Annotated in this window: 52 protein-coding genes and 2 riboswitches (1 of these 54 running past the window's edge); of the genes, 31 read left to right on the forward strand and 21 right to left on the reverse strand. The window is 61.1% G+C overall.

Features of this window, described 5'->3' with window-relative positions:
- The 3 genes from VF285_RS03410 to VF285_RS03420 form a co-directional block, all read left to right on the forward strand.
- On the forward strand, positions 1-2,255 hold a 2,255-nt coding region (locus VF285_RS03410; protein WP_346951217.1), incomplete at its 5' end, for an efflux RND transporter permease subunit.
- 599 nt (positions 2,256-2,854) lie between these two features.
- Positions 2,855-4,330 carry a DEAD/DEAH box helicase gene (locus tag VF285_RS03415; RefSeq protein WP_346951218.1) on the forward strand — a complete coding sequence of 492 codons (1,476 nt, stop codon included), beginning with the start codon at positions 2,855-2,857 and terminating at the stop codon, positions 4,328-4,330.
- Positions 4,331-4,518: 188 nt separating this feature from the next.
- Complete coding sequence (locus VF285_RS03420) at positions 4,519-5,790, forward strand: O-acetylhomoserine aminocarboxypropyltransferase/cysteine synthase family protein (RefSeq protein WP_346951219.1); 1,272 nt, start codon at positions 4,519-4,521, stop codon at positions 5,788-5,790.
- Between the two features lie 3 nt (positions 5,791-5,793).
- On the opposite strand, the gene VF285_RS03425 is transcribed toward VF285_RS03420, so the two are convergent.
- Together VF285_RS03425 and VF285_RS03430 are read right to left on the reverse strand one after the other, a co-directional pair.
- Positions 5,794-7,197, reverse strand: coding sequence for a DHA2 family efflux MFS transporter permease subunit (locus VF285_RS03425; RefSeq protein WP_346951220.1), 1,404 nt, complete (start codon positions 7,195-7,197; stop codon positions 5,794-5,796).
- Positions 7,198-7,241: 44 nt separating this feature from the next.
- Complete coding sequence (locus tag VF285_RS03430; RefSeq protein ID WP_346951221.1) at positions 7,242-7,454, reverse strand: hypothetical protein; 213 nt, start codon at positions 7,452-7,454, stop codon at positions 7,242-7,244.
- Between the two features lie 156 nt (positions 7,455-7,610).
- Between VF285_RS03430 and rmuC the strand changes: the two genes are divergently transcribed.
- The gene (rmuC, locus tag VF285_RS03435; protein ID WP_346951222.1) at positions 7,611-9,068 is read left to right on the forward strand and encodes a DNA recombination protein RmuC; all 1,458 of its coding nucleotides are present in this window, start codon (positions 7,611-7,613) and stop codon (positions 9,066-9,068) included.
- A 14-nt stretch (positions 9,069-9,082) separates the two neighbouring features.
- On the opposite strand, the gene VF285_RS03440 is transcribed toward rmuC, so the two are convergent.
- Positions 9,083-10,261, reverse strand: a complete 1,179-nt coding sequence (locus VF285_RS03440) for an MFS transporter (RefSeq protein ID WP_346951223.1) — start codon at positions 10,259-10,261, stop codon at positions 9,083-9,085.
- Between the two features lie 13 nt (positions 10,262-10,274).
- On the opposite strand from VF285_RS03440, the gene VF285_RS03445 reads away from it, so the two are divergent.
- Positions 10,275-10,511, forward strand: a complete 237-nt coding sequence (locus VF285_RS03445; RefSeq protein ID WP_346951224.1) for a putative signal transducing protein — start codon at positions 10,275-10,277, stop codon at positions 10,509-10,511.
- Positions 10,512-10,532: 21 nt separating this feature from the next.
- Here VF285_RS03445 and VF285_RS03450 read toward each other — a convergent pair whose 3' ends face one another.
- Positions 10,533-12,047 (reverse strand): DHA2 family efflux MFS transporter permease subunit, encoded by a 1,515-nt coding sequence (locus tag VF285_RS03450; protein WP_346951225.1) that lies wholly within the window; start codon positions 12,045-12,047, stop codon positions 10,533-10,535.
- Between the two features lie 264 nt (positions 12,048-12,311).
- A complete protein-coding gene (locus tag VF285_RS03455; protein ID WP_346951226.1) occupies positions 12,312-13,211 on the reverse strand; it encodes an amino acid ABC transporter substrate-binding protein in 900 nt (299 codons plus the stop codon).
- Between the two features lie 232 nt (positions 13,212-13,443).
- On the opposite strand from VF285_RS03455, the gene VF285_RS03460 reads away from it, so the two are divergent.
- From VF285_RS03460 to VF285_RS03475, 4 genes are all read left to right on the forward strand, one after another.
- Positions 13,444-14,004, forward strand: coding sequence for an NAD(P)H-dependent oxidoreductase (locus tag VF285_RS03460; RefSeq protein ID WP_346951227.1), 561 nt, complete (start codon positions 13,444-13,446; stop codon positions 14,002-14,004).
- A 90-nt stretch (positions 14,005-14,094) separates the two neighbouring features.
- Positions 14,095-15,144 carry an iron ABC transporter permease gene (locus VF285_RS03465; RefSeq protein ID WP_346951228.1) on the forward strand — a complete coding sequence of 350 codons (1,050 nt, stop codon included), beginning with the start codon at positions 14,095-14,097 and terminating at the stop codon, positions 15,142-15,144.
- Positions 15,141-15,932 carry an ABC transporter ATP-binding protein gene (locus VF285_RS03470; protein WP_346951229.1) on the forward strand — a complete coding sequence of 264 codons (792 nt, stop codon included), beginning with the start codon at positions 15,141-15,143 and terminating at the stop codon, positions 15,930-15,932. Before VF285_RS03465 ends, VF285_RS03470 begins: the two co-directional genes overlap by 4 nt.
- Before the next feature lie 120 nt (positions 15,933-16,052).
- Entirely contained in the window at positions 16,053-16,493 is a 441-nt protein-coding gene (locus VF285_RS03475) for a hypothetical protein (RefSeq protein ID WP_346951230.1), read from the forward strand.
- A 1-nt stretch (position 16,494) separates the two neighbouring features.
- Here VF285_RS03475 and VF285_RS03480 read toward each other — a convergent pair whose 3' ends face one another.
- From VF285_RS03480 to acnA, 3 genes are all read right to left on the reverse strand, one after another.
- Positions 16,495-16,947: a hypothetical protein gene (locus VF285_RS03480; protein WP_346951231.1), complete on the reverse strand. Its 453-nt coding sequence runs from the start codon at positions 16,945-16,947 to the stop codon at positions 16,495-16,497.
- A 112-nt stretch (positions 16,948-17,059) separates the two neighbouring features.
- Complete coding sequence (locus VF285_RS03485) at positions 17,060-17,998, reverse strand: LysR family transcriptional regulator (RefSeq protein WP_346951232.1); 939 nt, start codon at positions 17,996-17,998, stop codon at positions 17,060-17,062.
- 81 nt (positions 17,999-18,079) lie between these two features.
- Positions 18,080-20,758, reverse strand: coding sequence for an aconitate hydratase AcnA (gene acnA / locus VF285_RS03490; RefSeq protein ID WP_346951233.1), 2,679 nt, complete (start codon positions 20,756-20,758; stop codon positions 18,080-18,082).
- A gap of 289 nt (positions 20,759-21,047) precedes the next feature.
- Here acnA and VF285_RS03495 point away from each other — a divergent pair, with 289 nt between their 5' ends.
- On the forward strand, positions 21,048-21,671 hold the full coding sequence (locus tag VF285_RS03495) for an FmdE family protein (protein WP_346951234.1): 624 nt from the start codon (positions 21,048-21,050) through the stop codon (positions 21,669-21,671).
- A gap of 85 nt (positions 21,672-21,756) precedes the next feature.
- Here the strand turns inward: VF285_RS03495 and VF285_RS03500 are convergent, their stop codons facing one another.
- Positions 21,757-23,247: a sensor domain-containing diguanylate cyclase gene (locus VF285_RS03500; protein ID WP_346951235.1), complete on the reverse strand. Its 1,491-nt coding sequence runs from the start codon at positions 23,245-23,247 to the stop codon at positions 21,757-21,759.
- A gap of 159 nt (positions 23,248-23,406) precedes the next feature.
- Between VF285_RS03500 and VF285_RS03505 the strand changes: the two genes are divergently transcribed.
- Complete coding sequence (locus VF285_RS03505; RefSeq protein WP_346951236.1) at positions 23,407-24,033, forward strand: phosphatase PAP2 family protein; 627 nt, start codon at positions 23,407-23,409, stop codon at positions 24,031-24,033.
- Positions 24,034-24,100: 67 nt separating this feature from the next.
- Here VF285_RS03505 and VF285_RS03510 read toward each other — a convergent pair whose 3' ends face one another.
- Positions 24,101-24,904 carry an IclR family transcriptional regulator gene (locus VF285_RS03510; protein WP_346951237.1) on the reverse strand — a complete coding sequence of 268 codons (804 nt, stop codon included), beginning with the start codon at positions 24,902-24,904 and terminating at the stop codon, positions 24,101-24,103.
- A 33-nt stretch (positions 24,905-24,937) separates the two neighbouring features.
- On the opposite strand from VF285_RS03510, the gene hmgA reads away from it, so the two are divergent.
- The 5 genes from hmgA (at position 24,938) to VF285_RS03535 (ending at position 29,967) form a co-directional block, all read left to right on the forward strand.
- Complete coding sequence (hmgA, locus tag VF285_RS03515) at positions 24,938-26,242, forward strand: homogentisate 1,2-dioxygenase (protein ID WP_346951238.1); 1,305 nt, start codon at positions 24,938-24,940, stop codon at positions 26,240-26,242.
- Positions 26,243-26,539: 297 nt separating this feature from the next.
- Positions 26,540-26,944 (forward strand): nuclear transport factor 2 family protein, encoded by a 405-nt coding sequence (locus VF285_RS03520; RefSeq protein WP_346951239.1) that lies wholly within the window; start codon positions 26,540-26,542, stop codon positions 26,942-26,944.
- 61 nt (positions 26,945-27,005) lie between these two features.
- Positions 27,006-27,815 carry an SDR family oxidoreductase gene (locus VF285_RS03525; RefSeq protein WP_346951240.1) on the forward strand — a complete coding sequence of 270 codons (810 nt, stop codon included), beginning with the start codon at positions 27,006-27,008 and terminating at the stop codon, positions 27,813-27,815.
- A gap of 90 nt (positions 27,816-27,905) precedes the next feature.
- Positions 27,906-29,330 (forward strand): FAD-dependent oxidoreductase, encoded by a 1,425-nt coding sequence (locus VF285_RS03530; RefSeq protein WP_346951241.1) that lies wholly within the window; start codon positions 27,906-27,908, stop codon positions 29,328-29,330.
- Positions 29,331-29,412: 82 nt separating this feature from the next.
- A complete protein-coding gene (locus VF285_RS03535) occupies positions 29,413-29,967 on the forward strand; it encodes a nuclear transport factor 2 family protein (protein ID WP_346951242.1) in 555 nt (184 codons plus the stop codon).
- Between the two features lie 55 nt (positions 29,968-30,022).
- On the opposite strand, the gene VF285_RS03540 is transcribed toward VF285_RS03535, so the two are convergent.
- On the reverse strand, positions 30,023-30,772 hold the full coding sequence (locus VF285_RS03540) for a GntR family transcriptional regulator (protein ID WP_346951243.1): 750 nt from the start codon (positions 30,770-30,772) through the stop codon (positions 30,023-30,025).
- 253 nt (positions 30,773-31,025) lie between these two features.
- Here VF285_RS03540 and VF285_RS03545 point away from each other — a divergent pair, with 253 nt between their 5' ends.
- From VF285_RS03545 to VF285_RS03595, 11 genes are all read left to right on the forward strand, one after another.
- The gene (locus tag VF285_RS03545; RefSeq protein WP_346951244.1) at positions 31,026-32,246 is read left to right on the forward strand and encodes an ABC transporter substrate-binding protein; all 1,221 of its coding nucleotides are present in this window, start codon (positions 31,026-31,028) and stop codon (positions 32,244-32,246) included.
- 66 nt (positions 32,247-32,312) lie between these two features.
- Entirely contained in the window at positions 32,313-33,215 is a 903-nt protein-coding gene (locus VF285_RS03550) for a branched-chain amino acid ABC transporter permease (protein WP_346951245.1), read from the forward strand.
- Positions 33,212-34,180, forward strand: a complete 969-nt coding sequence (locus VF285_RS03555; protein ID WP_346951246.1) for a branched-chain amino acid ABC transporter permease — start codon at positions 33,212-33,214, stop codon at positions 34,178-34,180. The genes VF285_RS03550 and VF285_RS03555 overlap by 4 nt, the downstream gene beginning before the upstream one ends.
- Positions 34,177-34,956, forward strand: a complete 780-nt coding sequence (locus VF285_RS03560) for an ABC transporter ATP-binding protein (RefSeq protein WP_346951247.1) — start codon at positions 34,177-34,179, stop codon at positions 34,954-34,956. The genes VF285_RS03555 and VF285_RS03560 overlap by 4 nt, the downstream gene beginning before the upstream one ends.
- The gene (locus VF285_RS03565) at positions 34,949-35,668 is read left to right on the forward strand and encodes an ABC transporter ATP-binding protein (protein ID WP_346951248.1); all 720 of its coding nucleotides are present in this window, start codon (positions 34,949-34,951) and stop codon (positions 35,666-35,668) included. The genes VF285_RS03560 and VF285_RS03565 overlap by 8 nt, the downstream gene beginning before the upstream one ends.
- Before the next feature lie 20 nt (positions 35,669-35,688).
- Complete coding sequence (locus VF285_RS03570) at positions 35,689-36,441, forward strand: SDR family NAD(P)-dependent oxidoreductase (RefSeq protein WP_346951249.1); 753 nt, start codon at positions 35,689-35,691, stop codon at positions 36,439-36,441.
- Positions 36,442-36,452: 11 nt separating this feature from the next.
- Positions 36,453-37,178 (forward strand): SDR family NAD(P)-dependent oxidoreductase, encoded by a 726-nt coding sequence (locus tag VF285_RS03575; RefSeq protein ID WP_346951250.1) that lies wholly within the window; start codon positions 36,453-36,455, stop codon positions 37,176-37,178.
- Positions 37,179-37,283: 105 nt separating this feature from the next.
- Entirely contained in the window at positions 37,284-38,303 is a 1,020-nt protein-coding gene (locus VF285_RS03580) for a fumarylacetoacetate hydrolase family protein (protein WP_346951251.1), read from the forward strand.
- 4 nt (positions 38,304-38,307) lie between these two features.
- Positions 38,308-38,952 carry a maleylacetoacetate isomerase gene (gene maiA, locus VF285_RS03585; protein ID WP_346951252.1) on the forward strand — a complete coding sequence of 215 codons (645 nt, stop codon included), beginning with the start codon at positions 38,308-38,310 and terminating at the stop codon, positions 38,950-38,952.
- A 152-nt stretch (positions 38,953-39,104) separates the two neighbouring features.
- Positions 39,105-39,203: riboswitch (TPP riboswitch) on the forward strand.
- Positions 39,204-39,248: 45 nt separating this feature from the next.
- Positions 39,249-40,031: a 3-oxoacyl-ACP reductase gene (locus tag VF285_RS03590; protein WP_346951253.1), complete on the forward strand. Its 783-nt coding sequence runs from the start codon at positions 39,249-39,251 to the stop codon at positions 40,029-40,031.
- Between the two features lie 174 nt (positions 40,032-40,205).
- Positions 40,206-40,682: a cytochrome c gene (locus tag VF285_RS03595; RefSeq protein ID WP_346951254.1), complete on the forward strand. Its 477-nt coding sequence runs from the start codon at positions 40,206-40,208 to the stop codon at positions 40,680-40,682.
- Between the two features lie 49 nt (positions 40,683-40,731).
- Here the strand turns inward: VF285_RS03595 and glmS are convergent, their stop codons facing one another.
- Positions 40,732-42,564, reverse strand: coding sequence for a glutamine--fructose-6-phosphate transaminase (isomerizing) (glmS, locus tag VF285_RS03600; protein WP_346951255.1), 1,833 nt, complete (start codon positions 42,562-42,564; stop codon positions 40,732-40,734).
- Between the two features lie 198 nt (positions 42,565-42,762).
- On the opposite strand from glmS, the gene VF285_RS03605 reads away from it, so the two are divergent.
- Complete coding sequence (locus tag VF285_RS03605; RefSeq protein WP_346951256.1) at positions 42,763-43,239, forward strand: Lrp/AsnC family transcriptional regulator; 477 nt, start codon at positions 42,763-42,765, stop codon at positions 43,237-43,239.
- On the opposite strand, the gene VF285_RS03610 is transcribed toward VF285_RS03605, so the two are convergent.
- A complete protein-coding gene (locus VF285_RS03610) occupies positions 43,226-44,254 on the reverse strand; it encodes a two-component system response regulator (RefSeq protein WP_346951257.1) in 1,029 nt (342 codons plus the stop codon). The two genes, VF285_RS03605 and VF285_RS03610, sit on opposite strands and share 14 nt — an antisense overlap.
- On the reverse strand, positions 44,251-47,253 hold the full coding sequence (locus VF285_RS03615) for an MHYT domain-containing protein (protein ID WP_346951258.1): 3,003 nt from the start codon (positions 47,251-47,253) through the stop codon (positions 44,251-44,253). Before VF285_RS03615 ends, VF285_RS03610 begins: the two co-directional genes overlap by 4 nt.
- A gap of 160 nt (positions 47,254-47,413) precedes the next feature.
- Between VF285_RS03615 and VF285_RS03620 the strand changes: the two genes are divergently transcribed.
- On the forward strand, positions 47,414-48,595 hold the full coding sequence (locus VF285_RS03620) for a class I SAM-dependent methyltransferase (RefSeq protein WP_346951259.1): 1,182 nt from the start codon (positions 47,414-47,416) through the stop codon (positions 48,593-48,595).
- On the opposite strand, the gene murI is transcribed toward VF285_RS03620, so the two are convergent.
- From murI to VF285_RS03635, 3 genes are read right to left on the reverse strand one after another with little or no spacing between them, the layout of a single operon-like run.
- A complete protein-coding gene (gene murI / locus VF285_RS03625; protein ID WP_346951260.1) occupies positions 48,554-49,432 on the reverse strand; it encodes a glutamate racemase in 879 nt (292 codons plus the stop codon). The two genes, VF285_RS03620 and murI, sit on opposite strands and share 42 nt — an antisense overlap.
- Positions 49,432-50,535, reverse strand: a complete 1,104-nt coding sequence (locus tag VF285_RS03630) for a CCA tRNA nucleotidyltransferase (RefSeq protein ID WP_346951261.1) — start codon at positions 50,533-50,535, stop codon at positions 49,432-49,434. Before VF285_RS03630 ends, murI begins: the two co-directional genes overlap by 1 nt.
- On the reverse strand, positions 50,532-52,658 hold the full coding sequence (locus tag VF285_RS03635) for a lytic transglycosylase domain-containing protein (protein ID WP_346951262.1): 2,127 nt from the start codon (positions 52,656-52,658) through the stop codon (positions 50,532-50,534). The genes VF285_RS03630 and VF285_RS03635 overlap by 4 nt, the downstream gene beginning before the upstream one ends.
- 24 nt (positions 52,659-52,682) lie before the next feature.
- Between VF285_RS03635 and VF285_RS03640 the strand changes: the two genes are divergently transcribed.
- Entirely contained in the window at positions 52,683-53,312 is a 630-nt protein-coding gene (locus VF285_RS03640) for a 5-formyltetrahydrofolate cyclo-ligase (protein ID WP_346951263.1), read from the forward strand.
- Positions 53,313-53,316: 4 nt separating this feature from the next.
- Here the strand turns inward: VF285_RS03640 and metF are convergent, their stop codons facing one another.
- The 4 genes from metF to metK form a co-directional block, all read right to left on the reverse strand.
- On the reverse strand, positions 53,317-54,153 hold the full coding sequence (gene metF, locus VF285_RS03645) for a methylenetetrahydrofolate reductase [NAD(P)H] (protein WP_346951264.1): 837 nt from the start codon (positions 54,151-54,153) through the stop codon (positions 53,317-53,319).
- A complete protein-coding gene (locus tag VF285_RS03650) occupies positions 54,150-54,488 on the reverse strand; it encodes a phage holin family protein (protein ID WP_346951265.1) in 339 nt (112 codons plus the stop codon). Before VF285_RS03650 ends, metF begins: the two co-directional genes overlap by 4 nt.
- Before the next feature lie 105 nt (positions 54,489-54,593).
- Positions 54,594-56,000, reverse strand: coding sequence for an adenosylhomocysteinase (gene ahcY, locus VF285_RS03655; RefSeq protein ID WP_346951266.1), 1,407 nt, complete (start codon positions 55,998-56,000; stop codon positions 54,594-54,596).
- A 64-nt stretch (positions 56,001-56,064) separates the two neighbouring features.
- Positions 56,065-56,165, reverse strand: a riboswitch (S-adenosyl-L-homocysteine riboswitch).
- A 94-nt stretch (positions 56,166-56,259) separates the two neighbouring features.
- Positions 56,260-57,423 carry a methionine adenosyltransferase gene (gene metK, locus VF285_RS03660; RefSeq protein ID WP_346951267.1) on the reverse strand — a complete coding sequence of 388 codons (1,164 nt, stop codon included), beginning with the start codon at positions 57,421-57,423 and terminating at the stop codon, positions 56,260-56,262.
- 221 nt (positions 57,424-57,644) lie between these two features.
- On the opposite strand from metK, the gene VF285_RS03665 reads away from it, so the two are divergent.
- On the forward strand, positions 57,645-57,671 hold the beginning of the coding sequence (locus tag VF285_RS03665) for a lysophospholipid acyltransferase family protein (RefSeq protein WP_346951268.1). 828 nt of this gene lie beyond the right edge of the window; only the first 27 of its 855 coding nucleotides appear in the window; the start codon lies at positions 57,645-57,647; its stop codon lies off the right edge, out of view.

Genomic DNA, 57,671 nt, shown 5'->3' on the forward strand with positions numbered 1-57,671 from the left:
GCGCCAATGGGCTTGCCGTCGCCGAGGCAGTGCGTGCCGAGATGACGAAGCTGCAGGTCGGCTTCCCTGAGGGCGTGACCTGGTCCGTTCCGTACGATACCACGACCTTCATTACTATCTCGATCCAGGATGTGCTGATTACCCTGGTCGAAGCTCTGGTGCTGGTGTTCCTGGTAATGCTGGTGTTCCTCCAGAACTTTCGTGCAACGATTATTCCCGCCATCGTGATACCGGTGGCGTTGCTCGGGGCGTTCATCGGCATGGACGCGCTTGGATTCACCGTGAATCAGCTCAGTCTGTTCGGCATGGTGATGGCGATCGGAATCGTCGTGGACGATGCCATTGTCGTGATCGAGAACATCGAGCGCATCATGACCGAGCAAGGCCTCTCGCCCAAAGAGGCTGCGCGCAAGGGCATGAAAGAAATCTCGGGTGCGGTGGTCGCCATCACCGCCGTCCTGCTGGCGGTATTCGTGCCCTCGGCGCTGCAGTCAGGGTCCACCGGCATCATCTACCGGCAATTTGCACTGACGATTGCAGTGTCCATGTTCTTCTCGGCGTTTCTGGCGCTGACGTTTACCCCTGCGCTCTGTGGCCGCTATCTGAAGCCTGAACACGAACGCAAGAAGAACATTGTTTTTCGCAAGTTCAACGACCTCTTCAACTGGACGCACCACACCTACGTCGGCCACGTGGCACACGCGGTGCACCACGCGCCCCGCTGGATGATGGTGTTTGCAGTGGTGGTTGTGATGGCCGGGTTCTTCTACATGAAGCTGCCGGGCAGTTTCCTGCCGCAGGAAGACCAGGGCTACCTGCTCGCCATGGTGCAGCTGCCGCCAGGGGCGACCAAGCAGCGTAGCGAGGCAGTCATGAGCGAAGTCTGGGACACCTTGCGCAAAGACCCTGAAATCGAGCACGTCATGCAGATCATCGGCTTCAGCCCGGTGGGCTCAGGTGAAAACAACGGCATGGCGTTCATCCAGTTGACCGACTGGAGCAAGCGCGCGCTTTCGGCGGAACAGATCATCCCCAAGCTCAACGCACAATTGCACAAGAGCATCCGCGACGCATCCATCGTGGTCGTCAACTTGCCTACGGTGCATGGCCTGGGGCAGTTTGGCGGCTTCGACATGTACCTGGAAGACACGGCCGGCCTGGGGCGTACGGCCCTGGATCAGGCGTTGCAGACCGTGCAGGCCAAATCCAGGGACAGCAAGATCCTGGTCAATGTCCGCGCCAACCAGCTGCCGCCGGCTCCCGAGCTCGATTTCAAGATCGATCGTCTGCAGGCGGCTTCGATGGGCCTGTCGGCCACTGACGTGGCCAACGCTGCGAGCCTGATGCTCGCGCCTACGCAGGTCGGCCAGATGTTCGCGGAGGGGCGTGTCAAATTTGTCATGGTTCAAGCGGCCGCGCCCTTCCGGATGGACCGCTCTGCCTTCAACGACATCTATACCCCCAGCAGTACACAGAAGAACCCGGACGGCACACCGGCCATGGTGCCGATTTCCAGTGTCATCCAGAGCCACTGGGATCTGGTGTCTCCCTCCCTGACCCGGTTCAACGGCAATCCGGCCATTGAAGTCGTGGGCGACGCCGCACCAGGTTACGCTTCCGGCCAGGCGATGGACGCCATGCAAAGCGTGGTAGCGCAGGACCTGCCTCGAGGCTTTGGCTACGACTGGGCGGGCGAGTCGTTCCAGGAAGTCGCATCCAGCAGCGGCGCACCCATGTTGATGGCACTGTCCATTCTGGTGGTGTTCCTCGCGCTGGCGGCCCTGTACGAAAGCTGGTCGGTGCCGATTGCCGTGCTGCTCATCGTGCCACTGGCGCTGCTGGGCACGGTGCTCTTCACCATGGGCCGTGACTTGGCCAATGACGTGTTCTTCAAGATCGGCCTGGTGACCGTGATCGGGCTGGCCGCCAAGAACGCGATTCTGATCATCGAGTACGCCGTCGCCGCGCAGGCCGAAGGCAAGACCTTGCGCGAAGCCGTCTTGACGGCGGCCCGCCTGCGCTTCCGGCCGATCCTGATGACGTCCTTCGCATTCATTCTGGGCGTGTTCCCGCTCTTCATCTCGACCGGTGCCGGTGCCAACGCCCGCCACGCCATCGGCACGGGTGTCATCGGGGGCATGTTGTTCGCAACGATCTTCGGGCTGCTGCTGATCCCGGTTTTCTACGTCATCGTGCGCCGCCTGGCGGGCGACAAGCTCGACGGGAACACGACAGAAAAGGAAAGCCCCCATTGAGATACACTGGCCTCGTCAGCCGGCGTGCCGGGTACAGGCTTGCGCAGCAGCCCGGCTACACCTTGAATCAAAACTAACGTGAACACTCGCGCGGGGGCACCATGAGCAAAGGAATGGACAGCAAGAAGTCCGAGAAGAAAGAACCCACTCGGACGCCCAAAGAAAAGAAAGAACTCAAACGCCAGAAGAAAGAGGCGGCCAAGCACACCTGAGGCCGGCAGAGCACCGGGGCCTGCCTGAGCAGGCCTTGGTGGGCCTCTTGAACTGCGCGCAGCCACCCGCCAAGAATTTGGTTACATAGTTTTTCATGGCCAAGGGTTTTCCCTGGTATATACTTGCGCAGCTGCAAAACCTTCGCGGTGGCATTCGAGTGCTTTGAATCGCACTCTGCAGTTTCCGGCTCGTACGCTCCGTCTTTGCCGGATTTCATGTCACCCATCATCGCTTCCTGACCTTCTGACGTTTATGTCATGCGCACACCGATACACGGGGTGCGCTGAGCAAGTTGATCCGGTCGGCACGATGCTCCATCAACCTGCTCGGGGCCGTCTCCAGTCCTCGCGCACGAATGTCGCGTTCAACGCGGCAAGAGGATTCATATGTCTTTCGAAACCCTAGGCCTGGGCTCCGCCCTGCTCTCCGCCCTGCGTGAAGCAGGCTTCGACACCCCGACTTCGGTGCAGGCGGCGGCCATTCCACAAGCGCTGGCTGGGCGCGACCTGATGGTCTCTTCGCAGACGGGAAGCGGCAAAACGGCCGCATTCATGCTGCCGGCCCTCGAACGCCTGTCGCACCAGCCTTCCCAAGGTGGGCGTGGCGTGCAGGTACTGGTCCTGACCCCCACGCGCGAGCTTGCACTGCAGATCGCCGACGCAGCGGCCGCCTATGGACGCCATCTCGACGGCCTGCGCATCGCGACCGTGGTGGGCGGCATGCCCTACGGTGCCCAGATCAAGGCACTGAGCCGCCGGGTGGACGTCCTGGTGGCCACTCCCGGCCGCCTGATCGATCACATGCAAGCCAAGCGCGTCAATCTTTCTACCGTACACACCCTGATCCTGGACGAAGCCGACCGCATGCTGGACATGGGCTTCATCGAAGACATCGAAGCCATCGTGGCGCACGTAGGCTCGGAACACCAGACACTGCTGTTCTCGGCCACGCTGGACGGCACAGTGGCCAAGCTGGCCGCCGGCATGATGAACAATCCGCAGCGCATTGAAATCCAGCGCTCGCAACATGGACACACGAACATCACTCAGCACCTGCTGTACGCCGACGACAAGGCCCACAAGCTGCGACTGCTGGATCACCTGCTGCGCGACGCAAGCCTGAACCAGGCCATTGTGTTCAGCTCTACCAAGCGCGGTGCAGACGAACTGGCCAGTCACCTGGCCGAAGACGGATTTGCCGCTGCAGCTCTGCATGGCGACATGAACCAGCGCCAACGCACACGGACCCTGGGCCTGCTGCAAAAAGGACGGGTACGCGTACTGGTCGCCACTGACGTTGCAGCGCGCGGCATCGACGTGCAAACGATCAGCCACGTCTTCAACTACGACTTGCCCATGCAAGCAGAAGACTACGTGCACCGCATCGGGCGGACCGGCCGGGCCGGGCGCGACGGCGAGGCCATCACACTGGCAGTGTCCTCCGAGCGCCACAAGGTGCGCCGCATCGAGCACTTCATCGGACAATCCATCCCGACCGAGACCATCCCTGGCATGGAGCCCACACGCGCTGCACGCCCGACCTACAAGGACCGCCCCAAAAAGAGTGCGCGCCCGAGCACCCGAAACGGCAGCAAGCCGGAAGGCAAGCCATGGTCCAAGAAGGGTGACTATGCGGCGAACAAATCGGCGGGAGCGGGCAAGCCTTGGCATAAAGACGCCTCCACGAGCGATCGTGCGGGTCGTCCTGCCGGCAGCAACGGCCGCTCAGAACGCAAGGCCCAAGGGACCTCCGAGCGCCCGTCCTTTTCGGCACACCCTGCCAAGGTAGGGGCAAAGTCCACCTTCAAGCGTGAAGCGCGGCGCAACACGGCAAAGTCGACGCAGCGTCCGCACTTCGCCTGATTTTCTTCAAGCACGCCGCCCCGAAAGGCGGCGTGCGCTCCCTCCGGGCAATCGGTTATCAGATATATATCCCCAGGTCATAAAAGCTATGACAAAATGCCTGGAAACTCTCTGAACGGAACGCCTGGCACTCATGCACAGGCAAGCGGACTCGGAGAGCCGTCCGATCCACCGAGCCAGGAGACAGCATGAAACGCGACACCATCGCCATCCACGGCGGTTTTGCAGGCGACCCCCAGACCCATTCGGTCGCGGTCCCTATTTACCAGACCACCAGCTACTACTTCGACGATACGCAACACGGTGCCGATCTATTCGATCTGAAGGTTCCAGGCAACATTTATACGCGAATCCAGAACCCGACCACCGACGTGCTGGAAAACCGGGTCGCACAACTGGAAGGCGGTGCTGCAGGCTTGGCCTTTGCCTCTGGCATGGCAGCTATCACAGCCTGCATACTCACCGTGGCCAAAGCAGGCGACAACATCGTAGCAACCAGCCAAGTCTATGGTGGCACTTACACGTTCCTGCGCCACACCCTGAAGGATCTCGGGATCGAAGCACGCCTGGTCGACGGCCGCGACCCGCAGGCTTTCGCCCGTGCCATTGATGACCGGACGCGCCTGCTGTACTGCGAATCCGTGGGGAATCCAGCCGGCAACGTCGTCGACATTGCCGCCTTGGCAAAGATTGCCCATGCCCAAGGCGTGCCGCTGGCGGTAGACAACACCGTCCCGTCGCCTGCGCTCTGCCGCCCCATCGAACACGGCGCAGATATCGTCATCCATGCGCTCACCAAATATCTGGGTGGCCACGGCACCAGCATCGGCGGCATCCTGATCGATGCAGGACGCTTCCCCTGGAAGGGCAACCCGCGCTTTGCGCAGTTCAACCAGCCCGAGCCGGCGTATCACGGGGTGGTCTATGCAGACGATTTCGCCGCCGTGCCGTTTGCAGGGCGGGCCCGCACGGTTGCCTTGCGCAACACCGGAGGTGCAATATCTCCATTTAACTCGTTCCTGATTCTACAGGGGATCGAAACGTTGGGATTGCGCATGGAGCGCCATTGCCAGAATGCCCTGGCGTTGGCCCGCCACCTCAAGCAGCACTCCAAGGTAGCGTGGGTCAATTTCGGGGGCCTGGAAGGCGACCGCGATTACGCGCTGGCTCAAAAATACATTGACGGCGGCATCCCCTCTTCGCTTTTCAGCTTCGGCGTCAAAGGCGGCCGCGAAGCCTGCGCCCGCTTCATGGATCAACTGCAGCTCATCAAGCGACTGGTGAACATTGGCGACGCCAAGACACTTGCTTGCCACCCGGCCACCACAACTCACCGGCAGCTGACCGATGAGGAACTGAAGACAGCGGGCGTGAGCGCAGACCTGGTGCGCCTGTGCGTGGGCATCGAACACATCGATGACCTGATCGAAGACGTGGATCAAGCCCTGGCAGTTGCCTGAATCTCAGGCGCTGGCCTTACCGCCCCGCAAGGCGGCAAGGCCAGCCGCCAGCAAAGCCAATACGGCCAGCAACACGGCAGTGGCTGCAAAGCCTTGCATCGTCAGGGCATGAGCGGGGTGATCCGACCCCGACGCAAAACCAAAGACCAGCGCAGCCAGCGCCACCCCCAAGGCAGTGCCAATGCTGCGTGTCATGTTCAGCAAGCCGCCTGCGGACCCGGATTGCGTCTGCGGTGCACTCGCCATGATGGCTGCATTGTTGGGTGGGGTGAACAACCCCAGCCCGATTCCCATGATGACCAGTTCGACGGCCAGTGCGGCAGGCCCACCATGCCAAAAGGCCGCCATCAGCAACCCCAGGCCGCTCAGTGTCATGCCCGCCACAGTCAGCGGCCGGGCACCCACGCGGTCGGCCAGGCGCCCTGCATACGGTGCCGTGATTCCCAGCGCTGCAGGCAACACCGTCAGCACCAGCCCGGAGGTCCCGGTCGACAACCCAAAGCCACGTTCGGTCAGGAACGGCACCACGAACAAGATGCCAAACAGCACGGCATACGACAGCAGGCCACTGGCAATCCCAGCCGAAAAAGCGGCATTTCGGAACAGCCTCAAGTCCACCATGGGTGCGTGCGCCCGAGTCTCCCGCAGCAAGAAGGCGATCAGGAACAGAATGGCCAGGGCGAACATCCCCACGACAGGCGTTGAATCGAAACCGGTTTCACGAGCCCGCGAGAGCGCACCAAACAACGCCACTGAAGCGGGCGCAAACAGCGCCAGCCCCCACCAGTCGAACGGCGCCCGCTTGGCCAGATAACGGCTGCGCGGCAATAAATACCAACCGGCCACACAGCCCAGGATTCCCGCGGGCAGGTTCACGAAGAAAATCAGCCGCCAGCCGCCCAAGGCAATCAGCAGCCCGCCCACGCTAGGCCCCAAGGCCAGGCCCAGCGCCTGAAACGCGCCCTGAATACCGATAGCTCGGCCCAGCGTGGCGCGTGGAATCGAGGTGGCAATGAGCGCGACACTATTGGCTTGCAGCATCACGGCGCCCAGCCCCTGGATCGCCCGAAACACAATGAGGGACGGCAAATTGGGCGCAAACCCGCAAGCCACGGATGCCAAGGTAAAAAGGGCGAAGCCGTAGGTATAAAGCAGCTTGCGCCCGACCATGTCCGAGAAACGCCCCGCTGCGACCACGGCCGCCACCAGCACCAGCAGATAGGACAGCGCCACCCATTCGACTTCGCCCATCGGCGCACCAAAATGCTGCTGCAGGGTGGGAAACGCCACGGTGACGATGCTGGCGTCAAGCTGCCCCATGAACGCGCCAATACAGACCGTATAGACGGCCAGCCAGTGCGCATCAGGGCGATCGAGCACCCAGGCGGGCGGGTCAGGCTCCGTCATCAACCGCTGCCGCCACGATAGATTTTGCACTGCCAACCCCCTTATCAGGGCTCGATTATATCGACTGACCCATGCTCGACACCTGGAACGCCTTCGCGGATCACCTGAGAATAATCGTGCAATTCGCTGGCGGCCAAGGCGCGCCGCGTATAGTGACCCAGCCGCCTGAGTTCCACCATATTGCCATTGCCGTACAGCGCGTGCAGATGCGCCAGGTATTCGGGCGGATAGCCGGACGACCTCAGGCATCCAGTCACGATCGTTCAACGACCGCACGCCCCCACGCCAAGCAGCAGAATGAGATTACTCATGGGGAAGACACTCAAGAACCGGGAGATGCCGCGAGTTTACGCGGTTTGGTGCTGACTTCGTGAGCGTGGCAGAATGCCAGCAACATCATTTCAGGATTCAGCATGCCAAACAGCCTGGGAGCACCCGAAGCTCTTCTCCTCTACGTACTGCTGATCGTCGTCGGGCTGGCGCTGGGTTACCTTGTCGCCAAAGCCAAACGGCAAAAGTCGGATGGGCCGCTGCAAGCACAGCTGCAACAGGCCCACGTGAACGAAAGCCGCCTGCAGACGCAGCTCGAAGCTGCGCACCAGTCACAACAACGCACCGAGACCGACCTGAAGGCCGCACGTGAAACCTCAGACCAGCTGCGCGCGGAACTGCGCCGGCTGGAAAACGCCCAAACCCAGCTCACCACCACACTCACCGAACGCGAACAAAGCCACGCACGCGAAGTCGCCAACTTCGAACAACAAAAGGCAAGCCTCACCGAGCAGTTCAAAGTGCTTTCCAACGAAATCCTCGAAGCCAAGACCAAGACCCTGCAAGAAAGCAGCAAACTGTCGCTGAACGCGGTCATGACGCCGTTTCAGCAATCCATCAACAACTTCAAGGAAGAAGTCCAGCGCATCCACAGCCGTGAAACTGAACAACAAGGGGCGCTGCGCAAAGAGCTGCAGCAGTTGATGGACCTGAACCAGAAAATCACGACCGAAGCCCATCAGCTATCGACGGCACTCCGAGGCCAGAAGAAGCTGCAAGGCAATTGGGGCGAACTGGTGCTGGAAAACATTCTTGACCGCTCAGGTCTGCGTCAAGGCATCGATTACCAGCGTGAAGTCAGCTTCAATACCGAAGACGGCCGCAAGCGACCTGACGCCATCGTGTACCTGCCACAAGGCAAGCATCTCATCATCGACGCCAAGGTATCCTTGAACGCCTACACGCGCTACGTCAACGCCGAAGACGATACCGAACGCGCGCTGGCGCTCAAAGAGCACGTCCAGGCGGTGGCCGACCGCATCCAGGAGCTGTCCGACCGTACCTACTACCAGCTGCCAGGCCTGAATTCACCTGCCATGGTCTTCATGTTCGTACCCATCGAATCCGCGTTCGTGGAAGCCTTGAAGGCCGATGAATCGCTGTTCCAGAAATCCATTGAGCAGAACGTGCTGGTGGCGACGCCCACGACGCTGCTCACCAGCCTGAACATCGTGCGGCAGCTGTGGCGCTACGAAGACCAGAACAAGTACACGGCCGAGCTGGCCAAAAAGGCAGATTCGGTCTTTCGCAAGCTCAACACCTTTCTGCAAAGTTTCGAGCGTATCAAGCGCAGCCTGGATGGTGCCTCCGATGCCTATACGAAGGCAGAAAATCAACTGATTGGTGGACGTGGCAACTTAGTCAAGCAGGTCCGCGACTTCAAAGATCTGACGCCCATGATTCAATCGGATCTGCCTGAATACTTCACCGAAAAAGCTGCGCTGGAGGTCGATTTCGGGCATGCGACCCAGGACGACAGCGAAACGCCCAGCCCCGATTCTGCAAAGCCTGCTGCGCCGCTGCCGGGTATCCCGCACTAGGTGCTTCGCGATGTTCACTGCGCAAACCGGGCGCCACGCCGATCACGCTGCCACATCCACACCAGGGCAAAGGCCACCACCACCAAGGCCGGCAAGGTGCCCAGATTGAGCCAGCTCCAGCCGCTGGTGGTGGCCACGGCGCCCGAGGTGAACGACGTCACTGCCATGGTCAGGAACACACAGACATTGATGGCGGCCTGTGCACGGTCCTTTTCTTCGGGGCGATAGGCGCGCAAAGCGAGCGCCGTGCCTCCGGTGAACAGGAAATTCCAGCCCACGCCCAGCAGGATCAGGGCGACCATGAACTGCATCATCTGCGTGCCCGAAAGCGCCACTCCGACACACACGGCAATGAGCACCACACCCGCCCCCATCACCTGCAACACGCCGAAGCGCCGGATCAAGTGTCCCGTGAAAAAACCCGGCGCGTACATGCCAATGACGTGCCACTCCAGCACGGTCGCAATATGGCTGAATTCGAAGTGGAAGACATCCATGACCAGTGGCGTGGCCGCCATGAGCAGGTTCATGGACCCATATCCCACAGCAGCTCCCAGCGTTGCCACGATGAATACAGGCTGGCGCATGATCTCGCCGATCGGGCGCCCCCGGACCGCATGATCCTTGCGGGCAGGCTCGACCGGAAACTGAATTTTTGCCATCAGCCCCATGGCCAGAAGGGCGACCAGCGACAACGAAACATAGGCTCCCACGAAAGGGGTCGCCAACACCGAGCGCGTCCAATTGGCCAGATTGGGACCAACGATCCCACCGACGATGCCGCCGGCCAGCACGACGGATACGGCCTTTTCATGCCAGTCGGCATGGGTAAGTTCGGTCGCCGCAAAGCGGTAGAGCTGACCATTGGCGTAGTAGTATCCTGCCACGACCGTCGCGAGCACCAAAAGCCAGAAAAGCCGATACTGGGCGGCAAGGGCCGCCAGCAGCGCCGAACCAAAAGCGACCAGCAGGCCAATCTGGAATGAACCACGGCGACCATAGCGCACTTGCGTAGCGGCTACCAGCGGCGCTGCCAAGGCGCCCCCCACTACGTAACCCATGATGGGAATCGTCGCCATCCACGGAAACGGTGCGAGCTGCAGCCCCACCAGCCCATTGATAGCGATAAACGTGACGTTGTTGATCAGAAACAAGCCCTGGCACAGGGTCAGCAACAGCAGGTTTCGGTTCATGTAAGAGGTCCCTTTGACACTGATTGCGGTCTATCGCCCCAAATCCAATTCTGAAGCATTGGTGATTGAAGCACTGATGCAGGCGCACCACATTGCCCACGTCATGCAGGGTGGCGCCTTCAGCAGCATGTATCCGGGGGCACTGCGCACTAGCCTCAATGCGCAAACGCTGCTGGTTGAAGAAGAACAGGTTGCGCTCGCCAAGGCCTTGCTGGTCGATTTTCTCGACGAAGACGAGGCCATCCCATGATCCCCGTGCCATCGTACGGCATCATCTTGAAGAGGACCCACGCTTCACGAACGGAGGCTTGGCAAGCCAGACAACAGCAATCAGCGCGATGAAGCAGAAACCCAGTCCATCAAAGATCTGGTTAAAAGAGATCTGCATTGCCTGCTGGGTGATGACCTGGTTCATCTGCGCCGCATAATGTGGCCAGGAGCCGCCGGCTGCTTCTACCCCCTGGCGGACCAGGGGGCTGGAGCTTGTAATGAACTCGGTCAGCTGCGAGTGGCTGGCTGACGCACCCCGGGTCCACAGATACGTCGTGACCGACACGGCAAAACTCGCCCCCACCGTGCGCAGAAACGTGGCCGAACCTGACCCCTCTGCAATCTCGGCCCCTTCGAGATCTGACAACAAAATCGTGAGAATCGGCATGAAAAAGAGCGCCACCCCCAGACCCATGATGAATTCGGTCAGGGCGATATTCGCGAAATCCACCTCTGTATTGAAACTGCCAAACCGGAAGCAGACATAGCTCATCACACCGAACGACAGGGCCGTCAGGATGCGCAGATCGAAGCGACTGGCATACTTGCCCACCCAGAACGTCAACAGAATGGGGATGAAACCAATGGGTGCCACGGCGAATCCAGACCAAAGCGCGGTATAGCCCAAGGTGTTCTGCAGCCACAGCGGCAAAAGCAGTGACACGGAAAAGAACAGCCCGAATGCCAGGACCAGGGCAAACGTACCGGCGGCAAAATTTCGGTGCCGGAAAAGCCTCAGATTCACCAGCGGCTTCTCGTCGGTCCACTCCCAGATGACGAACACCGTCAGGGAGACCGCAGCCACCGCGGCAAGCACGCGGATCACCCCCGAATCGAACCAGTCCAGATCATTGCCCTGATCGAGCAGGATCTGCAGCGAGCCCACCCCCAGGATCAAGGTCGAAACCCCCACCCAATCGATGCGATCCTTGATCAGGGCCTCGAGCCGCCCCCCCATCTGCGCCAGCACCAACGACGCCGCAAAGAGCCCGATGGGAATATTGATGAAGAAGATCCAGCGCCAGGAGTAGGAATCCGTGATCCAACCGCCCGCCACCGGCCCTACGATGGGAGCCACCACCGTGATCATGGCGATGATCGCCAGTGCCATGGCACGCTTTTCTCTGGGGTAGATCGACACCATCAGACTCTGGGTGATGGGGTACATGGGGCCGCACACCGCCCCTTGCAGCGCCCGAAACGTCACCAGCATGCCCAGACTGGTCGACAAACCACACGCCAGAGAAAACAGCGAGAACAGCAGCACCGCCCACACGAAGGTCTTGACCTCGCCAAACCAGCGCGAGAGAAACCCCGTCATGGGCAGGGTAATGGCCTGGCACACCGTGAACGAGGTGATGATCCAGGTGGACTGATCGCGGCTCGCAGCAAGATTGCCCGCAATGGCAGGCAGGGATACATTGGCGATGCTGATGTCCAGCACCTGCATGAATGTGCCCAGCGACAGGCCCACCGTCGCCAGCGCCAGGCTGGCGGGCCGGAAGGCATCTGTCATCGGGTTCGCCACGGCAGCCATGAATCTAATACCGATCCCTGCTCGCCACTTGTCGCGAAACGCGAATTTCGTGCCGGAGGATGCGATGGCTGGTCATTAAAGGGGGCTCCTCGCAAAATGCGGAATCACTCAGGTGCACTGTACACCCCGCCAAGGCGCTGTCGAGCCGGTGCTTATTCAGCTCGCCTTCCCAACGCGCCACCACCACCAGCGCATAATGGCTAGCCCTGCTGCCGGCAAGGCCGCCATCCAACCCTGAATAACCTAACGATAATCAGCTGGGTCGGGTGAGTCCGTGGGGTGCGCAATGACCTTCTTCAGTTCAGCCGACATGGGCCAGTTCAAATTGACGTTGCGCGGCGGAATGGGTTGCGTGAACCACTTCTTGTAGAGCACCTCTATCTTGCCATCCTTCATCATGGCCGCCACGGCCTGATCGACGGCCGCCTTGAACTGCGGGTCGCCCTTGGGCTCGATAATGCCATAGGGCTCCACCGTAAAGGCCTTGCGGCTGATCACCCAGTCGTGCGGATCATGTGAATTTGCCACCAGCCCTGCCAGCAGGATGTCATCCATGAAGAAGGCCGAGGCCCGGCCGCTGGCCACGGTCTGAAAGGCATCCGAATGATCGGGAGCCGCAATGATGCGCATCCCCAGGTCTTCCTTGGCGTTGGCCTCAGTCAACCACTTCAGGTTGGTACTGCCGGAGACCGACACCACAGTCTTGCCCTTGAAATCCGACAGTTTGTCCAGGTGCGAGGATTTCAGCGCCACGAAGCGTGTCGCACTGACGTACGTGGTGGGCGCAAAGCTCACCTGCGTCTGGCGCTGGGCGTTGTTCGTATCGGGGCCACAGGAGAGGTCGATGGTGCCGTTGGCAATCAGCGGAATCCGCGTCGACCCCACCACCGGAATGAGCTTGACCTTGATGTGAGGAATGTTCAGATCTTTCTGCAACGCATCGACGATGCCCTGGCAGATGTCCATGGAATAACCCACCGACTTCTGATGGTCGTCCAGGTACGAAAACGGAATGGCAGAATCGCGGTAGCCGATTGCGATCTCACCCGTGGACTTGATCTTGTCCAACCGGCCAGTGGCCTGAGCCGGCGCCACGGTGACAGCCGCCACCGCAAAGGCCAGCGCATACAACAAAGATTTCATGGTTCCTCCCACGTTATTTCGGTCTGCAATATACGTCAAATGTGCTATCTAGCCTCGTTACTTATTTCTTTTAGAAATAAGTAAATTATCATCAATTCCTCTACTACGGACAGCCTGTCAAGACAATGTCACGGCAAAGTACTAACCTTGGAAAGTTGTCTGCAATCTGCAAGCGACTGCACCACCCATTCTTGGATGGGGCGCTGCACCGTCCATCACGCTAGGAGTCAATATGAGTCAACAACGCCCTGTCATCGCTGTTCTGGTCGGCAGCCTGAGCAAGGATTCCATCAACCGCAAGCTCGCCCAGGCACTCGAAAAGCTGGTCGGCCCCCGGGCCGAGTTTCGCTATGTACGCCTGGATGACCTGCCGGTCTACAACCGCGACGTGGACAGCAACTACCCAGCCGCGTTCAACCGGCTCAAGCAGGACATCGAGTCTGCAGACGCCGTCCTGTTCGTCACGCCCGAAAACAACCGGTCCATTCCGGCCGTGCTGAAGAACGCCATCGACATCGCCTCGCGCCCCTGGGGCAAGAATTCCTTTGCCAGCAAACCGGGCGCCGTGATCGGCACGTCCACGGGTGCCATGTCCACTGCCCTCGCCCAGCAGCACCTGCGCAACATCTGCGTCTTCCTGGACATCGCCATGCTGGCGCAGCCCGAAGCTTTCGTGCGCTACCACGAAGGGCTGATCGCTGCGGATGCCAGTGTCGCCGACGAAAACACGCGCAGCTTCCTGGCAGGTTTCATCGACCGCTATCTTGCCTGGATCGAAAGACACCGCGCCTGAAGTCGCAAGCGTGGCAAACGCGGGGCCTGCCCTGGGAGGCCCTTCCCATCATCTCCGGCGCACCATTGCCCCCACTGGATCTGGGCCCTCATGGACACAGCCCCCCCGCAACCCACGATAGCCCAGTACCATCGGCTCACGCGGCGTCGCTGGCAAATGCTGGGCCTGCTGGCGGTCTGCCTGGTCGCCTCGATATGGGTCGACGTCCTCACGGGCTCGTCGGGGCTTCGATGGCCCGAGGTTCTGTCGGCGCTGATCCACCCATCGGGTGTCGCAGCGACGACCCGCGTCATCCTCTGGGACCTCCGCTTGCCTATGGCGCTGCTGGCCGGCTCGATCGGGCTGGCGCTGGGTCAGGCGGGGGCCGAGATGCAGACGCTTCTGGACAACCCGCTCGCAAGCCCTTTCACCCTGGGCGTGTCTTCAGCGGCTGCCCTGGGTGCGGCGCTGGCCATCGTCTTTGGCTTGACACTGCCCGGTATCCCCGGCCCGTGGATGGTGGCCGTCAATGCGTTCTTGTTCGCGCTGGCAGCCACCTGGCTGCTTGACCTGGCTGCTCGGCATAGCGCGCTCAGCCCGTCAGGAATCATCCTGTTCGGCATTGCCCTGGTGTTCTCGTTCAACGCCATTCTCTCGTTGATCCAATACGTGGCTAGCGCCGAAGCATTGCAAGGCCTGGTTTTCTGGACCATGGGCAGCCTGTCGCAAGCCTCCTGGCCACGTGTCGGCCTGATGCTCGGGGCCAGCGCGCTGCTGCTGCCTCTTGCCCTGTTCGACCGCTGGCGGCTCACGGCCCTGCGCCTGGGCGAAGACCGTGCCACGAGCTTCGGCGTGGACGTTCGTCATCTACGGCGAAAGGCGCTGACCCGAGTCAGCCTCCTGGCGGCATTGGCTGTGTCCTTTGCGGGCACCATAGGCTTTGTCGGGCTGGTCGCGCCTCACATCGCCCGCCGGCTGTTTGGAGAAGACCACCGCTTTTACCTGCCCGGCAGTGCCTTGATGGGTGGCCTCATCCTGTCTCTGGCCGCCGTCGTGTCGAAGAACCTCGTTGCCGGGGTCATCGTGCCAGTGGGCATCGTGACATCCCTGGTGGGAATTCCCTTCTTCGTCGGCGTCATGCTGAGACACCCGCTGCGATGAGTACTTTCGAGACCCGAAACCTCGCATCAGGCTACCGGCAACGCCCCGTTTTGCAATCGCTGTCCATCCGGCCCATTCAGCCAGGTTGTGTGACCGCAATCCTGGGCCCGAACGGAAGCGGTAAATCCACCCTGCTAAAGACTGTGGCAGGGCTGATCAAACCCGCCGCCGGTACCGCCATGCTGGGCACCACGGAGCTCACCCACCTGTCATACGCAGAGCGGGCCCAACTCATGGCGTATCTGCCGCAGTCACTGCCTTCTGCTGTCCCCCTGTGTGTGCTCGAATCTATTCTGGTCGCTGCCCATGCCTCCTTGCCATCGCCCGCAGGCCGTGCCACGTCGCCCGGAAATGCCATGGATCTCCTGGCAAGCCTGGGGATCGCCGACACCGCGCTGCAGCCATTGGACCAGCTATCCGGTGGCCAACGGCAACTGGTCGGACTGGCTCAGGCCCTGATACGCCGTCCACGCCTGTTGCTGTTGGACGAGCCCATCTCGGCGCTGGATTTGAACCACCAGTGGCATGTCATGGACTTGCTGGCGCGGGAAACCCGCGACCGCGGGCTGATCACGCTCGTCGTACTCCACGACTTGAACACCGCACTGCAGCACTGCAGCCGGGCCATCCTGATTCAGGCCGGCCAAGCCATTTGCCAAGGTTCCCCCGCCGAAGTCATTACCCCACGAAGACTGGCAGCGGCTTATGGCGTCGCCGCACGCGTGGAATGCTGTTCGCAGGGCGTGCCGTACGTTGTGGTCGACGGACTTTGTCCGCTCGATCGATGATGGTTAATTTTTGTAGTGAATTGAATAACTCGGTAATCACGCACTCACAAAACTTGCAAGTGGCGGTGCTATAAGCCTTCAGAGGATTCCAAGCGATTCACGCAACCCCGCAGGCAAACCATGAGCATGATCAAAAAATTCCCCACAACCGCCTTATCCGCAGCTGTCCTGTGCACTACGTTGGCGGCGTGCAGCACGCCCGTCAACCTCAATCCGAGCAACCAGTTGGCCCAGAAGACCATCCGTTACGAATGCAGCGTGCAAGGGCAGCGCGGCGTGAATCTCGAAGTGCAATACACCTTTCAGGGCGTCGAACCTGTGACGGCCCAAGTCGTCTATGACGACCAGGCCATCTCCATGACGCGCGATACCAACAGCAAATCCAACCTGGTGGGCGACACCTTCGTGGGACAAGGCTATACCTGGACCACCGGTCAATTCACCCTGGATACTGCCGAAAAGGTGGACGGCACAATGCTGACGCTTCAGGACGCTGTTGCAAGCCGTCCCGGCACCTACGTCAACACCATCCTCGCACGCGGTTGCGGCGTTCGCGGCTGACTCACCAGCGGAAGTACAAGTCCGACGCCTTTTTGCCCACATGCACGTCGCGCGTGAGCGTCTTGCCGTTATGCTCCGCCGTCACCTTGTATGCACCCGGCGACAGTTTCACGTAGGTGAGCGGGCCAGCGCCCGTCACGTCGAATACTGTCTTCCCGGCCTTGTTCATCACCTTGACATGAGCATCGGCAACGAATGCACCGGCTTTCCCTTCAGAGAAAGTCATGTGCAACGGCCAATTGTGTGCATCGCGATGCATCTGGTCCTGCTCGCCTGCGCCGATTCCGCCATTGAGGTAAGACACGCCCGCCTCGGTCTGCACCGCCATGTTGTCCTGTGCAGTTCCAGCGGGCGTAGCCGCAAAGGCCGACCCGCTTATCAGGGCGCCACCCAGCATCAGGGCCGAAGCCAGCAATGCCAATTGCAAGTGCGAGATATGCAGATTCCTCGTCATGAAATGCTCCTCTTCCGAGGCGGCCCCGAACGGCGTATGCCCCGGAGAAAATGATTTGAAATATCGAAAGATGAGACCGTGATGCCGGCAAAGAGTTCCGCACGACCGGCTGTCAGCGCACGGGCAGGCCGTTGGCGTCGGTATCGATGTACCGGGGAATAGTGCTCACCACTTGCTGGTGCAGACGCTTGATCAGACGCTGCACGTCGTCGGGAAGTTCGCGCGAACGCTGTGACACCACGCCAATGCGGTAGGGGATGTCAACCAGCATGGGCCGCATCACAATGCCTTCCAATGTCACCCCATGCGAGGAGAATGGGTCCATCAGTGCCACCCCCAGCCCCGCCCGCACCATCGCGAGGGCCGTCTGCTGGCTACCTGCTTCGATGTGCCGGCGCTGCGAGCCCGAGGTCGCCCCGACCAAGCCATGCGTGAGGTGATAGCGCATGCGATATCGCCCCAGCAACGTAATCACGTCGGTATCCACGATGTCGTTCAAACCGATGGACTCGCGAGCGGCCAGACGGTGCCAGGTCGGCATCGCCAGCTGGCAGGGCGCCTGCCCGCACCAATGAACCTGCAGATCATCCCCCGCGATGGGCAGGCTGATCAAGGCAAAATCGGCCTGGCTTTCCATGACATCGGAGGCAGTCGTCTCGTGTACGACCTCGTCAACTACGACACGTTGACGGTAGGCATCGCCCGCCTGGTTCATGTCGGCCAGCACGCCACACAGCAAGGTGCGCGCCAGATCGGCCGCAGCCAGAATGCGCATCGGCTGAACGCTTCCGGAACGCATGTCGCGAGCCCGGAGTTCCAACTGCTGCAAGTCGACCAGGACACCGCGCACTTCTTGATAAAAGCCCGCCCCTTGAGAGGTCAAGGTAATCGTGGGCCGTGTTCGCTCGAAGAGCACGAACCCCAGTTCGGCTTCGAGGTCGCCCACCTGGCGGCTGACCACAGGCTGTGAACGGCCCAGCACGCGGGCGGCGGACGATACATTGCCGCTGGTCACCACGGCGCTGAAGGCTTCGAGCTGGCGAATTTCCATGGGAGCAAAGACCCGACAATAAAGCGGGCCCGAAGGCCCGCCTGGCAAGCGCCCTGCACACGCAGGGCGACTGGACCGCAATCAGTTCAGCAAATTGCGGATGGCGTACTGCAAAATGCCACCATGCCGGTAGTAATCGGCTTCGGTGGGGGTGTCAATGCGAACCAAAGCGTCAAACTCGACGGCCCCCGCCTTGACATGAACAGTCTTGGGCGTCTTGCCGTCATTGAACGTCGTCACCCCGGTGATTTCGAAGGTTTCTTTACCTCGAATGCCAAGCGTGGTCGCGTTCTGGCCCTCTGGAAACTGGAGCGGCAGCACCCCCATGCCAATCAGGTTGGAGCGGTGGATACGCTCGTATGATTCGGCAATGACAGCCTGTACGCCCAGCAAGATCGTCCCCTTGGCTGCCCAATCGCGCGAGGACCCAGAGCCGTATTCTTTCCCGGCCAGAATCACCAGTGGAGTCTTGGCCTTGAGATAGTGCTCGGAGGCCTCGAAGATCGTCGCGACCGGAGCGCCGTCGCGCGTGAAGTCGCGCGTCCAGCCGCCTTCCGTGCCCGGAGCGATCTGATTGCGCAGCCGCACGTTGGCAAAGGTTCCGCGAATCATGACCTCGTGATTGCCGCGACGCGAACCGTAGGAATTGAAATTCTTGGGTTCTATGCCACGTTCGGACAGATAAGCCGCCGCTGGAGAGTCCTTCGCAATGGTGCCGGCCGGGCTGATGTGGTCGGTCGTGACCGAATCGCCCAGCAGTGCCAGGACACGCGCCCCCTTGATGTCGGATACGGGTGCCGGGTCGCGGCCCATACCCTCGAAGTACGGCGGGTTGCGCACATACGTGGAAGCAGGCTCCCAGGTGAAAAGGCTGCCTTCGGGCGTGGGCAGGTCCTTCCAGTCGGAGCCCCCGTCGAACACGTTGGAATAACCTCGCGTGTACATGTCGGCCGTAATGGACGACTGGATCACTGCCTGGATTTCGGCGGAAGTCGGCCAGATATCCTTGAGGTAGACGTCTTTACCTTGGGTGTCCTTGCCCAGCGAAGTGCTTGCCAGATCGACGTCCATGCGTCCGGCCAGTGCATAGGCCACCACCAGCGGGGGCGACATCAGGTAGTTCATCTTGACTTCGGAGTGGATGCGTCCCTCGAAGTTGCGGTTGCCAGAAAGCACCGAGCACACGGCCAGATCATTGGCACGCACGGCTTCTGAGACTTCGGGGATGAGTGGTCCAGAGTTCCCGATACAGGTGGTGCAGCCGTAGCCCACCAGATTGAACCCGAGTTTGTCCATGTAGGGATTCAGGCCCGCCTTGGCGTAGTAATCAGTGACCACACGAGATCCAGGCGCCAGGCTGGTCTTGACCCAGGGCTTGGTGCGCAGGCCTTTTTCGACCGCCTTCTTGGCCAGCAACCCGGCCGCCATCATGACGGCAGGATTGGACGTGTTGGTGCAAGACGTGATGGCGGCAATGACCACCATGCCATGATCGATGGTGTATTCGGGTCCCCCGTCGGCGGGTTTGACCTTGGCGGGATTCGGCTTGGGCGACCCCGGAAGCGCTGCCAGGGATTTTGCAAAGGCCTGCTTGGCATTGGAGAGCGCAATACGATCCTGCGGGCGTTTCGGGCCTGCAATGGAAGGCTCGACCGTGCTCAGGTCAAGTTCAAGAGTTTCGGAATACTGGGGCTCGTGAGCCGGGTCGTGCCACAGGCCCTGCGCCTTGGCGTAGGCCTCGACGAGCTTCACTTGTTCTTCCGGACGGCCGGTGAAGCGCAGGTAGTTCAGGGTTTCGTCATCCACCGGGAAGATGGAAATGGTGGAGCCGTATTCGGGGCTCATGTTGCCGATGGTGGCACGGTTGGCCAGTGGCACCGCCGCCACGCCCGGTCCGTAGAATTCGACGAACTTGCCCACCACGCCATGCTTGCGCAGGCGCTCGGTGATGGTGAGCACCAGGTCTGTGGCCGTGGTGCCCTCGGGCAAGGACCCATGCAGTTTGAAACCCACCACGCGCGGAATCAGCATGGAGATCGGCTGCCCCAGCATGGCGGCCTCGGCTTCGATGCCGCCCACGCCCCAGGCCACGACGCCCAGGCCGTTGACCATGGGGGTATGCGAGTCAGTGCCCACACAGGTGTCCGGGTAGGCTTCGGTTTCGCCGTTGACCTGCCGCGTGAACACGCCGCGGGCCAGGTGTTCCAGGTTCACCTGGTGCACGATGCCGGTATCTGGAGGCACCACACGGAAGTTGTCGAACGCCGTTTGCCCCCAGCGCAGGAACTTGTAGCGCTCTACGTTGCGACGGTATTCGATTTCCTGGTTGCGCTTGAACGAGGCGTTATGACCGAAGTCTTCGACAATGACCGAGTGGTCGATGACGAGTTCGACGGGCGCCTGTGGGTTGATGCGCTCAGGGTCGCCCCCCAACGCTTTCATGGCGTCGCGCATCGCGGCCAGATCGACCACGGCCGGCACGCCGGTGAAATCCTGCAAAATGACACGTGCCGGTGTGAAGGCGATTTCACGGTCGGGTTGCGCCTTGGGGTCCCAAGAGGCCAAAGCACGAATATCGTCGGCCGTGACGGAGCCGCTGCCTTCGGTACGCAGCAGATTTTCAAGCAACACCTTGAGCCCATAAGGCAGGTGCCCAGGGTCCAGGCCCTGGTCTTTCAAGGCATTCAGGCTATAGATGCGGTAGGACTTACCCCCCACATCCAGAGTTGCCCGCGCACCAAAACTATTGGGGTGATCCATTGCAAATTCTCCTGGAAGTTTCAAGCCAGGGGAGCCGGCACTACACCACCAGGCAGCGCTGTGTGCACAAGCCCCCGCGTGTTACTCACATCACACGAATCATCTTACACGCAAAGCCCGGCGCGCCTCCAACCGGCCACAGCGTGAATAAGGACAATTCCAGTAGGGGTAAACGACCGGATGCTACTTAGGGTTAACGGCAGCTTGGGCGGGTTGCGTCACTAAACTGGGTGCCATCACCTGCCCGCTTGGCGCAGGACGCCCCTACCCCGTTGAACAGGACACCACCATGGCATTTCCGGCATTTTTCACCCAGGTTCCCCGTATCGTGCTGCACGATGGCCTCGCCGAACTGCTCGGCGCTTCTGACGATGGCCTGATGGACTATGGCTACGAAGATGCCGTACGTCTGGCGGGGCACTCATGTCCTACCGTGGCGGGCGCCTGGCTCATGACCACGCACGCGCTCAAGGCGCTTTATCCCAACTCTATCCCAGAGCGTGGCGAGATCCAGGTCAGCTTTGGCGAAGCAGCCGACAGCGGCGTTACAGGCGTGGTGGCCAACGTGGCCAGCCTGATCACGGGCGCCACGGCCGACACGGGTTTCCATGGCCTGGCCGGCCAGCATGATCGCCGCAACCTGCTGTTCTTCAATGCCGACATCGCCGGCGAGATCGCCTTCACCCGGCGTGACACCGGCGCCAGTGTGGCCGTGTCGTACAGTGCTCGCAGCATTGCGCCCTCGCCCATCACCATGCCGCTGTTGCAGCATATTTTGGCCGGGCAAGCCACGACGGATCAAAAACGTGAACTCACGGCAGCCTGGCAAGACCGCGTGCAGCGCATCCTGAAAGCAGGCGACGAGCCTGGCATCATCACCCTGACGTGGCAAACCGCCGAGCAGGCGCAATAAGAAAAGCCGGCTAAAGCCGGCTTCCCGTTCGCGGTCGATTTGAGCTCTTGAGCAGATCAGCCACGAGCGGCTCCGCCCCGCAACGCTACAGTTCGCGCCGGCAGCGATCCTCGAGCCGGCGGCCATGCTCCTCGTAATAGCTGCGTTTGTCCTCGTACATGGCGCGATCAGCCTCGCGCATGGCCTTTTCCAAGGCGTTGGAATCGCGGCACACCGAAATGCCCGCCGAAACGCTCAGTTCGGGGCCGCTGTAATACTGATTGTTCAGTACGACCAGTGAACGGATGTTGTTGAGCACCGTAGTGGTAGCGGCTTCGTCCATGCCGGGCAACACCACCATGAATTCATCCCCGCCAATGCGCGCCGCCGTCGCAGGCCGATCCACCGCCTTGTTCAACACCTCGCCAAAGCGCCGTAAAAGATCGTCTCCCGCCGCGTGTCCCTGTTCGTCATTGACGAACTTGAGGTCGTTCAAATCCAGCGCCACGAAACCCACCAACGGGGTACGTTTGTGGCTCAGGCGGCCCAGCTCGTCCACAAAGAAAGAACGGTTCTTCAGTTGCGTCAGCACGTCGTGCTGGCCAAGATACTCGAGATAAGCCTCTGCCTTCTTGCGCGCCGTGATGTCGGTAAGCGCCAGCAGGACGAGTTCCCAATCGTCTTCATGGCCCTTGAAGACCGAAAGCTGCAGATGGATGTGCAGCAAATCGCCCTGCAGGGTGCGGTTTCGCACCTCTTTCTGGTGAAACAGACGCCCCTCCCAGAGCTCGATCAGCTGCTCGGCAAAAGTGTCACGCATCTCTTCGCGGAAGACCTCATCGAGCCGCGACAGCAGTTCGGCCCGTGACTGGGCCTTGTAAAGATCCAGCGTGTAGCCATTGACGTCGACCACGCGGATCTCATCCATGCAGCGGTCGACGAATTCTCCATGCACGTTGATGAAGGTGCGAAAGTCGACGATCCCCTGGACGCGCAAATCGTCCAGCAGCCGCTTGATCTTGCTGAAGTCTTCAACCCACAGCGATACAGGCGCCTGCTCGAAGAACTCGCGCGCGAGCCCGGCACTGGTCTGCGCCTGACGGCGGACATCCTGCAGCTCGGTGATGTCTTCCATGGCCACCAGGATGCGGTCCCACGGACGCTCGGCATCGGCCAGCATGACGCCCTTGAGCGACAGGTCGAGCCGCCGCCCCGACAAGGTGTAATTGACGGCCACGCTGTGAAAAGTGCGGCTGCCTGTCCACATCTGGACGAGCTCGCCCGCAAACCCGTCGAGCATGTCGTCGCGCAACACGCTGGGCAGCTGTCCCATCAGGTGATCCTGCGAATCAGCCTCATAAAGCTCGAGTGTGCGGCGATTGACGCGCAGCACGCGCATCAGTCGCGCACAATGCTGGACACGAGAGCGATCCTCTCGCAGCCATTCGCCCAAATCTGAAACACCCTGTTTGCGCCACCGTTCGAACTGCAAGAAGAGTTCGCTGTAGTCTTCCAGCCACAAAGGCATGGGCATGACTTCAAAGAAGTCGAGAATACCAAAACCGCTTCCTGCTACGACCTGACGTTCTGCGCTCACTCAGAACCCCTTTGAAGAAAATACTGCCTATCAACCGAGCGGCCGCCTGCTGTAGGCCTGCTCCCGGCACAGATGCACATTATGCCTCGGTCTGCCACCATCCATTCGACGGATGGCGCCTCTGCCTCAATGCCACCCCCTCAAGGCGAAGCTGATGCTATGCTGGCTGACTTCGCCCTACGACATCCGGACATGGAACACCTGAACCAAGCGCTGTTTCTGTGGATCAACGCTAACGATCCGTCGACCACCAGCCTGTTCATCGGCCATTTGCTCGCCAACACGCTGATTTACCTGTTCCCGGTCTACATCGTCGTCAACTGGCTACGTACCGACGGCGCAGGCCGCGAAGCGCTACTGCAAGCGGTGGTAGCTGCCATCATCGGCATGATTCTTGCCTGGGCGATCGCCAAAGTCTGGTTCCACCCGCGACCCTTTGCCATCGGCGTAGGTCACCAATACTTGCCGCACAAGGCGACTGCGTCGTTTCCGAGCAACCACCTGAGCTTCATCTGGTCGTTGTGTGCCGGGCTTTACCTGCACCCTGTGCGCCGCCGCGCTGCCGTCATCCTGGCCGTCATCGGCCTGCTCGTTGCCTGGGCCCGCATCTACATGGGGGTGCACTGGCCCTTGGACATGGTGGGCGCATTGGTCACCGCAATCGTGGCTGCAATCATTTCAGCCCCGTTGCGCCGGCATGCCATTCCGCACCTGCGGCGCGTGATCGAACCGGTGTACCACCTGGTCTTTGCCTGGCCCATCCGCAAGGGCTGGGTGCGGGCGTAGCCTGTCTCCAACGAGGGCTCGACAAACCACGGCAAGGAAGACCACGCTGTTTCAAGCGCCTGTCCGGTCAGTCATGACCCTCTCGAAAAATGCCTGGCGCCACCGACAGCCGCCTGCAGGAATCCAGCAACGCCCGCGCTGGCGGTGCATCGCCGGCCACCCGCAGCGACGCGGCGGGCCCCACCAGAGTCAGCGACAGGGCCACCTCCCCGTGCGCACCAAAGACAGGGGCTGCCACCGCATTGATGCCGGCCATATGGTCTCCTTCAACAGCGGCGAAGCCGTCTTGGCGGATGCGAGCAGCCAGTAGCGCCGGAAGCGCATGAGTCGGTTCTGCCTGCCACACAGAGAACACACGGCCCGTCGCTGAAGTCGCACCGTCCAAAACCGCCCCTTCGGCGATCGCGATGGATACGACGCGTGAAGGCTGAAACACGCGCACTGCGGTGGCGCCGCCGCCCCCCCAGACTGAGACGAAGCAGGTTTCGGCCTGCTCCTCGGAGAGCCGCCTGGCTTCTTCAAGCGCCTGATTCAACGTATCTTGCTGTGTAAGCCAACGCAAGGCGAGTGTGCGCACTGCGGGGCCCAGCTCGTACAACCCTGTGGCAGGGTCTTGCACCACCCAGCCGGCGCGCTGCAAGCTGACCAGATAGCGATAGGCTTTGGCTCGATGCATACCGACTCGCCGCGCGAGATCGGACAAATTGCAAGGCTCAGAGTGACTTGCGAGACTATCAAACAAAGAAAGCCCTACTTCGACCGACTGCACACCCTGAGCAGCCTCCAACTTTACGGTATGTGCCATCGCCATAGTCAGCGCCGCTTGACGCTGCATCCTACCTATTTTATTCTGTTCCTCTAATAATAACATTGTTACTCATTAAATAACATTTGCCGGAACGCTATGTCTCACGACCTCTCTTTGCCGCTCCAGTACATGAGCGGCTTCGGTAACGAATTTGCCACGGAATGCCTGCCAGGCGCCCTACCTGTCGGACGCAACAACCCCCAGAAGGCACCCTACGGACTCTATGCGGAACAACTCTCAGGCACTGCCTTCACCCAGCCACGACACCTCAACCGTCGCTCATGGCTCTACCGCATTCGCCCTGCGGCCATGCATCAACCTTTCGAAGCCAGCCCAGCCGGCGCACGCTGGCTGAGCCACTTTGACGAGGTCCCGACCCCGCCCGACCAACTGCGCTGGGATCCACTTCCTCTGCCCGATACACAAGTTGCGGCCGACTTCATCGACGGCATGGTCACCATGGGGGGCAACGCGGGCTGCGGCATCCATATCTACACGGCAAACCGCTCCATGCAGAGCCGTTATTTCTACAACGCAGACGGCGAACTGCTCATCGTGCCGCAACAGGGCAGACTGGTACTGGCCACCGAGCTCGGCACTCTCGAGGTCGAGCCACAAGAAATTGCCGTCATTCCGAGAGGAATACGGTTCCAGGTCAGGCTACCCGACGGTGCCGCACGGGGCTATGTCTGCGAAAACTACGGCGAGCACTTAAAGCTGCCAGACCTCGGGGTCATAGGCTCCAACGGCCTGGCCAACGCCAGGGATTTCCTGACTCCCGTAGCAACCTATGAAGACAAAGAAGGCGATTTTGAGTTGTTGGCAAAATTCCAGGGACACTTCTGGACCGCCGGCATCAAGCACTCACCATTGGACGTCGTGGCCTGGCATGGCACCCACGTCCCCTACAAGTACGACCTGCGGCGCTTCTGCGCCATAGGCTCGATCAGCCATGACCACCCCGATCCATCGATCTTCCTGGTGCTGCACGCCCCCAGCGCGATACCCGGGGTGGACACCATCGACTTTGCCATCTTTGCACCCCGCGTGCTGGCTATGCAGGATACCTTCCGCCCACCATGGTTCCACCGCAATATCGCTAGCGAATTCATGGGGCTGGTACATGGAGCCTACGACGCCAAGGCCGAAGGCTTTCTACCTGGTGGGGCCTCACTCCACAACTGCATGACCGGCCACGGGCCCGACGCCGAGACCTTCGAAAAAGCCAGCCACTCCGACACGACCAAGGCCGACTACGTCACCGACACCATGGCCATCATGTTCGAAACACCTGCCGTCATCCACCCCACACGCTTCGCCCTGGAATCCAAGCAGCGGCAGCACGAATACTACCGGTGCTGGCAAGGACTGAAGAAGCACTTCGATCCCAACAAGCGCTAAGCCACACGGCACCAAGCCGTCCTGGGCGAGTGCTGCTCGCCCCATTTTTCGCGCACACCCCGGCTTTGGCCACTGCCACCCTTGGCACATGATCCCGCTGGATTCGTCAGCGAAGGCCCTGCTCCAACTGGTTCTCTACTCCCCTGGACGATTGTATACAAAAAAACGGGGAGTTGCACCATTCTGTGCCTTAACCGTGAAAATTAGGGGAAATACCAGTATGTATGAATACATAGTGTATTCATAATTAGAGCATAAATGCTAAATTGACCGGAATTAACCGATTGCATGCCATTCATGTATACAACAATTCAAGAAGCACTGCGTAATTTTTATGCAAGGCAAGCGCACCTGATCGATATGGGCAACCACGAAGACTGGGCGGATACTTTCACACCCAGCGGCGAGTTCCATTCCCCTACCTATGGTGCTGCTGCAGTCGGTCGAGAGAACCTGGTCAATATTGCAAAACAGTATCAGGAAGGCGCACGGAAGGCTGGTGAAACACAGCGGCACCTGGTACAGGACCTCTGGATAGAACAGGCCGATGAGCAGTCAGCGCGCACGCGGGCTTATCTAATGATCACAGCCGCTCGGGGCACTGATCCCGGCGTACGCATCCTGCGGCTGGTCACCATTGCTGACCGGCTTCTGAACCAGGACGGAGAATGGCGCGTTGCCCGTAGGGACGTCCTCTACTGAAGCCTGACTCCGCCGTCCGACCAGAACCCAATTTTCATTCATCAATTCTCACAGGTGAAAAGTGACCGATCATTCCGACCTTCAGGGCAGCCCGTCCTGCACCCCCCATTATCCGGAGCTCTCCGGACGGGTTGCCGTTGTCACAGGCGCTGCACGCGGCATGGGCGCCTGCTTTGCAGCGGGGCTTGCACGTCAAGGAGTCCACGTCCTGGGCGTCGATATCGACGAAGCCACGCTACAGAACACCGTCAGAGAAGCTCATCAGACCGGATTATCCACACACCACGGCAGCTTCGAAGGCCTGCCATGCGATGTTTCATCGCGTAGCGACATACAGAAGATCGCTGCGCTGGCCGTGCAGCAATTCGGACGCCTGGACATCTGGGTCAACAACGCAGGCATCTTCCCGCAAACCGACGTCCCCAGCGTCGACACCAAACAAATCACGCAGACCTTCCAGATCAACGTAAACGGTGTCTTCTTCGGCGCTCAGGCAGCTGCCGAGCAGATGAAACATGGCGGGGTCATCATCAACATGGCATCGGTGGCCGCCTTTCGAGTCCGCCGTGGCCGTGCCGTCTATTCAGCCACGAAGGCGGCCGTGCACAATCTCACACAATCTCTGGCCGTCGAACTGGGTGGGCAAGGCATCCGAGTCAACGCTCTGGCCCCCGGATTCATCGACACCGAGATGACGAACTGGGTCCGAGAGATCCCTGGGGCCATGGACAAGGCGCTGTCCACGATTCCCTTGGGCAGGATCGGTGAGCCCACCGACGTCCTCAACGCTCTACTGTTCCTCGTATCGGATGCAGCCGCCTATGTCTCAGGACAAACGCTGGGTGTGGATGGAGGATCCCGTCATGGCTGACCCCCGTTCGTTGCAACCGCCCGTTATCGACACCTGCACGTATCGGAGCGCCCGCTACGAAGCAAGCACTCGATCCAAAGGAGACACGCTATGAGTGATTGGGACGTCATTGTCATCGGCGCTGGTGGTGCCGGCCTCTCAGCTGCCGTATCCGCAGCAGAGCACGGCGCCAAGGTGCTGATACTGGAAGCCGAGAAGGAAATTGGCGGCTCGACGCAGCTCTCGGCCGGGATGTTCACAGCGGCCGACACCAGCGTGCAGCGGGCGCTGGGTATCCAGGACTCACCCGCACAATTCTTCCAGCATTACATGGATCTGAACCAGTGGCGCCTGCGCCCAGGGTTGATCAAAACCTTCTGCGAGTCCGCCGGACCAGCACTCGAATGGCTGATCAAACTGGGCGTGGACTTCCCATCGAAGCTCTCCACAAACGCACACGAAGGGGGCCTGATGCAGGCCGGGGTGGAAGCCATCTGGCGCGGGCATGTTCCTAGAGACCAGGGATACGGCATCGTCAGCGTGCTCAATCAGCACCGGCTGGCAAAGGGCATTGACCTGCTCCTGGACAACCGCGTCGACGACCTGGTCGTACGAGACGGACACGTAGCAGGCATCAAGATCGGTGGTGAAGAAATTGAGACTTCAGCCGTCGTCGTAGCCAGTGGAGGGTTTGCCCACAACGACTATCTGCGCAAGCTCTATTATCCAGAAACGCTGGAGGCGGGCGAGGATCTGTTCATCGTGGCAGCGCCTGGCAGCCGGGGTGACCACATTCGATTTGCCGAGTCAGCCCAGGCCGCGCTCACCGGGCATGGCTGGGGCCTGCTGATGGTGACCTCCTACCTGCAACGCCTGCATCACTGGCAATCGGGATTCCCGCCACGATCGCGGATCTACATCAACCGCGAGGGCGACCGATTCATGAACGAAGACATCCCCTACGCAGTCTCGCCAGGCATCGTCCGTGACAACGGCAACAGCGTATGGAATGTGTTTGACGAAAAAGCACGCCTGGCGCTTCCCCCTGGATACGCCCACTGGACAGCCCAGCGCGTCAAAGACGACGCCCACAGCGGCGCCATGCTCAGTGCCCCGACGCTCGAAGAGCTGGCGTCCAAGATGCATGTTCCTGCCGACCGGCTCATGGCGTCAATCAAACGCTGGAACGAGCAATTACCTCACGGGACGGACCCCGACTTCCTGCGGCAGGCCACCATGCACAACAAGGGGGACGACAAGCCACTGGATCCGATTGCGCAGGCGCCATTCTATGCAGCCCGGACGGGGCCTGCCGAACTGGTCTGCACCCACACAGGGCTGGTCATCGACAACGAAGCGCGCGTGCGCAACGCTTCAGGGTCCGTCATTGCAGGGCTCTACGCCGCAGGCGAGGCAGGCGGCGGTGTTCTGGGCAACCGCTATGTCGGTGGCGGCAACTCGGTGGCCAACGCCATCACCATGGGACGCATCGCAGGCATGAGTGCGGCGGCAGACGCAGCTGCACGCGCTCACTGACCGTTGCCACCCCGCCCTTGGGCCGATCGTCGAATGATCTGCCACAGAGCGGGTTCCCTCCTTTCATCTGAGAGGCAAGACCATGAGCGACACCACAAGCTCTTTCATGGAGCAGCTGCGTGCAGAGCGTGACATCAAGAATACGCTCCAGCAATACTGCCGAGGGGTAGACCGGCGCGATTTCGAGCGCGTACGAGAAGCCTACCATGCCGACGCTGAAGATCATCACGGCCCCTACAACGGCAACATCGACGGGTTGATCGGATGGATGGTGAGACGCCACGAGGGAGTAGCACAGTCGATGCACTTTCTAGGCAACTGCGTCATCGACTGGCGCTCTGACCGCATCGCTCTGGTCGAAACATACTGCGTGACCTACCAGCGGCTGAAAGCTGACGGCGCGTCGTCCCTATCGGACGTGGGCCTCACCGTCGGTAACAGCGGGCAGCAGACACAAGTGCGATGTCGATATCTGGACCGGTTCGAAAAACGCAATGGTCAGTGGAAGATCGCGCACCGCGTCGTAGCGTACGACTCTTTGCTACTCGAAGAGTCACCGGCACAATCACCCTTCGCAGGCGACATGCAGCTTTCGACCCGCAACCACGACGACCCGCTCTATGCCTTGCTTGCCTGATAATCCGGATCTTCACGCTGCAGCTCGGCCCACACCAGGCACGGCACGGCAGCTTTCAATTTCTTTCGGCGAAGTGGCTCGGCGAAACCCGGGCGCTCAAACGCTCATAGTTTTCCTTCAGCAAGACACCAGCAAAGTAGATGTGCTCACGCATGAGCTGCTCGGCCCGGGCCGCATCGCGCGCCATCACCGCCGCCACGATCCGATGATGGTCATTGTGCGATCGATCAATGACGCGGTGGTCGTCCCACAGCATGATCCGATCCGAGGCAAATGGAGCGGTCTGGGCCTGGGTCGTGAACCGTTTCACCCACGAGTTTCCTGCCGCTGCCAGCAATGTCTCATGCAGCTCTACGTTCATCTCCTGGTAGGGATGATGGTCCTCTGGCAAGAGCTGGCCTTTAGCCAAAATTGCATCTCCCCGCGCGAGACAGGCCTTCAACTTGCTGACTGCCAGGCTGGACAGCCCAATCTGGGCGGCACGGCGACAGGCGAGCCCCTCGAGGACGGCCCGCACCTCATAGGCGCCCACGATATCTTCATATTGATAAACCCGAACGCTGTAACCCCGCTTGGCCTGGTGTTCCAGCAACCCTTCGTGGCCCAGATTGGCCAGGGCGGCACGAATGGGCGTGCGCGACACGCCCAGCTTTTCAGCCAGAGGGATCTCTTCCAAACGCTCTCCGGGCGCCAACACACCTTGCAGCACCCACTCACGCAACGTCTGCGTCACGTGATCAGCCAATGTTGTATTCATCTTGTTATTGTATACATGTAACTCAAAAATGAAAGCTGAAATGCTCAAAAACGCCCACGATTAGGGGAAATACCAGTAACCCAGGATACTCCATGTATGCATAATGACCCCTCTTCCTGGAGCGAAATCACTGCAATGATAGCTCTCGTGAACCAGGCAGGGCTGCAACCTTAGCGGCTACACCATGTATACCTGAGTGGATCCCGGCACGCCACAACAGGTTCCAACATCGCCAAAATCCACCGCAACCCAGAAACCTCTACGAAAACCCGAGTCAGGATCAGTTCAACCAGGAGTCAACATGAAACTTCACGCAATCAGGAAAATCGCCTTATGCCTGGCCATGACGAGCCTGAGCCTAGGCCAAGCGGTACAGGCAGCAGAACCAGGCATCACAGACAACACGATCAAGATCGGCCTCTTCTCACCTTTGTCCGGTGCCGGCATGGCCTACGGTTATGACGTCGTCAATGCAGCCAAGATGTATTACGACAAGATCAACAAAGAAGGTGGCATCAACGGCCGCAAGATCGAGCTTGTGGTCGAGGACACCCGCTGCAATGCCAACGACTTGGTCGCTGCCGTCAAGAAGCTGGTCGAACAGGACCACGTCTTCCTGCTCAACGGAGGCTCATGCTCGGCTGCCGTGGTGGCCGCCAAAGAATTTGTAGAGCGGTCCAAGGTACCGTTCATCATGCTGAATGCATCAGGGGATGGCGCTCTGTACCCGCCATCAAAATACATCTACGGGGCGTTTTCGATTTCGCAGCATGCCGTAGGCGGTTCCATGGTCGAATTCGCAGTGGATCACCTCAAGGCAAAGAAGATCGGCTACATCAACCACGACGATGCCTATGGCACCTGGAATCTGACAGCTGCCGAATTCCAGGCCAAGCAACACCCAGGTACTTCCCTGACCGTGCAATCCATCAGCCCCAACATCAACGATGTCACGGCACCCATGCTGAAGGTACGTGCCGCCAATCCCGACGTGCTGCTGCTCACCACATACGCCCGTCCTGCAGCCCTGATCATCAAGAAGGCTCACGAACTGGGCTGGACCAAGCCCATCGTGCTGGCGGTCAACGGTACGGCCGACCTCAAGCAGCTGGTGGAAAACGTCGGTGGCCCGGCAGCCCTGAAGAACTTCTACATCCAGGACGTGGTGGCCGGCCTGCCGGATTCTCCCAAGATGAAATGGGTGTACGACATGTACAAGCAGTACTACCCGGATCTGGCTGCCAAGCCGGGCTATCCGCAAAGCTACATGCCCTATGGCATTCCGTCGGCCATGACGGTCGTGCAAGCACTGAAGGATGCCGGCCCACAGCCCACACGTGAAAAAGTACTGGCGGCACTGGAACACATGAAGCTGGACACCGGCGTCATGGCGGGCCCGATCGAGTTCACACCCACGGATCACGCGGGACAGAAGGCCGCCATCTACATGAAGTTCGATGGCACAAACAAGGAACTCATCCCGGGTTCGTTCAAGAGTGACTGGACCTACACCGGCAAGTAAGTCTGTCAGTCGACCCCTGACGGGTGCCCAGTCTTCATCGGAAGACGGGCACCCACGGAGCATTTCATGAGTTTTTCAGACATCTGGCTGTTCCTGCAGCAAGGGATTCTGTCCGGCCTTGTGACAGGCAGCGTCTACGCACTGCTGGCAGTCGCCGTCGTCATCGTATTCAAGGCCACGGACGTTCCCAACTTCGCCCAAGGCGAAATCTTCATGGTGGGCGGCTACGTGGCACTCTTCCTGATCCTGGTTCTGCATTGGCACTACGCCATTGTGATCCCGGTCACGCTCGTGGTCGTAGCCCTCATCTGCGCGTTCTTCCAGCGGATCGTCATGGAGCGGGTCATCAAGGCTCGAGGAGTCGGGGTGCAACTGGTCATCGCGACGCTGGGGCTGTCCTACGTACTGAAAGGCGCCGTGCGCCAGACCGGGCTGGGCGACGCTCCCCGGTCGCTGCCCGCCATCATCCCGCCAGATACGGTCATCATCGGCGAGGCCGTGCTCACCCGCCTTGATCTGCTGATCCTCTCCACTGCCGTAGTCGTCATGATCGGGCTCTACGCGCTGTTCAACCATACGCGCATCGGCAAGGCCATGCGGGCCGTGGGCATGAACCCCAAGGCCGCACAGATCGTGGGCGTGAGCCTGGTGCGCATCCGCATGGCGGTCTGGGCGCTGGCCGGGCTGATCTCTGCCGTGTCGGCCATCCTCATCACCCCCAAGATCCTCATCACGCCCGACATCGGACACATCGCAATCCTGGCCTTTGCAGCTGCCATCATCGGCGGCATCACCAGCATCCCGGGCGCCATCATCGGCGGCTTCGTCATCGGCGTAGCCGAAAACCTCGTAGGGTTGTTCGTCTCCACCAACGCCATCGTGGTGGCACCCTTTCTCGCCATCCTGATCGTGCTCATCGTCCGTCCCCAGGGGATCCTGGGCGGAAAAGTACAAGTGAAAAAGGTATGAAAAATAACCTCGATATCTGGGCTCTGTTCGTGGCGGTGGTGGTGCTGGTCATCCTGCCCTTCACCGCCACCGGCTACATCATCTACATCGCCAACCTGCTGATGATCTACGTCGTGCTGGCGCTGGGCCTGCACATCGTGATCGGCGAGACAGGCCAGTTCGCGCTGGCGCATGCTGCCTTCTACGGAATCGGCATCTACACCGCCGGCATTCTCAACAACGCACTGCACCTGAACTTTGTGTTCTCCGTGATTGCCGCCGGGATCCTATCGGCCATCGTCGGTTACCTGCTGGGTGCCCTGGCCATCCGCATGCGCGACATCTACCTGGCCCTGTCCACCTTCGCCTTTGGTGAAGCCATGCAGTGGGTATTCCTGAACTGGAACGACGTCACCAACGGCTCCAACGGACTGCAGATATCGCCCGCGCAATTTTTCGGATTCCAGCTCACTTCCGACCTGAAGGCCTACCCCTTCGTCGTGATCGGCGCGGCCACATTGCTGGGCCTGGCGGTCTGGCTTTCGCGTTCGCAGCTGGGTTCGGCCTTCCGGGCCGTGCGCGAGAGTGAAGTTGCGGCAGAAGCCATGGGCGTGAATGTGAACCTCACAAAGCGGGTGGCCTTCATGCTGTCGGCTGCGTTTGCCGGCATGGCGGGCGGCCTCTACACCACCTTCGCTTCATTCATCCACCCGGAAAGCCTGGGCTTCTGGACCACTATCCTGATTCTGATCATGATTGTCGTAGGGGGCATAGGCTCGGTGCGCGGCGCTGTAGTCGGCGCCATCATCTTCGGGGTCCTCTCCGAGCTGCTGCGCCAATTTCCGTCCTTCCAGGAAATCATCTACGGCCTGATCCTGATCGGCTTCATGATGTTCGCTCCTCGAGGGCTTTTCAGCGGCCGCAGGCTCATTGCCTCGGCGCGCCCCCATAGCAAAACCGAATCCACCTCAGGAGGCCAGCCGTGAACGCACAGGCTCCCCTGTTATCCATCGCCGGGCTCACCGTGCAGTTCGGTGGCCTCACCGCCGTGGACGACTTGTCCTTCCAGGTCGAACAAGGCCGCATCCATGCGCTGATCGGCCCGAACGGCGCCGGCAAGTCCACCACCTTCAACTGCATCTCGCGCTACTACAACCCCACGGGGGGCACCATCACCCTGGCGGGAGAAGACATCACTCACCACAAGGCCTCGCACATGGCCAGCCTGGGCGTTGCGCGCACCTTCCAGAACCTGGAGCTCTTCAACGAACTCACGGTGGAAGAAAACGCACTGCTGGGCACCTACTCGTACGGCGCCCGTCGCCTGGGCCAGATCCTGCGCCGCCCGAATGCAGAACACCGCGACCACGTGCACCACTTGTTGGAGCGGGTCGGACTGATCGACTTTCTGGATCACAAGGCCAGCAGCCTGGACTTCGGCCGCCAGAAAATGCTGGAGCTGGCCCGGGCACTGGCCATCAAGCCCCGACTGCTGCTGCTCGACGAGCCGGCTGCCGGGCTGCGCAATCGCGAGATCAACAACCTGGACAAGATCCTGTCGGAGCTCTCAGCCGCAGAGGGACTGACCGTCTTGCTGGTCGAGCATGTCATGCAACTCGTCATGTCCATTTCTCATCGCATCACCGTCATGTCGTTCGGGCACAAGATCGCCGAAGGTACGCCGGCGGAAATCCGCAACGACGCCAAAGTCATAGAGGCCTATTTGGGTAAGGGCTCATCCCAGGAGGCTCATCATGAGTGAAGCCTTCTTGTCCGTCGAGGACATCTCGGCCTCGTACGGCAACATCGCAGCGTTGCACGAGGTCTCCCTGGCCATCCCTCAAGGAGAAATCGTGGCATTGCTGGGTGCCAACGGCGCAGGAAAGTCCACCACGCTGAATGTGATTTCCGGGCTGGTACGCGCGACACATGGCACAGTGCGGTTAGAGGGCCGCCCCATTCACCGAATGTCGGCAGACCATATTGTCCAGCAGGGCATCATCCAAGTTCCCGAAGGCCGCGAAATCTTTCGCGACATGAGCGTGCGTGAAAACCTGGAAATGGGGGCCTACACCCGCAAAGACAGGGCAGCAGTGGCCCGCGACCTGGACGCCATGTGCGACCTTTTCCCGCGACTGCGGGAACGGATCGCGCAAAAGGCTTCCACTCTTTCGGGAGGCGAGCAGCAGATGCTCGCGACGGCACGCGCCATGATGGCCAGGCCACGCATGATCCTGATGGACGAACCTTCGATGGGCCTCGCGCCACTCGTCGTGGAGCAAATCTTCGATACCGTGCGCACCCTGAACCGAGAGCAGGGCATCACCATCCTGCTCGTCGAACAAAACGCCGAACTGGCGCTTTCAGTCTCGACCCACGCCTACATTCTCGAAAATGGAGAAATCGCCCTCCAGGGGCGGAGCGCAGACCTCAAGAACGACGAGGCAGTGCAACGCGCCTATCTGGGCGCTTGAAATCATCCAAGGAACGCAGCATGAAACTACTAGACAACAAGCTGGCACTCGTCACCGGCGCATCGGGAGGCCTGGGAGCCGCCACTGCGCGAGGCTTTGCGGCACAAGGAGCCCGCGTCATCGCAGCCGACCTGGACGAAGCTGGCGCAAAGGCGCTTGCCCAGGGCATCTGCGACGCCGGCGGCCAGGCATGGGGCGAGGCGATCGACGTGACGGACCGAGAGGCCGTGCGCGCGTGGGCGCAGTCCACGCAACAGCGCCATGGCCCCATCGACATCCTGGTCAACAACGCAGGAATTTCAGGCAAAGCCCGCTTCGACGAACCGCAGGTCACGGAAGTCTGGGATCGGATCATTTCTGTCAACCTCGAAGGCATCTTCAACGTCACACAGGCCTTTACGGAGCAGCTCAAGTCCACCCACGGCAGCATCATCAGCCTGTCATCCATCGTCGCCTTCGTCAGTGGCCCCTCCACCGCGGCTTACATCGCAGCCAAAGGGGCGGTGCGCTCACTCACTCAGGCACTGGCCCGCGATCTGGCGCCTTATGGGGTCCGGGCCAATGCGGTCGCCCCTGGGCTCATGCTCACGGACATGGTCAAGCCGCAATTGGCAACACCCGGCGGCACCGACTGGTTCATGAAGCGAGCCCCCATGGGGCGTGGCGGAGAACCCGAAGAAATCGTCGGGCCCATCGTATTTCTGGCCTCAGACATGGCCAGCTACGTCACAGGCGTCACACTGCCGGTGGACGGTGGTTTCCTGTCAGCATAAGGTAAATAAAAATGAATGCAGTCGCATTAGTCACCGGTGCCGCAGGGGGCATGGGAAAAGTCATCGTTCAGCGTCTCGCACAGGACGGATTCACCGTGTTTGCAGTCGACCGCGCAGAAGGGCCACTGCTTGCCCTGGCAGAAGGCTTGAAGCCATCGGGAATCACCATCCAGACGCGCGTCGTGGACCTGGCCGACGACGCAGCAATCACGCAGATGCTCGACAACCTGCCCCCTCTTTCTGCGCTGGTGAACAGTGCGGGGCTGTTCGACGAACGTGACTTCTTTGCGCTGACCCCGGACGACTTCAGGCGCGTGTACGAAGTCAATCTGATCGCTGCCGCATCGCTCACCCAGCACGCGGCGAAGCGCATGAGTTCAGGGGCCAAGATCGTCAACATCGCCTCGCGCGCGTATCTGGGTGCCCGCCATCATGCACACTACGTGGCCTCGAAAGCCGCGCTGGTCGGCTATACCCGTGCCAGCGCCATGGAGCTCGCCAGCAAAGGGATACTGGTCAACGCCATCGCTCCCGGCCTGATCGATACCCCCATGCTGCGGGCGCTGACACCCGAACGATTGGCTGCACAGCTGGCACTACAGCCTACCGGAAAGGCGGGGACGCCTGACGACATTGCTAACGCGGTGTCCTTCCTGGTAGCTCCCGGCATGTCCTTCATCACCGGCCAAGTACTCTTCGTGGACGGCGGAAAATCACTGGGTGGGTCAGGGTCGTGAACCAGCACCAGTGCCCCGACAACCACCCGGATACACTGACGTAATCACCTTGGTTCAACCCAACAAGAGAATTTGCAACTCTCAAAGCTGTGGAATCCATCATCCATGAAACTCGCCACCCTCAAGAACAACAGTCGTGACGGCACCTTGGTCGTGGTGTCACGCGATCTCTCGCGCTGTGTGGCGGTGCCGCACATTGCGCCCACCCTGCAAGCCGCGCTCGACGACTGGGACTCCAGCCAGCCCACGCTCCAGGCGGTCTATGCAGAGCTGAACGCAGGCAAAGCTGCAGACGCCCGCCCTTTCGACGCGAACAGCTGCCATGCGCCCCTGCCCCGCGCCTACCAGTGGGCTGACGGCTCGGCCTATCTGAACCACGTCGAACTGGTCCGGCGCGCCCGCCACAGCCAGGTGCCAGAATCTTTTTTCAGCGACCCGCTGATGTACCAGGGGGGCTCCGATTCTTTCATCGGACCTCGAGACCCCATCATCGCCGACAGCGAAGACTGGGGCATCGACATGGAGGCCGAGGTCACCGTAGTGACCGACGACGTCCCAACGGGGATTTCAGCCGCAGATGCCCTTGAAAAAATCCGCCTGATCATGCTGGTCAACGACGTCTCGCTACGCGGCCTGATCCCTGGCGAACTCGCCAAGGGGTTCGGCTTCTTTCAGTCCAAGCCGGCCAGCGCATTTTCTCCCGTCGCCATCACCCCCGACGAACTGGGAAACGCATGGCGCGACGGCAAGGTGCACTTGCCCATGCAGGTGGACCTGAATGGCCAGCCGTTCGGACGCCCCAACGCAGGTCAGGACATGACCTTTCACTTTGGCGAACTCATCGCCCACGCCGCGCGCACGCGCGACCTGGAAGCCGGCACCATCATTGGCTCAGGCACGATCTCGAACAAACAGGGAGGGCTCAACGGGTCCAGCATCCGCAACGGCGGCGTGGGCTATTGCTGCATCGCTGAAGTTCGCATGTACGAAACCATCGAAACCGGCAAACCCATCACCCCCTTCATGCGTTTCGGTGATCAAGTGCGCATCCACATGGAAGACGCCCACGGCCACGACATCTTTGGCACCATCGACCAGACCGTGACCCGGCGCAGCGAGGCATAAGGCCATGCTCAAGCTCTATTCTTATTTCCGCAGCTCGGCTGCCTATCGCGTACGCATCGCACTGGCCCTCAAGGGGCTGGATTTCACGCTGGTGCCCATCCACCTGCTGAAAAACGGCGGCGAGCAGCACTCGGCCGACTATCTGCGTCTGAACCCCGAAGGGCTGGTGCCGTCTCTGGAAGAAGACGGCAAGATTCTGACGCAATCGCTGGCCATCATCGAATACCTGGACGAAACCCACGGACCGCGCAGCCTTCTGCCCCATGATCCGCGAGCACGTGCCCGCGCACGTGCACTGGCACTGCAGGTGGCCTGCGACATCCACCCCTTGAACAACTTGCGGGTACTGCGGTGGCTCGCGCACGAAATGAAAGTCGAAAAACCGATCCGCGATACCTGGTATCGCCACTGGATCGAAGTGGGTTTCGACGCGTTGGAATCCAGCCTGCAATCCAGCGACACAGGTCTGTGCTGCTACGGTGATACGCCCACCCTCGCCGACTGCTGCCTGATCCCCCAGGTCTACAACGCCCGTCGCTACGAAATGGACCTGACCCGCTGGCCCACGATCCAGCGCATCGACGCACACTGCAATACGCTGTCGGCTTTTCAGGCGGCACGGCCTGAAGTCCAGGTGGATGCGGAGTAGGGCCTCGCCAGCTATCTAATCTCGATAAGGCGCCTATTGGTGCCTCGGCGACGCCCTATCGCCACGTACTACCCGGCATCGGGAGCCCTGCCTCTCCCACGAGATGGAATTCGCCCAGGCGCACTCCCGTGCGCCAAAAGTGCTAAATTTCTCCGAGCGACACGGGGTGTCCTGACAAAGTCGGGGCTGAGATGACACCCGTAGAACCTGATTCAGTTCACACTGGCGGAGGGATGTTCGCAACGCGGCCACACAGGGCCGCCGCGGGGTCTTTCGCCTGACACTCGAGAGACGCCATGGCCGACACCAAACACGCTTTACCCCTGAACGAACAAGTGGTCCTCGTGACCGGCGGTGCACGCGGGCTGGGGGCGCACATCACGCGCGCTTTCCTGCGCGAAGGCGCACGCGTAGTGATCAATTATTTCCATAGCGCCAAACCGGCTGCGGCACTGGCCGCGCAAGCGCCTGAGCGCACGTGCGCCGTATCAGCCGACGTACGCGACGCGGCTGCGGTGCGAGCGATGGTGGTTGCGGCAGAAGAACGCTTCGGGATGCCGGTCACCACCCTGGTCAACAACGCCTTGACTGATTTTCAGTTCAACGGTGACCAGCGCCCCCATGCTGACGCACTTACATGGGAAAACCTCAGCCAGCAGATGGAAGGCACCTTGCGTGGCGCGCTCAACACCGTGCAGGCAACGCTGCCAGGAATGCGGCGCCAGGGCTTTGGCCGGGTAATCAACGTGGGGACCAATCTCTTCCAGAACCCCGTCGTGCCTTACCACGACTACACCGCGGCCAAGGCGGCCCTGCTGGCCTTCACACGCACACTATCGCACGACCTCGGACCCGACGGCGTCACGGTGAACATGGTTTCAGGGGGGCTGCTGCGCACCACCGATGCGTCAGCGGCCACACCGGAGGCGGTGTTCGAGCTTATCGCAGGCAGCACACCGCTGCGCCGCGTCACCACTCCGGCTGAATTCGCTGACGCCCTGCTGTTCTTCGCATCACCCTGGTCGCGCTCGGTGACGGGCCAGAATCTGGTGGTCGATGGGGGCCTGGTGCACAATTGAGCAGGTTTCGCTGGAGCATTACATGCCTGGGGCACTCATTTTTGATGGCGACGAACTTCAGGCGTGCACGACTCGGGGCGCACAGAAAGCTCTTCGGTTGATGTATCGTGAGCGGGGTTGAGGTAACCCTTTGCGGTGACCCTCAGCCAACCACCAAAAACTCAGGAGAGAATCATGGCTCGCGCTTATCCGTTGATCGTCGCAGCAATTTTTTCTTTGGTGGCGGTCAACGCACAGGGCCAGGATATCGCACCAACCGCCGCGGCGCGCCAGGCGGAACCTATCGTTGCAGCGAACTCGACACCTGCCTACCAATATAGTTCGGCGCTCGGGCAATCACTCTATGAAAACACCTGCATGGCCTGCCACGGCGAAGCCGGGACGGGTGTCCCGGGCTCCTTCCCGCCGCTCCAAGGCAACCCGGTCGTGCTCAACCCGGACCCCACCCAGCAAATCAAGACCGTGCTGTTCGGCGTGAACGGTCACATTACCGTCAATGGCACGGAATACAACGGCTTCATGCCGCCCATGGGGAGCGGGCTCAGTGACACAGACATCGCGAACCTCATCAACTACGAACGCTCTTCGTGGGGCAACAACGGCAAACACATTACCCCCGAGCAGGTCACTGCGCTTCGACCCAGAAGCTGAGCCCGCAACCTGCAGCCGCCATGCCCGCCCGCAGCATGGCGGCTGTATTTCATTCCACCGTCACGCTCTTGGCCAGATTGCGCGGCTTGTCTACGTCGGTGCCCCGCGCGCACGCCGTGTGGTAGGCCAGCAGCTGCAAGGGCACCACGTGCAGGATGGGCGAAAGCTTGCCGTAATGTTCGGGCATCCGGAGCACGTGCATGCCAGGAGCTGGAGTGATCTGCGAATCGGCATCGGCAAACACATAGAGCTCACCACCCCGCGCGCGCACTTCCTGCATGTTGGATTTGAGTTTTTCCAACAGCTCGTCGTGCGGCGCAATGGTGATGACCGGCATGGCGTCCGTGACCAGGGCCAAGGGTCCGTGCTTGAGCTCGCCGGCCGGGTAAGCCTCGGCATGGATATAGCTGATTTCCTTGAGTTTCAACGCGCCTTCGAGCGCGATCGGGTAATGCATGCCACGGCCCAGGAACAAAGCATTTTCCTTGCTGGCAAAGCGCTCGGCCCAGGCGATGATCTGGGGCTCCAGGGCCAGCACCGCTGAAATCGCCGCAGGCAGGTGGCGCAAGGATTTCAGCGCCTGTTCTTCGGCAGCGGCATCAAGGCGGCCATGCTCTTGCGCCAGACACAGCGTGAGCAAATACAGGGCGGTGAGCTGGGTCGTAAAGGCCTTGGTCGAGGCCACGCCGATTTCCACTCCAGCTCGCGTGATGAAAGACAGCTCGCATTCACGCACCATGGCGCTGGTCGCCACGTTGCAAATGGTCAGCGTGTGCGGCATGCCCAGACCACGCGCGTGTTTGAGCGCTGCCAGCGTGTCGGCGGTCTCGCCCGACTGCGAAATCGTCACCACCAACGTCTTGGGATCGGGCACGCTGGTGCGGTAGCGGTACTCGCTGGCGATCTCGACGTTGACGGGAATGCCGGCCAGGGATTCGATCCAGTAGCGTGCTGTGAGCCCCGCGTAATAACTGGTGCCGCAGGCCAGGATCAGCACCTTGTCCACGCTCTTGAACACGGCGTGTGCCTTGTCGCCAAAGAGTTCCGGCATGACGGAGTCGATGCCACGCAAGGTGTCGCCTACCGCACGCGGCTGTTCAAAAATCTCTTTTTGCATGTAGTGGCGATAGGGGCCCAGTTCGGCCTCGCCCGTGTGAATCTGCACCGTGTGCACCTCGCGATCTACCGCGCGGCCCTGAGCGTCGCTGATCCACACGCGAGCCAGTTGCAGGTCGACCACGTCGCCGTCTTCCAGGTAGATGATCTGATCCGTGGTACCTGCCAGCGCCAGTGCATCAGAAGCCAGATAATTGCCTTCGGTACCGCAGCCCACTACCAGCGGCGACCCCTGACGGGCACCGACGACACGGTGCGGCTCGGCCGCACAAAACACGGCAATGGCGTACGCGCCTTCCAGGCGGCGAATGGCCTGTTGCACGGCGGCCAGCAAATCGCCGTCGTACAGGTGATCGACCAGGTGGGCGATGACCTCGGTATCGGTCTGGCTGGTGAAAGCGTACCCGGCCGCCTTGAGTTCCTCGCGAAGTACATCGTGGTTTTCAATGATGCCGTTGTGGACCAGCGCAATACGCGGCGCGTTGGGATCCAGCCCCGAAAAATGCGGGTGCGCATTGTGCGTGAGGGGAGCACCGTGGGTGGCCCAACGCGTATGGGCGATGCCCGTCAATCCCTGGATGCCGTCCTGCTCAGCCTGCGCCGCGAGTTCCGCCACGCGACGGGTGCTGCGCACGCGTTGCAGCCCGGTGCCATTGTGCACGGCCACGCCGCACGAATCATAGCCACGATATTCCAGCCGGCGCAGGCCTTCGAGCAGGACGGGAACGACGTTCTGTTGCGCGACGGCGCCTACGATGCCACACATATGGAGGGGCTCCTGAATTGAATGAATGGCGCTATTGTGGCGGCAATCGAAAGAAATTTGATTTCTTTTTATACTAAAATATGAAATATAAATTCTCACCTTAAAATAAGTGAATTTATATTTCACACAATGATTAGAAATAAAATATAAAGTCAAACGTTCCAGCCCATTCACATCTATTACGACCTGGACACACTCATGCCAGACGACCTGGACCTGCGTATTCTCGAGCAGCTGCAGCGCGATTGCTCCCTTAGCAATCAGGCGCTGGCCGAACGCGTGCACAGCTCCCCTCCCACTTGTCTGCGGCGCGTGCGCCAACTGCGCAAGGCCGGATTCATCCGCCAGCAGGTGGCTATCCTGGACCCGGTTCTCATGGGAGCCACGCTCACGGCGCTGATCGAGGTCACGCTGGACACTCAGGCCGCCGAGGCTGCCGACGCGCTCGAGGCGCGGTTCACCGCTGAGCCCGAAATCCAGCAGTGTTACCGCGTGAGCAGCGGCCCAGACTTCATCCTGGTGGCGCTGGTGGCCGATATGCCAGCCTATCAAGCGCTGGTGCAGCGCTGCCTCACGCGCGACTCACGCATTCGCAACGTGCGCAGCTTCTTCGCCACGGCCCGCAGCAAGTTCTCGACTCAGATCCCGCTACTGCGCCCCCTCACGCGTCCATGACCAGGGCGCGCGCCGGCGTACCGTCATCCGCCCACCGCGCCCGGATCTGCAGGATATCCGGCATGCACCCCATCAGGGCGTCTACCAGGGCCGGATCAAAGTGCCTGCCACTCTGCTCACGGATATAGGTCAGCGCCTGCTCTACCGGCCAGGCCGGCTTGTAAGGCCGCACGCTGGTCAGAGCGTCGAACACGTCGACTAGCGCCACGATGCGCGCCTCTTGGGGAATATCCTCGCCCGCGAGGCCCTGGGGGTACCCGCTTCCATCCCACTTCTCGTGATGGCAGAGCGCAATCGTGGCCGCCATGTGCAACAGACCAGACGGGTGGTTTCCCAGAATGCGTGCTCCAATCGCCGGATGCTGGCGCATGACCGCCCATTCATCCGCATCCAATTCTCCGGGCTTAAGCAAGATGGCGTCTGGAATGCCGATTTTTCCAATATCGTGCATGGGTGACGCGTGCTGCAGCATGTCAGCCGCTTCATCTCCGTACCCGATCTCCTTGGCCAGGCGGCGCGCAAAATGACTGATGCGCACAGTATGCATCCCTGTTTCATTGTCACGATACTCCGCTGCAGCACCCAGACACTGGATGATCTGAAAACGGGTATCCATCAGTTCCTGGGTCTGCACCAAAGACAGATGCGTACGGACTCGGGCCTGCACGATAGCGGGGCTAAAGGGCTTGGCAATGTAATCCACCGCCCCCAGTTCCAGCCCGCGGTACTCGTCGCTGGCGTCGCTCAAGGCCGTGACGAAAATCACCGGAATGCTGCGCAGCCCAGGGTCTGCCTTGAGCGCTGCACAGACTTCATGGCCGGACATCTGCGGCATCATGATGTCCAGCAGAATCAGATCCGGGCGATCTTTCTGAGCCAGAGCCAGAGCCGTCTGACCATCCCGGGCGAACAGGAGCCGATACTGCGCCTGCAACGTATGCCGCAACACCTGCAGATTGGCCGGCTCATCGTCGACCAGAAGCAATACACGCCGCATATCACGGTCTTGTTTCATGGCGCCTCCTGTACACCGTTTGAAACGGCCTCGGCCAGGTCCCCTCCAAGGGATTCCAACACCTCCTGCAATAGCAGGCCAGCGCGCGCAAAATCGAACAAATCCAGCGCCCGCTGCAACGCTTGCGCCCGCTCTCGTTGGCCACACGCCGTCAGATCGGCCATTACGCGGGCGAGCAAGTCATCGTCCAGTTCATTGGAGGCCACCACGGCCAGAAGCCGGGTTGCTGCCTGACGCAATACGGCACTTTCTCGCCGCCCACCGCCGTCGAATCCAGCTGCCTGAGCCCCGCCAACGGCCCCCGTATCTTCTCGAGCCCGCAGCACTTCCGTCCGTACAGCAGACAGACTGGCGACAAGCTCTGGAACGCGCCTTGCCGCCTCTTGCACACGACCCTCGCGACACAAAGCTTCCAGCGTCGCCGCCACAACCGAGACGGCCATCAGGGAAAGATTGCCCGACGCCCCTCGAATGCCATGCAAGCTGAACTGCAGCGCCTCGCCGTCCACCTTCGCATCCGCATCATCCGGCAACGGATAGCGATCGACCCACTCGTCCAGGAAGCCCAGGATCCGGGGAGCCAGCGCGGCACGCGACCCCCACAAGGCAATGCCCCGGTCCCAATCGACTAGCAAGGGCTTCAGCGGAGCCGCCCGCACGGCGCTCACGACCGTGGCGCCACGACAATCCGTGAGCATCCGCGAAATCTCCTCCAGCAGCCTGGGGACTTCAAGAGGTTTGACGGCGAAGCCATCCATTCCCGCCTGACGGGCATCCCGCCGATCATCCGCCATCACGCTGGCCGTCAGCGCGATGACAGGGGTTCGAGCCTGCCCCTCGGCGCGCTCGAATTGGCGAATCAGCCGGGTCGCCTCGCGGCCGTCCGTCCCCGGCATATGAACGTCCATCAACACCACATCGAAATGGCCTTGCTGGTATTTCTCGAATGCCTGGGCGCCGTCGACCGCACTGACGACACGGTGACCGTGCCTTTCCAGTACCAAGCGCAAGAGCTCCAGGTTCTGCGGTACATCGTCTGCGATCAGGATGCTCAATGAGGGAAGGTCTCCTGCCGGGTGGTCGGCCAGAACTGTCGGCTCATCTTCCGCCGGTGCCTCGGAGGAGGCCAGGGGCAGCCACACATGAAACACGCTGCCCTCGCCTGGTGCACTTTCTACCTCGATGCGGCCCTTCATGACCTCCACCAACTGGCGTGCGATGGTCGTCCCCAGACCCGTCCCGCCGAACCGCCGGCTGATGGAAGCATCGGCTTGCGTGAAGGGTTCGAAAATCGTCCGAACCTGATCGACCGTCATTCCGATGCCAGTATCGCGCACCTCGATGTGCACGGCCCCGGACTCCAACGCAAAATCCACATGAATCGAGCCGGACTCTGTGAACTTGATGGCGTTGCCCACAAGATTCGTCAGAATCTGCAGGACCCGCAACTGATCTCCCCGAAAATACTCGGGCATGGCCGACGGGTAATGCGTTCGCAGCGACAGACCCTTGGCCTCTGCCCCCAGGCGCAAGGACGACTCGATCTGAAAGGCCAATGCCTTGAGAGAGAAAATTCCCTCTTCCAGTTCAAGGCGCCCGCTGTCCATCTTGGTGGTGTCCAAAATGTCGTTGATCAGGTGCAAGAGCGACCTCGAGGATTGCCGGATCGTATTCAAATGCATACGCTGCGCTGTGGCCAAGTTGGTCCGCAGTAGCAGATCCGTGAACCCGATGATGGAATTCATAGGGGTGCGAATCTCGTGGCTCATGTTGGCCAGAAAGCGACTCTTGGTCTCAGCAGCCGCCTCAGCTTGCTGCACCGATTCGCGCAGCGACGCCTCAAGCGCCTTGCGTTCACTGATGTCGGCAATCAGCCCGACGAAAAGCCGTTGCCCTCCAGGCAGATCCACCCGGCCCACCGCCAACCGGATCGGGAATTTGCGGCCATCCTTGTGCTGCGCCACCACCTCGCGCCCACGCCCAATGATATGTGGCACCTGCGTGTCGCGATACGCCTTCAGATAGCCGTCATGCGCCGACCGAAACGGTTCGGGCATGAGAATCTTGATATTGCGCCCGATCACCTCAACGGCATCGTAGCCAAAGAGCCGTTCAGCGGAATGGCTGAACTCTTGCACGACGCCATAGGGATCGATAGTGATAATGGCATCGACCGCCGTATCAAAGATCGCCTGCAGGCGCGACTTGGCATTCTCGGCCTCGCGAAAAAGCGCCCGGGAGCGCACAAGGCCGTTCAGCGCCGCCACGACGATGGCAATCGTCAGCGTCAGCGAAGACAAGGCCAGGGCCACGTACGAAGCGCCCAAATGGATGAAATCCGCACCCGGCCCCGGCGTCCCTAGGAACCGGACGGCCGCCATCCCGGTGTAGTGCATGCCAGCGATAGCCACCCCCATGACCACCCCGCTTGCCCAGAAGCGTACCCGGCCGTTCAAGGCCCTGAGCCCAAAATAGATCCAGAGCGCCAGCATGGCCAGCACAACCGCTACGACGATGGACAGCCCGAAGGTTCCTGGCTCATAGCGCATGAGCAGCGGGGTACGCATGGCCATCATGCCCGTGTAATGCATGGCACCGATCCCGGCCCCGAGCAGCACTCCGGCCACTCCCAGCTGCCGAACAGAAAACTGACGCAGCGACAGCAGGACCAGCGCTGCCAACGCACCTACCCACCCGGGGATCAGAGACAGCAGGGTGAGCGTCATGTCGTAATGCACCGGCGCGGGCAGCTTGAAGGCCAGCATCCCGATGAAATGCATGGTCCAGATGCCTGCCCCCAATGCAACGGAGCCAGTCACGATGGCAATGCGCCGATGCAGGATGCTCGCGGCGCCCCGCGCGACGTGTGCCGTCTGCAGCGCCATGAGCGACAACACGACCGCCACGAACACCGACAGAAACACGAGCTCAGGCTGATAGCTGCCCTGCACGAAGCTCGTACCGTCCGTCGGACTGAGAAAAAAATGATGGAGGGTCATCCGGTCATTGAACCTGGAATTGGAAAAGAATGCTCAAAAGCGCCACAACAGTTATCGGCCGTTGGAAGCAGATGTTTAGAGATCGAAACGAGCTACCCAAAAGAGGTCGTGCATGCCTGTTCAGCGGAACTTGACACACACCCCTGCTATGCTTTCGCCCATGACTGCTCTGCCTCCCATTCACCTGCCTGCCGGCTTGCCGGCTCCGGACAACGATACACTGGCCCACGGTGCCCGCGTGCAGGCCATGCTCACGGAACGCATCCGTGCGGCGGGCGGCTGGCTGCCCTTCGAGCATTGGATGCAAGCCGCTCTGTATGAGCCGGGTCTGGGGTATTACAGTGCAGGCAGCATCAAACTGCATCACGAAGGCGATTTCACCACGGCGCCCGAGACCAGCCCGCTCTTTGGACAAGCCCTCGCACATCAGGTGGCAGACGTCCTCGCGGCCAGCCAGACGCAATCCGTCCTTGAATTCGGGGCAGGCTCGGGCGCACTGGCCGCAGCCTTGATCCCGGCGCTGAACAGCCTGGGCATTCGCGTGCAGTACCAGATTCTGGAGCTGTCGGCCGATCTGCGGGCGCGCCAGCAGGCACGCCTAACCGCCTGGGCCGATCAGGTCCAGTGGCTGGATGCACTCCCTGCCGCCTTCAGCGGCTGTGTGCTGGCCAACGAGGTGCTGGACGCCATGCCAGCCATCCTGTTCCAGTGGACCGACGAAGGCGACCCCGCCATCCTGGGCGTGGCGCTCGATGCGCGTCCCGGAGCATTGGCACCCTTTCGTTGGGTGTTGCACGAAGCGCCTCCGGGGACGGCGGCGGCCATCAAGGCCCGCATGCCCGCTCTGCCGGGATACCGCTCCGAACTCAATCTGCAGGCCGAAGCCTGGGTGCGCCACCTGGGTCTATGGCTCGAAAAAGGGGCCGCACTGCTCATCGATTACGGCTTTCCGCAGGCGGAGTACTACCACCCGCAACGCGCACAAGGCACACTCATGTGTCACTTCCGCCACCACGCGCACGACCAACCGCTGGTGCTGGCCGGGCTGCAGGATCTGACCACACACGTGGACTTCACGGCCATGGCCGATGCAGCACTGGATGGCGGACTGGAAGTGCTGGGCTTTACGTCACAGGCGCGTTTTCTGATGAACGCAGGGCTGCTGGACCTGGTCAATGCTCCTGGCGAAGACCCCGCACAGCGGGCGCGTCAGCTCACGACGCTCAACACTTTGCTTTCCGAGGCCGAAATGGGCGAGCTCTTCAAGGTGCTGGCCGTAGGGCGCGGGATCAACCCCCCCTTACGAGGCTTCACGCGCGGAGATCGCCGCGACCGACTCTGACTCCGGCAGCGCACGCCGTTCAATGGCCGCGATCTTCAATCCAAAGCTGTTCATGAGCCGCCGGGTGGCAAAATCAGGCGTACCTCGCGTGAAGACGGCTTCATCATCATCCGCCGGGTGCAAGGCATCCGCCTGACGGGGCAACAGGCTGCGTGCCCGACGGGCAATGGCTTCAGCGGGGTCCAGCCAGTCCACGGGCCAAGGGGCAAGACGCCGAAACACGTTCACCAAAAATGGGTAATGGGTACATCCCAGGACCACGATGTCGGTGCAGCGCCCCGCCTGCTCCACGAAACAGGGCTGGATCTCGGTTCTCACCTGGACCTCATCCAGGGACTCGCCTCGCACATAGGCTTCAGCCACCCCTGCCAGCACGGAAGACCCCACCAGATTCACTGTACAACGCCCCGCGTAGGACTGAATCAGCCTGCGTGTGTACTCACGGTGCACGGTTCCAGGCGTGGCCAGTACGGATACCAGGCCGGAGCGGGTGCGCTCGGCGGCCGGCTTGATGGCCGGCACCGTGCCCACGAAAGCCATGTCCGGGAACGCAGCCCGCAAGTCAGCACCGGCCAGCGTGAACGCCGTATTGCAGGCCACGATGCAGAGCACAGGCCGGTGGGCTTGCAGCAGTTCGCCAAACAACGCGAGCAGGCGGGCCCTGAGCGCAGACGCAGGCCATGCGCCATACGGGAACCCGCCATCATCGGCCACGTAGACGAAGCGGCGCTCCGGCATCAACACGCGGGCTTCGCGCAGCACGGTAAGCCCGCCAATACCAGAATCAAACACCAGGACAGGCTGGCCGGGATCACCCAAGACAGAGTCCCTGGCCATCACAGACGCCCCAAGGCCTGCAGCCGGGCCGCCCGCAAAGCCTCGCGAATTCTGCCCACATCCCCACCGGCGGCACGGGCCACGGCCCCTGCATCGATGGCACGGACCGTCTGCAACCGGGCCTGCCAGGCCGCAAGGTCCACGACCTGCACGCAGGCCGCCGCCTGCAACAGGCCCAGGCAACGATCGGGCCGACGCAACGCATCGCACGATTCGAACACTTGCAACCAGGCCTCGGGGGTATCGGCGACGCGGGCATCCGCAGCGGGCAAGCGCGCCACCATGTCCGGCAGCAGCCGCGCCATCTCGCGACAGACCGACGGCGCACGCATATGGTTTTGCAGCTCCGCCGCGGAGCCACGGCACAGCAGTGCGTACCGCTGGGCGAGATCAAGCTGCCCTGCCACTGCGCGAGAGAGCCCGCAAGACAGCTCGGCACTCCATGCCAGGTCAGGCGCCACACGCTCCAGGGCGCCGCATTGAGCAAGCACGTCGAACATGCGCCCGGGATGCGCCGTCATGAGCCCTTTGGCGAATTCCTGCCAGACCCGCTCGGGGACCAAGGCATCGACTTCGCCGCGCAGCACCAATTCGCGGCACAAAGCGAGGGTTTCAGGTGCAATGGAAAAATCGGCAAACCGCGCCGCAAAACGAGCAAGCCGCAGCAGGCGCACGGGATCTTCGACAAAAGCCGGCCCCACGTGGCGCAGCACTTTGGCGTGCAGATCGGCCACGCCCCCCAGGGGGTCCACCAGCTTGCCATCCGCCGCGCGGGCAATGGCATTCACGGTCAGATCACGCCGGCGCAAGTCATCGTCCAGCGTCACGTCCTGACCCGCGTGAAACACGAAGCCGTGATAGCCGCGACCCGATTTGCGTTCGGTGCGCGCCAGCGCGTATTCCTCATGGGTCTGCGGGTGCAGAAACACCGGAAAATCCCCACCCACCGGCGTAAAGCCCCGCGCCGACATGATTTCGGGCGTGGCTCCGACCACCACCCAGTCACGATCGCCGGCCGGCAACCCCAGCAGCGCGTCGCGCACCGCTCCCCCCACGATGTAGACCTGCAGACCTCGGGTAGCGGCGTCTTCGTGAGCGCTCATGGCAGATTGGTGGGTGTGTCGGCGGTAGGGCTGATCGTACCCAGGCGCGCCTTGAGCGATTGCGGCTGACCGGTGAAAAGCGCGGCGTAATACACCGTGTTCGACAGCACGTTCTTCACATAGAGCCGGGTTTCAGTAAAAGGAATGGTCTCGGCAAACACGGCGCCTTCAACTGGTGCCAGCAATGCGGCGCGCCAGCGCTTGGGGCGGGCCGGGCCGGCGTTATAGCCCGCCGTGGCCAACAGTTCAGAGCCCCCCACCCCTTGCAGCACCATGCTCAGGTAGTTCGTGCCCAGAATGGTGTTGGTGTCAAAATCATTGACGTCGGTAGGTTGAAACCCCTGCATGCCGATCTTGCGCGCCACCCAGCGTGCCGTGGCCGGCATGAGCTGCATCAGGCCGGAAGCCCCCACGCCCGAACGCGCGTCTGTGATGAAGCGCGATTCCTGGCGAATGAGGCCATACACCCAGGCCGGGTCCAGATGAATGGCATCGGCCTTGGCCGCCACCCGTCCTTCAAAAGGCGCAATGAAGCGCTGACTGAAATCGACCACATGCTTGGTGAGCAGCGAGGTGTTCACCACCCGGTCATAGAGCCGCTGCTGGCGGGCGAACTCGGCGGCACCCCGCAGCTGTGAATCATCCATGCCCTGCAAGGCATAGACCCACTCGGGTACCGCCTGCTTGCGCCACCCCAAGCCAAACAGGGTCACGGCCCGTTCCAGATCGGGATTGGACTGCGCCTGGGCAACCCAACCAGCGGCAATGGGGGCCGGCTGCGGCGGCATATAGAGCGGCCTCCCCAAAGCATCATCAGCCAGCTGGCCGTAGAAGCTGAGGTCCTTGGAGATGGATTCAAAATACTGCTGCGCGGCCTTCTGGTTGCCTTGTGCGGCCAGCGCGCGGCCATACCAGTAGCGCCAGACGGGCTCATCAGCCTGTTGTGCCGTCATCTTGCGAATGGCGTCCGCGACCCGATTCCAATCGATGGGCGCAACACGCAGCTCGGCCCGTACCTGCCAGGCATGGTTGAAGTCGGTCATGGGTACGGGGCCGGAATCCCGATACCAGCGCGCGGCCGCGGGGTCCACCTGCAAGGCGGCCACCAGGCCGAACTGCCCCCAGACCCATTGCAGATCCGCAGGCGGGATTTTCTTGGCCCAGTTGCTGCGGATGTACTGTGCGGCCTCGTCGCGATCGCTGCTGCGCGCCAGGCGCGAAAGCGCGATTTCGGCGAGTTCGAAGCCTTCCGAACCACGCGGTTGATCATGTGATTCCAGCCAGCGGCGCGGATCTTTCATGAGGGCCGCAAACTGCACCATGCCGGCATCGCTGAAAACGGCTGCCGCCACCCGATTGATCTGTGCCGTCTTTCCGGATTCGAGCGTGTCACGCAGCAGACCGTTGAGCTCTTTGCGGCTGAGCACGTGATCGGCTGACAGCTGGTCAAGCAGGCTCCAGCAATCGCTGTTGGGCTGGTAGATCTTGAGAAATTCGGCTGCCTTGGTACGCTGGCCCGTCATGTGCCGCGCCAGCATCAACGCGCACTGGACACGCGAGGGCAGCTTGGGGCCCATCAGGATGCGCAGCGCCTGGGCGTAATCGCCGCCATGTACGGCAGCAAGTATCCATTGCTGACTCAGCTGAGTGGAAAGATACGAACCCGGGTGATCGGCCAGGAACTTCTGCAGCGCAGCCTGCGGCAAGGGCATCGTGCCTACCTGCAACTGATGCTGCAACGACCAATACTGGGGGTACATGCCCAGTACCGGATCGGGCGCTGCTGCCCGCACCAGGATATCCAGTGTGGGCCATTGCCCTCTGCGAACGGCCTCGTAGGCATCGAGTACCGCCTGGCGCGCGGCCGGCGGCACGGTGGGAGGCACGTAGGCCCGCACCGCGGGCGCCGGACCGTCATCGTGCGCCTGCTCGGCCGCCACTTCAGGGAGAGCTTCGCCCGCCTGCTGCTCAGACGCCGTGGGCGCCTGCGCCCCGGCGCAGCCGGCCAGCGTGAGCGAAAGCCCCATCACACCACAAGTGATCAGGTGTCGGCTGACCTCACGGGCCACTGAGAACACAGGGAGCGTCTTCTGGCGATCCCTTAGAATGTCAGCCAAGCCCATTGTCTACCTTCACCAAACCCACACATGAATCAGAACGCACAGGATACCGCAGTCCCCCTTAGGACGAAACTCAAAGCACGCCGCCGCGAGATGTCTGCGCAAGACAAAGACCGGGGCGCCCTGCTGATTCGCGGGCGTCTGTTTACCTGGCTGGCCACCAACCGCACGCGGTTGCGCGAATCCGGACGCCCCGACGTGCGGCACATCGCGGCTTTCTGGTCCATGGCCGAAGAGCCTGAACTTCAGCCCCTCCTCACCCAATGGGCGCTGGACGAATCGCTGACGGTGTCTTTACCCGTAGTCACTGGGCCGGGTGAGCCCCTGGTCTTTCGCGAGTGGGACCTCGAAGCCCCAATGCGCACGGGCGCCTACGGGATTCAGGAACCGGAAGGCCCTGAAGTCAAGGTGCCGGACGTCATCCTGGTGCCTACGCTGGGCTTCACCCGCAAGGGAGACCGCCTGGGCTATGGCGGCGGCTACTACGACCGCACCCTGGCCGCCCTCAAGTCCAGCGGCCACCCGCTCACCACGGTGGGCGTCGCCTGGGCTTGCGGGGATCTGAGCCAGGAGGCCTACACCCCTGCCGCGCATGACGTGCGACTGGACTGCGTCCTCACGGACAAGGGCTGGGCCGTGCCCGCCAAAGATCTGTAATCGATCAGAGGTCCAGATTCGCGCAGATCTGCGCGACGGCGTCGGCGTGGTTCAAGGTATAAAAATGCACGCCTGGTGCGCCCTGCTCCAGCAGGCGGGCCACCAAGGTGGTGATCACGTCGATGCCAAATGCCCGGATCGACGCCCTGTCATCGCCAAATGCCTGCAGGCGCAGACGCATCCAGCGCGGGATCTCGGCACCGCACATTTCGGAAAAACGCGCCAACTGGGCATAGTTGGTCACCGGCATGATGCCCGGCGTAATCGGGATCTCGACACCGGCTGCCCGTACACGATCCACGAAGTGGAAGTACGCGTCGGGATTGAAGAAATACTGGGTGATGGCGCCATTGGCACCAGCCTGCACCTTGGCCAGAAAATGCTGCAGGTCGTGCTCGACACTCTGCGCCTGCGGGTGCATCTCGGGATAAGCGGCCACCTCGATGTGAAAATGATCGCCATAATGCTCGCGGACGAAAGCCACGAGCTCGCTTGCGTGATGCAGCGCCCCCGTGTCGCCGCCCATGCCCGAAGGCATGTCGCCCCGCAAGGCGACCAGCCGGCGAATTCCGCGCGCCTGGTAATCATCCAGAATGGCCGTCAAATCGGCCAGGCTCGCGCCCATGCACGACAGGTGAGGTGCCACCTCGGACCCAAGGTTCTGCAGCATCTGCACGGCATCGACCGTACCGGCTCGCGTGGAGCCCCCAGCGCCGAAGGTGACGCTGACGTACGCAGGGTTGAGCGCGGCCAGGCGCTTGGCCGAACGCACCAGGCGTTCTTGCGCCGCGATATCGCGCGGCGGGAAATATTCGAGACTGAGCGTCTGGGTAGAGTTCATGAAAGCAGCAATCCCGACAAGGCGGTGGACACGATACTGTAGATGAGGGCGCCGATCACGGCCCACCAGAAACCGTCGACCTGGAAGCCTCGCAAGATGGACCCCGCAAGCCAGAAGACCAAGGCATTGATGACGAGCAGGAACAAGCCCAGCGTCACCACGGTGAGCGGCAAGGTCAGCAGGATGAGCAGCGGCTTCACGACCGCATTGAGCAGCCCCAACACCAGGGCCGCAATGAGCGCGGACCCAAAAGAGGACACGGAGATCCCGGGCAGAATATAGGCAACGACCAGCAGCGCAACCGCGTTCAAGATCCAGAGAAGCAGCAGAGTCATGTGAAGCTCCCAGACAGAAGATGCCCGGTGAGACGCATCAACGCAGACTCACAAGGCACCCAGAAAACCCGTGCCAGCCCACATGAGCCGGCACGGACGACAACATCAATAGCGATACATCTCGGACTTGTACGGACCAGCCACCGGCACGCCGATGTAATCGGCCTGCTTTTGCGTCATGGTCGTCAGGCGCGCGCCAAGCTTCTTCAGATGCAAGCGGGCTACCTTTTCATCCAGCTGCTTGGGCAGCACGTAAACCTGACCCGTCTTGTAGTGCTCGCCGCGCGTGAAGAGCTCGATCTGCGCCAAGGTCTGGTTGGTGAACGAAGCCGACATCACAAATGAGGGGTGCCCCGTCGCGCAGCCCAGATTCACCAGACGGCCCTTGGCCAGCAGAATGATGCGCTTGCCATCCGGGAAAATGATGTGATCGACTTGCGGCTTGATTTCTTCCCAGCGCAGGTCTTCAACCGACGCCACGTCGATTTCACTGTCGAAGTGACCGATGTTGCAGACGATGGCCTGGTCTTTCATGCGATACAGATGATCGCGCCCAATCACGTGGAAGTTGCCGGTGGCCGTCACGAAGATGTCGGCCTGCTCGACTACGCCCGCGTCGCTCAGATCGACCACGCGGTAGCCTCCCATGGCGGCTTGCAGCGCGCAAATGGGGTCGGCTTCGGTGACCCAGACCTGGGCGCGCAGCGCGACCAGCGCCTGTGCGCAACCCTTGCCCACGTCGCCAAACCCGCACACCACTGCAATCTTGCCCGCCACCATGACGTCAGTCGCGCGCTTGATGCCATCGACCAGCGATTCGCGGCAACCATACAAGTTGTCGAACTTGGACTTGGTGACCGAGTCGTTGACGTTGATGGCGGGAACCTTGAGCTCGCCACGCTTGGACATCTGATAGAGACGATGCACGCCCGTGGTGGTTTCTTCGGTCACGCCCTTGATGTGCGACAGACGGCTGGAATACCAGTGCGGGTCCTTGGACAGACGCGCTTTGATGGCAGCAAAGAGCACCTGCTCTTCTTCGCTGGTGGGGTTCGCCAGCACAGAAATATCGGTTTCGGCGCGAGCGCCCAGATGCAGCAGCAAGGTTGCGTCGCCGCCATCATCGAGGATCATGTTGGCGGGTTCGCCCGACCATTCGAAAATGCGGTGCGTGTACTGCCAGTAGTCTTCGAGGGATTCGCCCTTGACGGCAAACACGGGTGAGCCGCCGGCTGCAATAGCGGCCGCAGCGTGATCCTGGGTAGAGAAAATATTGCAGGACGCCCAACGAACCTCGGCTCCCAGTGCCTTCAGGGTCTCGATCAGGACCGCCGTCTGGATGGTCATGTGGATGCTGCCCGCAATGCGCGCACCCTTCAGAGGCTGCGCCGCCGCGAATTCTTCGCGGGTGGCCATCAGGCCCGGCATTTCGGTTTCAGCAATGGCGATCTCGCGGCGGCCCCAATCGGCCAGCGTGATGTCGGCAACGGCGTAATCTTGTGCAGTGCTCATAGTGTTCCTGGTAAGCCTGCGCGGAACACGGATCTGGCGATAGCCCACCGCTGCCCGCACAGGACAATGATGGACGCCGTTCGTAAAGAAGGTTCCTGAGCCTGGCAACCCGCCGCCATACCCGAAATCGAGCCAGCGGGGGTCGCTGCAGCGCCCCTCAGGAAAGGAGGGACATTATACCTGTGCAACACCCCAGCCCACAAAAACAGGCCAGCACGTAACGAACCCGTGCTGGCCTGCCTATTGCGAAAAATCAACCTCAGGCAGCGGCCTTCAGCACCTGTACTTTGTCGGTGGCTTCCCAGCTGAACTCGGGTTCGCTGCGGCCAAAGTGACCGTAGGCAGCCGACTTGGCGTAGATCGGGCGCAAGAGATCGAGCATTTCGATGATGCCGCGCGGGCGCAGATCGAAGTGCTCGCGAATCAGGCGGGCAATCTGCTCGTCGGGAATGATCCCTGTGCCTTCGGTGTAGACCGTGATGTTGATGGGCTCGGCCACGCCGATGGCGTAGCTGATCTGGATCTGGCACTGACGCGCCAAACCGGCTGCCACGATGTTCTTGGCCACATAACGTGCTGCGTACGCGGCTGAGCGGTCGACCTTTGAGGGGTCTTTGCCCGAAAAAGCGCCACCGCCGTGCGGGCAGGCACCACCGTAGGTGTCAACGATGATCTTGCGCCCCGTGAGGCCGCAATCGCCCTGCGGCCCACCTACTACGAACTTGCCCGTGGGGTTGACGAGGAACTTGGTGTGATCGGTGATCAGCCCTTCGGGGAAGACCGGGCGGATGATGTGCTCGATGGCCGCATCGCGGATCTCGGCCTGAGAAATGTCGGGATGGTGCTGTGTGGAGAGCACCACGGTGTCGACTTCGGCGGGTTTGCCATTCAGATAGCGGAAAGTGACCTGCGACTTGGCATCCGGGCGCAGCCACGGCAGGCGCCCGTCTTTGCGCAGCTCGGACTGACGCTGCACGATGCGGTGCGCATACCAGATAGGGGCCGGCATGAGATCGGGAGTTTCGTCGCAGGCATAGCCAAACATCAGGCCCTGATCGCCTGCGCCCTGATTGAGAATTTCTTCAGGGGTGCGGTCTACGCCTTGGGCGATGTCGGGCGATTGCTTGTCGTAGGCCACCAGCACCGCGCAGCCCTTGTAGTCGATGCCGTAGTCGGTGTTGTCGTAGCCAATCTTGCGGATGGTGTCGCGCGCGACCTGGATGTAATCCACATTGGCCCGCGTCGTGATTTCACCGGCCAATACGACCAAGCCCGTATTGCACAGGGTTTCGGCTGCGACCCGCGAATTGGGGTCTTGTGCCAGCAGTGCGTCGAGAATGGCGTCGGAGATCTGGTCAGCGACCTTATCGGGGTGACCTTCGGAGACAGATTCGGAAGTAAAGAGAAAATCGTTGTTTGCCACAGCGATGCGTCCTTTAGGTGCATCGGTCCGACCGATGCGAGGTTGAACGAAACGCGTTGCACCTCAGTCGGGGCGCGACGCTTTAGCGGATGGTGACATGCCGTTGCCGACATGGAGATCGCTCCGCAAGTTGTCGGTTAACTCAGCGATCACTTGCATTTTAGGCGAAAATGGCACGTCCATGCTGAAACCACCCTGACAGACAGGGATTTCCACGCCTCATGTTGCTGTTTCTCGCTCGTTTGCTC

Source organism: Castellaniella sp., from assembly GCF_036379515.1.
In the GTDB taxonomy this organism is placed as follows: domain Bacteria; phylum Pseudomonadota; class Gammaproteobacteria; order Burkholderiales; family Burkholderiaceae_B; genus Castellaniella.

Excerpts from the sequence above, each read along its gene's own strand:
- VF285_RS03415 (WP_346951218.1), top strand. The coding sequence starts at position 2,855 with ATGTCTTTCGAAACCCTAGGCCTGGGCTCCGCCCTGCTCTCCGCCCTG.
- VF285_RS03420 (WP_346951219.1), top strand. The coding sequence starts at position 4,519 with ATGAAACGCGACACCATCGCCATCCACGGCGGTTTTGCAGGCGACCCC.
- VF285_RS03425 (WP_346951220.1), bottom strand. The coding sequence starts at position 7,197 with ATGACGGAGCCTGACCCGCCCGCCTGGGTGCTCGATCGCCCTGATGCG.
- rmuC (WP_346951222.1), top strand. The coding sequence starts at position 7,611 with ATGCCAAACAGCCTGGGAGCACCCGAAGCTCTTCTCCTCTACGTACTG.
- VF285_RS03440 (WP_346951223.1), bottom strand. The coding sequence starts at position 10,261 with ATGAACCGAAACCTGCTGTTGCTGACCCTGTGCCAGGGCTTGTTTCTG.
- VF285_RS03450 (WP_346951225.1), bottom strand. The coding sequence starts at position 12,047 with ATGACAGATGCCTTCCGGCCCGCCAGCCTGGCGCTGGCGACGGTGGGC.
- VF285_RS03455 (WP_346951226.1), bottom strand. The coding sequence starts at position 13,211 with ATGAAATCTTTGTTGTATGCGCTGGCCTTTGCGGTGGCGGCTGTCACC.
- VF285_RS03460 (WP_346951227.1), top strand. The coding sequence starts at position 13,444 with ATGAGTCAACAACGCCCTGTCATCGCTGTTCTGGTCGGCAGCCTGAGC.
- VF285_RS03465 (WP_346951228.1), top strand. The coding sequence starts at position 14,095 with ATGGACACAGCCCCCCCGCAACCCACGATAGCCCAGTACCATCGGCTC.
- VF285_RS03470 (WP_346951229.1), top strand. The coding sequence starts at position 15,141 with ATGAGTACTTTCGAGACCCGAAACCTCGCATCAGGCTACCGGCAACGC.
- VF285_RS03475 (WP_346951230.1), top strand. The coding sequence starts at position 16,053 with ATGAGCATGATCAAAAAATTCCCCACAACCGCCTTATCCGCAGCTGTC.
- VF285_RS03480 (WP_346951231.1), bottom strand. The coding sequence starts at position 16,947 with ATGACGAGGAATCTGCATATCTCGCACTTGCAATTGGCATTGCTGGCT.
- VF285_RS03485 (WP_346951232.1), bottom strand. The coding sequence starts at position 17,998 with ATGGAAATTCGCCAGCTCGAAGCCTTCAGCGCCGTGGTGACCAGCGGC.
- acnA (WP_346951233.1), bottom strand. The coding sequence starts at position 20,758 with ATGGATCACCCCAATAGTTTTGGTGCGCGGGCAACTCTGGATGTGGGG.
- VF285_RS03495 (WP_346951234.1), top strand. The coding sequence starts at position 21,048 with ATGGCATTTCCGGCATTTTTCACCCAGGTTCCCCGTATCGTGCTGCAC.
- VF285_RS03505 (WP_346951236.1), top strand. The coding sequence starts at position 23,407 with ATGCTGGCTGACTTCGCCCTACGACATCCGGACATGGAACACCTGAAC.
- VF285_RS03510 (WP_346951237.1), bottom strand. The coding sequence starts at position 24,904 with ATGTTATTATTAGAGGAACAGAATAAAATAGGTAGGATGCAGCGTCAA.
- hmgA (WP_346951238.1), top strand. The coding sequence starts at position 24,938 with ATGTCTCACGACCTCTCTTTGCCGCTCCAGTACATGAGCGGCTTCGGT.
- VF285_RS03520 (WP_346951239.1), top strand. The coding sequence starts at position 26,540 with ATGTATACAACAATTCAAGAAGCACTGCGTAATTTTTATGCAAGGCAA.
- VF285_RS03530 (WP_346951241.1), top strand. The coding sequence starts at position 27,906 with ATGAGTGATTGGGACGTCATTGTCATCGGCGCTGGTGGTGCCGGCCTC.
- VF285_RS03535 (WP_346951242.1), top strand. The coding sequence starts at position 29,413 with ATGAGCGACACCACAAGCTCTTTCATGGAGCAGCTGCGTGCAGAGCGT.
- VF285_RS03545 (WP_346951244.1), top strand. The coding sequence starts at position 31,026 with ATGAAACTTCACGCAATCAGGAAAATCGCCTTATGCCTGGCCATGACG.
- VF285_RS03550 (WP_346951245.1), top strand. The coding sequence starts at position 32,313 with ATGAGTTTTTCAGACATCTGGCTGTTCCTGCAGCAAGGGATTCTGTCC.
- VF285_RS03555 (WP_346951246.1), top strand. The coding sequence starts at position 33,212 with ATGAAAAATAACCTCGATATCTGGGCTCTGTTCGTGGCGGTGGTGGTG.
- VF285_RS03565 (WP_346951248.1), top strand. The coding sequence starts at position 34,949 with ATGAGTGAAGCCTTCTTGTCCGTCGAGGACATCTCGGCCTCGTACGGC.
- VF285_RS03570 (WP_346951249.1), top strand. The coding sequence starts at position 35,689 with ATGAAACTACTAGACAACAAGCTGGCACTCGTCACCGGCGCATCGGGA.
- VF285_RS03575 (WP_346951250.1), top strand. The coding sequence starts at position 36,453 with ATGAATGCAGTCGCATTAGTCACCGGTGCCGCAGGGGGCATGGGAAAA.
- VF285_RS03580 (WP_346951251.1), top strand. The coding sequence starts at position 37,284 with ATGAAACTCGCCACCCTCAAGAACAACAGTCGTGACGGCACCTTGGTC.
- maiA (WP_346951252.1), top strand. The coding sequence starts at position 38,308 with ATGCTCAAGCTCTATTCTTATTTCCGCAGCTCGGCTGCCTATCGCGTA.
- VF285_RS03590 (WP_346951253.1), top strand. The coding sequence starts at position 39,249 with ATGGCCGACACCAAACACGCTTTACCCCTGAACGAACAAGTGGTCCTC.
- VF285_RS03595 (WP_346951254.1), top strand. The coding sequence starts at position 40,206 with ATGGCTCGCGCTTATCCGTTGATCGTCGCAGCAATTTTTTCTTTGGTG.
- glmS (WP_346951255.1), bottom strand. The coding sequence starts at position 42,564 with ATGTGTGGCATCGTAGGCGCCGTCGCGCAACAGAACGTCGTTCCCGTC.
- VF285_RS03605 (WP_346951256.1), top strand. The coding sequence starts at position 42,763 with ATGCCAGACGACCTGGACCTGCGTATTCTCGAGCAGCTGCAGCGCGAT.
- VF285_RS03610 (WP_346951257.1), bottom strand. The coding sequence starts at position 44,254 with ATGAAACAAGACCGTGATATGCGGCGTGTATTGCTTCTGGTCGACGAT.
- VF285_RS03615 (WP_346951258.1), bottom strand. The coding sequence starts at position 47,253 with ATGACCCTCCATCATTTTTTTCTCAGTCCGACGGACGGTACGAGCTTC.
- VF285_RS03620 (WP_346951259.1), top strand. The coding sequence starts at position 47,414 with ATGACTGCTCTGCCTCCCATTCACCTGCCTGCCGGCTTGCCGGCTCCG.
- murI (WP_346951260.1), bottom strand. The coding sequence starts at position 49,432 with ATGGCCAGGGACTCTGTCTTGGGTGATCCCGGCCAGCCTGTCCTGGTG.
- VF285_RS03630 (WP_346951261.1), bottom strand. The coding sequence starts at position 50,535 with ATGAGCGCTCACGAAGACGCCGCTACCCGAGGTCTGCAGGTCTACATC.
- VF285_RS03635 (WP_346951262.1), bottom strand. The coding sequence starts at position 52,658 with ATGGGCTTGGCTGACATTCTAAGGGATCGCCAGAAGACGCTCCCTGTG.
- VF285_RS03640 (WP_346951263.1), top strand. The coding sequence starts at position 52,683 with ATGAATCAGAACGCACAGGATACCGCAGTCCCCCTTAGGACGAAACTC.
- metF (WP_346951264.1), bottom strand. The coding sequence starts at position 54,153 with ATGAACTCTACCCAGACGCTCAGTCTCGAATATTTCCCGCCGCGCGAT.
- VF285_RS03650 (WP_346951265.1), bottom strand. The coding sequence starts at position 54,488 with ATGACTCTGCTGCTTCTCTGGATCTTGAACGCGGTTGCGCTGCTGGTC.
- ahcY (WP_346951266.1), bottom strand. The coding sequence starts at position 56,000 with ATGAGCACTGCACAAGATTACGCCGTTGCCGACATCACGCTGGCCGAT.